Raw genomic sequence first — 57,113 nt, 5'->3', positions numbered from 1 at the left:
GACCGCCGCGCCGGTGGCGAGCGACCACGCGAGCGCGTGTACGAGTCCTCGTTGCATCGGGCACATCCTGCACCACGCGCACCTGGACTGTCCCCCTCCGGTACCTTCCGTCCCCCTCGGGCCGCCTCCCGTCCCGGCCTTTGCGGAGGATTCCGGCGAGGTGGGACGGGGCGGGGACCCGGCCCGTCCGCATGGCGTACGGTGCCGCCCATGGCAAGTGTGCTCGTGGTCGAGGACGACCAGTTCGTACGTTCCGCCCTCATCCGGCACCTCAGTGAGGCCTCCCACACGGTACGGAGTGTGGGCACCGCGCTCGAAGCGCTGCGCGAGGTCGCCCACTTCCGCTTCGACGTGGTCATCCTCGATCTCGGACTGCCCGACCTCGACGGCAGCGAGGCGCTGAAGATGCTGCGGTCCATCACCGACGTACCCGTCATCATCGCCACCGCCCGGGACGACGAGAGCGAGATCGTCCGGCTGCTCAACGACGGCGCCGACGACTACCTGACCAAACCTTTCTCCGTGGAGCACCTCTCCGCCCGCATGGCCGCCGTGCTGCGGCGTTCCCGTGCGGCCGGGGACCAGGCGCCGCCGCCCCGGGTCATCCGCGTCGGCGGGCTCGCCATCGACCCGCTGCGCCGCCGCGCCGAACTCGACGGCACCGAACTCGACCTCACCCGGCGCGAGTTCGACCTGCTGACCTTCCTGGCCGGGCGGCCCGGGGTGGTGGTCGCCCGCAAGGAGCTGCTGGCCGAGGTCTGGCAGCAGTCGTACGGCGACGACCAGACCATCGACGTCCACCTCTCCTGGCTCCGCCGCAAGCTCGGTGAGACCGCCGCCCGGCCGCGCTATCTGCACACCCTGCGCGGCGTCGGCGTGAAGCTCCAGCCGCCCGCCGGGACCCCGGCCGTGGAGCCACCCGCATGAGATGGGCCCTGGTCAAGGTGTGTCTGGCGGTCACCGCGATGGTCGTCATCGCCTTCGCCGTACCCCTCGGGCTCGTCATCCGGGAGATGGCCAGCGACCGGGCCTTCTCCGATGCCGAGCGCCAGGCCGCGATGATCGCCCCGGCGCTCTCCATCACCACCGACCGCGAGGAGCTGACCCGGGCCGTCCTCTCCACCGAACCGGGTGACCGGGGGCGGCTCGCCGTCCATGTGCCGGCCGGCGAGAAGGCGGCGGACGGAACCCGGGGCCAGGCGTTGGACATCGGCACCCGGCGGGCGAGCCCCAAGGACGTGGAGACCGTACGCAAGGCGGGGCGCGCCTCCATCACCGAGGCCACCGGCGGCTTCGCCCTGCTCCAGCCCACCGCCTTGTCCACCGGGGACATCGCCGTGGTCGAGGTCTTCGTCCCCGAGGGGGAGGTCTCCAACGGGGTGGCCACCGCCTGGCTGATCCTGGCGGGCGTCGGCGTCGCCCTGATCGTCGGCTCGGTGGCGGTCGCGGACCGGCTCGGCGTACGGATGGTCCAGCCCGCCCAGCGCCTCGCGGGCGCCGCCCAGGACCTGGGGGAGGGGCGGCTGGGCACCCGGGTCCCCGAGGAGGGCCCCACCGAACTCCGTTCCGCCGCCGTCGCGTTCAACTCCATGGCCGACCAGGTCGTCCAGCTCCTGGCCAATGAGCGCGAGCTGGCCGCCGACCTCTCGCACCGGCTGCGCACCCCGCTCACCGTCCTCCGGCTGAACGCCGCATCGCTCGGCGAGGGCCCGGCGGCCGACCAGACCCGGGCGGCGGTGGAGCAGCTGGAGCACGAGGTCGACACGATCATCCGCACCGCCCGCGAACAGCGCCCCCAGACCCAGGGCGTGCAGACCCGCGCCGGGGCCGGGTGCGACGCCTCCGCGGTGATCCGGGAGCGCATGGACTTCTGGTCGGCGCTGGCGGAGGACGAGGGGCGCGAGGTGCGGCTCGCGGGAGTGGACCGTACGGTACGCATCCCCGTCGCCCGCCCCGAACTGGCCGCCGCCCTCGACGCGTTGCTCGGCAACGTCTTCCGCCACACCCCCGAGGGCACCGCCTTCGCCGTCGACGTCCACCACAGCGGTGACGCGGTCATCGTCCTCGTCTCGGACGCGGGCCCCGGCATCGCCGACCCGGAGGCGGCCCTGGCCCGAGGTACCAGCAAGCCGGGCACGGTCGGCTCCACCGGACTCGGCCTGGACATCGTGCGCCGGGTCGCCGAGTCCACCGGCGGCGATCTGCGCATCGGGCGGTCCGTGCTCGGCGGCACGGAGGTGCGGATCTGGATCGGGCTGCACGGCAGCAGCCCGGAGCGCGGACAGCGCGGCCACGGCCGCCGGGTGACCCGCCGGTTCGGCCGTCAGCGCCGCCGGGAACCACGGACCGCGGCCGGTCCGGGAGCCCAGCCCGGGGCCCATCATTAACCCGCTCCCATGCGTTCCTTAAGCGCACCCTAAGAACATCAACTACGGTCCGCAACGCCCGCTTTGCCCGTTCCGCTGCCGCTAGCGTGCTCCTGCATCCCCCCACGGGGACATCCGCAGGACACAGAGGCAGGCAGGGCACGTTGATGGGTTCCCGTTCACACCGCCGCACGGCGACCACCCGCACCAAGGCGGTCGGTGCGATCGCCGCCGCCGCGGTCGTCGGCGGGACGGTCTTCGCCCTGACCGGTACGGCGCAGGCGGCGGCGGTCGGGGCGACGTACACCCGGACCAGCGACTGGACCAGCGGCTACACCGGCCAGTACGTCGTCACCAACGAGACGGACAGGACCCTCACCGACTGGACCCTCCAGTTCGACCTCCCGGCCGGCACGAAGATCGGCTCGCTCTGGAACGGCGAGCACACGGTGCGGGGCAACCGCGTCACCGTGAAGCCCGCGAGCTGGGACAGGGAGCTGGCCCCCGGGAAGTCCGTGACGGTCGGCTTCGTCACCTCCGCCACCGGCACGGCGGGCGACCCGGCCTCCTGCCTCATCAACAACGCCACCTGCTCCGCCGGCGGCCCGGCCCCCACCCCGAGCGGCCGCCCCACGGACACCCCCACGGCCACCCCCACCTCCTCCGCCTCTCCCACCGCGTCCGCGTCCCCCAGCGCGACCGCACCGACCCCCACGCCGACCCCCACCGCCACCGATCGCCCCGGTGGCGGCGGGGAAACCGGCTCCCGGTTCGCTCCCTACATCGACACCTCGCTCCATCCCGCGTACGACCTTCTCGACACCGCCGCGAAGACCGGGGTGGACGAGTTCCACCTCGCCTTCATCACCTCCGGCGGCAGCTGCGCCCCGCTCTGGGGCGGCGTCACCGCCCTCGGTGACGACCGAGTGGCGGGTCAGATCGGCGCGTTGCGGGCCAAGGGCGGTGACGTCCGGGTCTCCTTCGGCGGCGCGGCCGGTGCCGAACTGGCCCTGAACTGCTCCTCCTCCGCCGATCTCGCCGCTGCCTACGGCAAGGTCGTCGACGCCTACCGGCTCACCAAGGTCGACTTCGACATCGAGGGCACCGCCCTGCCCGACACGGCTGCCAACACCCGCCGCGCCCAGGCCATCGCCCAGCTCCAGAAGAAGTACCCGGACCTGGATGTCGCGTTCACCCTGCCCGTCATGCCCGAGGGGCTGACGCAGCCCGGCGTCGACCTGCTCGCCGACGCCAGGAAGAACGGCGTCCGGGTCGACGCGGTCAACATCATGGCGATGGACTACGGGCCCGCCTACAGCGACGACATGGGCGTATACGCCATCCAGGCGGCGACCGCGACCCAGGCCCAGATCAAGGGGGTCCTCGGGCTCTCCGAGGCCGCCGCGTGGAAGGCCGTCGCCATCACCCCGATGATCGGTGTGAACGATGTCGTCACCGAGGTCTTCACGGTCGAGGACGCCACGCAGGTCGTGAAGTTCGCCCAGGAGAAGGGCGTCGGCCGCCTGGCCATGTGGTCCGGCACCCGGGACAAGGCGTGCCCGGGCGGGCCCAAGCCGGCCGCCGACGCCACGTGCAGCTCCATCGACCAGGAGCCGCTGGCCTTCACGAAGGCGTTCGCCGCCTTCGGATAGCCCCCCAGACCATCCCGTACCCCCCACGCGCGCGCCCCGGCCGGGCCACCCCACCTCCGGCCGGGGCGCGCCCCTTCACGCGCCCGGTGCCGCCTGGGCCCGCCACTCCTGTGCGTACTCGTCGAAGATCGCCCGCAGATGGTGCCCGATCTTCAGGTAGTCCAGGTCGTCCAGGTTGGCCAGCGACACCCGCACCGACCACTCCGGGCCGTCGAACCCGCCCCCGTTCAGCAGGACCACCGAGGTCTGCTCGGCCAGCCGGAACAGCGGGTCCACCGGCTCGTAGTTCGCCTCCAGGAAATCCGCGAAGGGCTTGCCCTGGACGCGTTCCGCCTCCGCCAGCAGGTCCAGTTCGATGTAGTACGCCGCCCGCTTCGGGTCCTCCGAGACCTTCATGTGCACTCCCTCCAGCAGGAGTTCGAGCCGCTGTTGCACGATGGCCCGGATGCGGTGCTTGTACGCCTGGCCCTCGTCCAGCATGTCGAAGAGCGAGAACAGCGCCATCATCACCTGCTGCGGGAGCGAGAGCCCGGCCGTGTGGTTGAGCGCCACCTGCCGCGAGTCCGCCACCATCCGGTCGATGAACCGCATCTTCTCCGGCTCCAACGACAGCGTTCCGTAACGCCTGTTGAGCCGCTCCTTCTGCTCCGCGCCCTGCTCCTTCAGCATCGCGTCGATCACGTTGTCGTCGTGCAGCCCGATCACCCCGAGCCGCCAGCCGGTCGCCCCGTAGTGCTTGGAGTAGGAGTACACCAGCAGGGTGTTGCGCGGCAGGTCCGCGGCGAGCGAGCGGAAGCCCTCGACGAACGTCCCGTACACATCGTCGGTCACGATGATCAGGTTCGGGTTCTGCTCGCCGACGATGGAGAGAATCTGGTCGGTGACCCGTGAGGAGAGCGCCAGCGAGGGCGGGTTGCTCGGGTTGACGCAGCAGACCATCTTCACCGACGGGTCCGCCAGCTTGGCGATCTCCTCCTCCGGGTAGCGCCACTGCCGCACCCCGGTCTCGGTGAAGAGGTTCGCCTCCACATGGACCACGTCGAAGCCGTACGTGTCCAGCTCGGGGATCTCCAGGTACGGGGTGAACACCGGGACCATCAGGGCGATCCGGTCGCCCTTCGCCAGGATTCCGTTCTTCATCAGCGAGTCGAAGATGTAGCACATCGCCGCCGTGCCGCCCTCGGTGGCGAACAGGCTCAGCGTCTGCCCCTCCGGCGGCCGGTGGTCGAACATCTCGTCCGCGACGTAGCCGCGCACGATCTCCTCGGTGTGGCGCAGGATCCGGTCCGGCACCGGGTAGTTGTCGCCGATCGAGGAGTCCGCCAGCTCGTGCACGAACGCGTCCCGGTCGAAGCCGAACCGCTTGACCGCCAGGTCCACGCTCGCCTTCAGCAGCTCGATGCCGGGCAGCTCCGGATGCGTACGGACGAAGTGCTCGAACCGCTCCGCGCACCCGGCCTCCTCCGGCATCCCGCCCAGGTTGTCCGCCGTCCAGACCCGGCGGGACTCGGAGATCGCGAAGTAGCCGAGCGCGTGGTACGCCTCACGAGGGCCGGTCGCGGTCCAGTTGGGGTTGCCCCGGCCCGCGTTGAGCATCGCCCGGGTCGTCTTCCCCTTCTGGCCGGGCTTGTCGCTCTGCGCCTGAGTGGCGATCTGGATGAACTTGTCCTTCAGCTCGAAGGGCGAGAGCTGGGCGAAGGACCGGATCTCTTCCCGGCTGAGCTTGGTCTTGGGCATGGTGGTGTCCGCTCCCGTGCAGGGTCAGTGGTTGAGGATGACGATCACGGCGCCCCACACCGTCAGCAGGACGTTGCCGACGGCGTACGGAATCGTGTAACCGAGGGTGGGGATCTGCGACTTCGAGGTCTCGTTGACGGCGCCGATCGCCGCCGTGGTGGTCTGGCCGCCCGCCAGGACGCCCATCAGCACCGGGAACCGGATCTTCTGGATGTAGTGCCCGACCAGGAACCCCACGATCAGCGGGACCACGGTGGCGACCGCCCCGAGGACCAGCAGCCCCCAGCCGGCCGTGGAGAGACCGCTGGTGAAGCCCGGACCGGCGTTGATGCCGACGACGGCGACGAAGAGGCAGAGGCCGAGGGTGTCCATGAACCACTGGGCGCCCGGCGGCACGTTCCCGTACGTCGGGTACCTGCCCCGGATCCACCCGAAGACCAGGCCCATGATCAGCCCGCCGCCCGAGGTGGAGAGGGAGATCGGCACCCCGCCCGCCGTCAGCGCCGGGATGCCGATGCAGCCGCCGAGGAAGATGCCGAGCCCCACCCAGACCATGTCGGTGGCGAAACTCGTCGGCACCGGCTTGCCGAGCGCCTTCCCCGCCGGGCCGACCAGCCGCTCCGGGCCGGTGAGGATCAGTGTGTCGCCGCGCTCCAGCGGGGTGGAGAGCCGGTAGGGGAACTCGGCGCCCGCCCGGTACAGCTTGTCGATGTAGACGCCGACCATGAACGGCTCCCGGCGCACCTCCCCGACCGTCCGCCCGAGGTGCTCCTTCCGCGAGGCGACGACATGCAGCGTCTCGGTGCGGTAGCCGAGCAGTCCGACGTCGTCGGCCTCGGCGCCGATGTGCGTACGGGGGTCGAAGTCGACCAGGTCGCCCCGGATCGCGCTGACCGCGACGGTGTCGCCGAGCCGGAGCGTACGGGACTGGTCGTGCTCCAGGACCGTGCCCTCGCGGCGGACGCCGGTGAGGTAGACGCGGCGGCCCAGCGCCTGCTGTTGCTCCTCGAAGCCGGCCACCGAGCGGCCCACCAGGTCGGGGCGGTCGACGCGGTAGGCGCGCAGCACCACCTCGTAGTAGCCCGCCCCCTCGTCCGGGCTCTCGTCCGGCGCGTCCAGCTCGGCGGCGAGGTCGGCGCTCTCCTTCGCCAGGTCCCTGCGGTAGAGCCGGGGCAGCACGTTGGCCAGGAGCATCGCGCACAGGATGGTGCCGAGCGGGTACGTCACCGCGTACCCGACGGCCACCAGGTTCTCCTGGGTCTTCACCTCGTCGGCCGACAGCCCCGGCAGCGTACCGATGGCGTCCTGGGCGACGCCGATCGCGGCCGACTGGGTGAGGGCCCCGCTCATCAGCCCGGCGCCGAGCCCGGGACCGTAACCGAGCAGGCTGGCGAAGAGCCACGAGACCAGCAGCCCGGTCACACAGACCACCACCGCGTTGACCACCTGCGGCAGGCCGTCCTTCTTCAGCCCCCGGAAGAACTGCGGGCCGACCCGGTAGCCCAGGGCGAACAGGAACATGATGAAGAACAGGTTCTTCACCGTGTCGTCGATGTCGACCTTGAACTGCGCGCCCAGCACCAGCCCCGCCACCAGGCACCCCGTCACCGCGCCCAGCGCGATGGCCCGGTAGCGGACCTTGCCCAGCAGGAAGCCGAGCGCGACGACGAGGAAGACGAGCAGTTCGGGGTGGGGCTGGAAGATGTTCCGGTTGAGGAAGTCGATCACGTCCCGCCCCTCTCAGGAACCCAGGACGCCGACGAGGATCGGCCCGGTCAGCGGCAGCAGGAAGTTGGAGAGCGTGTACGTGATGGTGTAGCCGAGCAGCGGTACGGAGCTCTGGGCCACCTGGGTGATGGAGGTGATCGCCGGGGTCGAGCACTGCTGTCCGGCGATGGCTCCGATCAGCAGCGGCTTCTCGATCTTCAGCAGCTTCCGCCCGACGATCAGCGAGATCGTCGCGGGCACCAGGACCATGGCGATCCCGGCGAACGGCAGCAGCGCCCCGTACTCCTTCAGCAGCGGCCAGGCCTGCGGCCCCGCCGCCAGTCCCGTACAGGCGATGAAGACGGCCAGCCCCATGTCCTTCAGCGTGGTCGCGGCCTGCGGCGGGAAGGCGCCGAAGGTCTGCTTGCGGGAGCGGAACCAGCCGAAGACCAGCCCGGAGATGAGGCAGCCGCCGCCCGTGCCGAGCGACATCGGGACGTCCCCGAGCTTGACCACGATCTGGCCGAGCAGGGACCCCGCGACGATGCCGAAACCGATGTAGACGAAGTCGGTGGAGTCGTTCTTGACCACCGCCCCGATCTTGGCGACCAGCCTGTTCAGCCCGCCGCGGGCGCCGACCAGGGTGAGGACGTCGCCGCGCTGGAGGACGGTCTCCGCGCTGGCGGGGAGGTGCTGGTCGTTGCGGAGGACGTCGGTGATGTAGACGCCGTCCTCGCGGAACTCCGGGTGGCTCTTCTCCAGGCGGTCGATGGAGGAGCCGGCGGTCGCCTTCTCGGTGACGGCGACCTGGCGGGTGGCCAGCGGGGTGTCGAGTCCCGGGATGGCCGGGGTCTCCGGGCCGATCTCCCGGCCCGCCTCGATGATCGCCGAGCGCCGGCCGACCACCTGGACCAGGTCGCTGAGGGTCAGCTCCAGGCCGGGGGAGGGCGTCAGCAGCTTGCTGCCGCGCTTGATCCCCTCGACCGTGATGTGACCGCCCAGCGAGCTCTCCAGATCGCCGACCGTCCGTCCGTCGGCGAGCGTCACCAGGTAGGTGCGGCCGACCATACCGGGCAGCGCCTCACGCTCGTCGGACTCCAGCCCGGACTGACCGCCGCGCATCTTCTCCCACAGCTCACGGGAGGCGTCGGCCAGGTTGATGCGGAGCAGCATCGGCATGATCTGGCTGGTGAAGAGGACGATGGTGATCAGGCCGAACAGGTAGCAGACCGTGTACGCGGTCGCCACATGCCCCTGGTACTGGGTGATCTGCTCCGAGGTCAGGTCGCTGAGCTTGCCGATCGCCTCGGTCGCCGTTCCCACGACGGCGGACTCCGTGGCCGCCCCCGCCAGGATCCCGGCCGCCGTGCCGACGTCCAGGTCGAAGGCCTTGGCGAGCCCGTAGGCGATCCCGAGGACACAGACCAGTTCGATCAGGCAGAGCGTGAAGAAGCGGAGGCTGGAGCGGTTGAGGTTGGCGAAGAACTGCGGCCCGGCCATGTAGCCGAGCGAGAAGATGAACAGGGCGAAGAAGACGGTCTTCACGTCGTCGTCGACGCTGACGTGCCGGGTGCCGATCAGCAGCGACACGATCAGCGTGCCGCAGATGCCGCCGAGGGTGATCGGGCCGACGCGGAGCTTGCCGACCAGATAGCCGGCGGCGAGACAGAAGAAGAGGGCCAGTTCGGGATGGTCGCGCAGTACGCCCATCCCGCCTCACTCAACCGGTCTGATGTCGGGGACCAGCATGATCAAAGGTGACATAAGGGAGAAATTAACAGGGGCGACCTATCCCGGCACCTCGTCCGCTTCCGGCCGATCCCGTTCACCTCTCGACGGGTGGCCGCCCCTGACGGCCTCGCGTGACGTCCTGGACATCCGTCGGCAACGGATTCGTCTTCAACTCTTGACACCCACCCCCTTGAGGCAGGAACCTTCCGGCATCGGCGCATGGGAGCGCTCCCACAACAGCGGGAGGGGATCTCCCGCGCTTCCTTTCCGTAGGACTCCCCGTAACAAGGAGCAGTGGAATGCGCATCACCCGCAGCGTTGCCGGCCGACGCCGTAGAACCGCGATCGTGGCCACCACCGGCCTCACGGTCACCGCCCTCCTGCTCACCGGCTGCGGCGGCTCGTCCGACTCCGGCAGCAAGGGCGCCGACGCCGACGGCAACATCACGCTGACCGTGGCCGACTTCGGCCAGTTCGGGTACAAGGAGGCCGGGCTCTTCGAGAAGTACCACGAGCTGAACCCGAAGATCACGGTCAAGGAGGACACCACCGCCGAGGAGAAGAACTACTACCCGAAGCTGCTCCAGCAGCTGAACTCGGGCAGTGGCCTCGCCGACGTCCAGGGCATCGAGGTCGGCCGGATCAAGGAGATCGTCGACACCAAGGCGGACTCCTTCGCCGACCTCTCCAAGGTGATCGACGTCAACGAGTGGGTCTCCTGGAAGGCCAAGCAGGCCACCGCCCCCAGCGGCGCGGTGATCGGCGCGGGCACCGACATCGGCCCCATGTCCCTCTGTTACAACCGCGAGCTGTTCGAGAAGGCCGGACTGCCCACCGACCGCACCGAGGTCGCCAAGCGGACCGCCGGCGGCTGGGACGACTTCCTCGCGCTCGGCGAGGAGTACAAGAAGAAGGCGCCCGCGGGCACGTACTTCATGGACTCCGCCAGCGCCATGTTCAACGCGGTCGTCAGCTCCAGCCCCGAGCAGTACTACGACGCGAGCGGCAAGCCCGTCTACAAGGAGAGCGCCGGCGTCAAGAAGGGCTGGGAGCTGGCCGCCGAGGCCGCGTCCAAGAAACTGACGCAGGGCCTCGCCCAGTTCGAGGACCAGTGGCAGGCGGCCCTGCGCAAGAGCACCGTCGCCACGGTCGTCTGCCCCGCCTGGATGGCCGGCCAGATCTCCACGTACGCCGGTGACGCCAACAAGGGCAAGTGGGACATCACCAGCGCCCCCGGCGGCATCTCGGCCAACTGGGGCGGCTCCTTCCTCGCCGTGCCGAAGTCCGGCAAGAACGTCGACGAGGCCACCAAGCTCGTCAAGTGGCTGACCGCCCCCGAGCAGCAGGCCGCCGTCTTCAAGGCGATCGGTGTCTTCCCGTCCAACCAGGGCGCCTACGAGCTGCCCGACGTGAAGAGCGCCACCCTGCCGTACTTCAACAACGCGCCCATCGGCCAGATCTACGCGGACGGCGCGAAGTCCATCCCCGAGGCGGTGCTCGGCCCGAAGGACGGCGTGATCAAGGACTCGATCTCCACGCAGATCAACAACATGGAGCAGCGCGGTACGAAGCCGGACGCGGCCTGGGACGTCGCGGTCCGCACGATCGACAAGGCGATCGGCTGACCTGAACCGGCCGTACGCCGGGGCGGGCGGGCGATCCCTGCCACGCCCGCCCGCCCCGCCCCTCCATACATTCCGCCCGCCCGTCCTCCTTCGGCGGAGCGCCCCCAGGGAAGGACTCCCGCCCGTGGCAACCTCGACCCCCACCCGGGACGCATACGTACCGCCGCCCCGCGAACCGCAGAAGGAACCACCGTCCGAGCGGCGGCAGTTGTGGCGTAGCCGGCTGTGGCGGTTCGACGACAAGGCCTCCCCGTACGCGTACATAGCGCCGTTCTTCCTGATCTTCGGGGCCTTCGGCCTCTACCCGCTCCTCTACACCGGCTGGATCGCCCTGCACCGGGTCTCGATGACCGGCCTGGACTCCATGGAGTGGGTGGGCTGGGAGAACTTCGACAAGATCCTGCACGACCCGGAGTTCTGGACCTCGGTCAGCAACACCTTCCTGATCGGCGTCATCTCGACCGTCCCGCAGCTCCTGGTGGCCCTCGGGCTCGCGCATCTGCTCAACTACCGCCTGCGCGCCAGCACGTTCTGGCGGACGATCATCCTCACGCCGTACGCGACCTCGGTCGCCTCGGCCGCCCTCGTCTTCGCCCTGGTCTTCCGGGCGGACGGCGGACTGCTCAACTGGACGCTCGGCCTCGTCGGCTTCGATCCGGTCAACTGGGCCAACGGACACTGGACCTCGAAGCTCGCGATCTCGATCATCGTGATCTGGCGCTGGACCGGCTACAACGCGCTGATCTACCTGGCGGCGATGCAGGCGGTCCCCAACGACCTTTACGAAGCTGCCTCGTTGGACGGCGCATCGCGCTGGCAGCAGTTCCTCAAGGTGACCATCCCCTCGCTGCGGCCGACGATCCTGTTCACGATCGTCATCTCGACCATCGGTTCCATGCAGCTGTTCGGTGAGCCGCTGCTGCTGGAGGGCGGTGCGATGGGCGCCACCGGCGGCAACGAGAACCAGTACGAGACGCTCAGCATCTACCTCTACAACTACGGCTGGAACCTCGGACACCTCGGTCCGGCCGCCGCCGTCGCCTGGGCGATGCTCGCGCTCCTGCTCCTCATCGCAGGCGTCAACTGGCTCATCGGCCGCTACGTCCGCACCTCCGATTCCGCGGTCTGACCGGGAGCGATTCCATGACCATGACCAGCCCCACCCCCACCGCCCCGGTGAAGCTCGCGCCGTCCCCCAGGGGCAGCGCCCCGCACCGACCCCGCCGCTTCAAGATGGGCGCCGGCCAGCAGATGAAGGGCGGCCCGTTCGCGTACATCGCGCTCGCCGTCGTCGGCTTCGGCTCGCTGCTGCCGCTGTACTGGACCCTGGTGGCGGCCTCCCGCACCCAGGACGAAGTGCTCGCCTCCACCCCGCCGTTCCTGCCGGGCGGCCGACTGGTGGAGAACCTCCAGACGGCCTGGGAGCAGGCCAACCTCGGCAAGGCGATCGTCAACAGCGTCATCGTCTCGTCGTCCATCACGGCCGCGACGCTCTTCTTCTGCACGCTCGCCGGATACGCGTTCGCCAAGATGCGCTTCCGAGGGCGCGGTTGGCTGATGACCGCCGTCATCGCCACGCTCACGATCCCGCCGCAGCTCAGCGTGGTCCCGCTCTTCATGATGATGTCCGGCCTCGGCTGGGGCGGGCAGCTCGAATCGGTGATCTTCCCGACGCTGGTGAGCGCGTTCGGCGTGTTCTTCATGCGCCAGTACCTGATCGAGGCGCTGCCGTACGAGCTGATCGAGGCGGCCAAGATCGACGGGGCGAACAACTTCCGCATCGTGGTGAGCGTGGTGCTGCCGGTGGCCCGCCCCGCGATGATGGTGCTCGGGATGCTCACCTTCGTCCAGGCGTGGAACGACTTCTTCTGGCCCTACCTCGCCCTCAACCAGCAGAACCCGACCCTTCAGGTGGCCCTCGGCCAGCTCAGCGCCGCGTACACCCCCGACCAGTCCATCGTCATGGCGGGCGCGCTGATCAGCACGCTGCCGCTGCTGGCGGTGTTCGTGCTCTTCGGCAAGAAGATCGTGGGCGGGATCATGTCGGGCGCGGTCAAGGGCTGACGCCACCGGTGGTGCGGTCGGCCGGACCGCACCACCCCTCTCCTTCCCCTACCCCCATGGGAGCGCTCCCGCATGACAGTCGTACGATCCGACACCGCCCCGCAGCAGGCCCCCGAGGCCCCGGCGCCCTTCCCGACGGGCTTCGTCTGGGGCGCCGCCACCGCCGCGTACCAGGTCGAAGGGGCGGCCGCCGAGAACGGCCGCACCCCCTCCATCTGGGACACCTTCAGCCACACCCCCGGCAAGGTCCAGAACGGCGACACCGGGGACGTGGCCGCCGACCACTTCCACCGCTACCGCGACGACGTGGCGCTGATGAAGCGGCTCGGCCTCAAGGCGTACCGCTTCTCCGTCTCCTGGTCCCGCGTCCAGCCCACCGGCCGCGGCCCCGCCGTCGAACGCGGCCTGGACTTCTACCGCTCGCTCGTCGACGAGCTGCTGGCGGCCGGCATCACGCCCGTCGCCACGCTCTACCACTGGGACCTGCCCCAGGAGCTGGAGGACGCGGGCGGCTGGCCCGAGCGCGCGACGGCCGAACGGTTCGCCGACTACGCGGCCATCATGGCCCGTGCGCTCGGCGACCGGGTCGGCATGTGGACGACGCTCAACGAGCCCTGGTGCACGGCGTTCCTCGGTTACGGCTCCGGGGTCCACGCCCCCGGCCGCACCGAGCCGGCCGCCGCGCTGCGGGCCGCCCACCACCTCAACCTGGCCCACGGCCGGGCGATCGAGGCGCTGCGCGCCAACCTCCCCGCTGCCGCGCGGACCTCGGTCACCCTCAACCTCCACCAGGTGCGCCCGCTCACCGGCAGCGAGGCCGACGCGGACGCGGCCCGCCGGATCGACGCGGTGGGCAACCGGGTCTTCACGGGCCCGATGCTGAAGGGCGCGTACCCGGAGGACCTGCTGGCCGACACCGAACGCATCGTGAACTGGCCGGCGTTGATCCACGACGGCGACCTCGCCGCCATCTCCGCCCCCATCGACGTGCTCGGCGTCAACTACTACACGCCCACGATCGTCTCCACGCCCGCCTCCGGCGCCGGGGACACCCGCAACGACGGCCACGGCAGCAGCGACCACTCCCCGTGGCCGGGCTCGGAGCACGTCGCGTTCCATCTCGCCGAGGGCAAGCCGCGTACGGCCATGAACTGGTCGGTCGACCCGAACGGCCTCCACGCCCTCCTCATGGACGTCACCCGCGAGAACCCGGGCCTGCCGCTGATGGTCACCGAGAACGGCGCGGCCTTCGAGGACACCGTGGACGCGGACGGCCAGGTCCACGACCCGGAGCGGATCGCCTATCTGCACGGCCATCTTGCCGCCGTGCAGCGGGCGGTGGCCGACGGCGCCGACGTGCGCGGCTACTTCCTCTGGTCGCTGATGGACAACTTCGAGTGGGGGTACGGCTACGCGAAGCGGTTCGGCGCGGTGCACATCGACTACGCCACCCAGCGCCGCACCCCCAAGGCGAGCGCGCACTGGTACAGCGGGGTGATCGCACGGCACGGGCTGCCGCCGGAGGCGTGACTCCGTGAGGGCGCTGGGCCCCGGCCATACCTGGTCGGGGCCACGCCTTCCCCCGCCCCTGCCTCCCCGCCCCTGTTTCCCCGCCCTCGCTTCCCTGCTCTTGGGAGCGCTCCCAATACACTGTCCGTACGCTCGTCGGAGTGATCGATCCAGGACTTGGATTGACTGTACGGCTGTGAGAAATTGACCGGGAACGGGGAGGCAGCCATGGCGGCAGCGCGAGTACGGAACGGCGGGCGGCCCACGCTCGAAGAGGTCGCGGCCCGGGCCGGCGTCGGCCGGGGCACCGCATCCCGGGTCATCAACGGCTCGCCCCGGGTCAGTGAAGCGACCCGCGAGGCGGTCGAGGCGGCCGTCGCCGAACTGGGCTACGTCCCCAACCGTGCCGCCCGCGCCCTCGCCGGCAACCGCACCGACGCCATCGCGCTGGTGGTGCCGGAGCCGGAGACCCGCTTCTTCGCCGAACCGTACTTCTCCGCCATAGTCCGAGGCGTGGGCGCGGCTCTCGCCGACACCGAGATGCAGCTGCTCCTCACCCTGGCGGGCAACGACCGCGAGCGCCGCCGACTCGCCCAGTACCTGACCGCGCACCGGGTCGACGGGGTCCTCCTGGTCGCGGTGCACGCCGACGACCCGCTGCCCGAGCTGCTGGAACAGCTGGGTATGCCGTGCGTGATCAGCGGCGCGAGGCACGCGAACGAGCCGCTGGCCTCGGTCGACTCGGACAACTTCGAGGGCGCGCGGGCGGCCGTCGACCACCTGATCTCCCGGGGCCGCCGCTCGGTCGCCACGATCACCGGCCGCCTGGAGGTCTACGGGGCCCAGCGCCGCCTCGACGGATACCGCGCCGCCCTCGCCGCCGCGGGGCTGCCCCCGGACGAACGCCTCATCGCCCCCGCCGACTTCACCGAGGAGGGCGGCGCGCGGGCCATGCGCGAACTCCTGGCCCGCCGCCCCCACCTGGACGCGGTCTTCGCGGCCTCCGACGTGATGGCGGCCGGCGCCCGCCAGGTCCTCCGCGAGGCGGACCGCCGCATCCCCGACGACGTGGCCCTGATCGGCTTCGACGACTCGGTGGTCGCCCGCCACATGCACCCGGCCCTCACCAGCGTCCGCCAGCCGATCGAGGAGATGGGCCGCCGGATGGCCCAGCTCCTGCTGGAGGAGATCGCGGGGCGGACGGGGGAGCGGCCTACGGTGGTGCTGCCCACGGAGCTGGTGGTGCGGGATTCTTCGTGAGGCCGGGCCGGGCGGCCTGCGAACCGCATTCCGGGGCAGGAAACTCATCATGTACGGGGAACAGGACATTTTTCAGCTCATCGAACCAGCCGAGGGAGCGCTCGTGCTCGCCGTCGTCGGCGAGGTCGACGTGGACGACACGGAAGCGGCCCACGAGGTGGCGGGCCGCTTCTGCGCCGGCGACCAGCGCCTGTCGGTGGTCGATCTGAGCCGGACCACCTTCCTCAGCTCCGACTTCCTCAACGTCCTGCTCCGGCTCTACCACCACCACAGGGAGCACGGGCGGCGGCTGGTCCTCGTCCCGCCCCGCGGCGCGGCGCTGACCCCGCTCCAGGTGACCGGGCTTGACGCGGTCTTCACCACGGCTCCCGATCTGGATTCCGCCCTGGGCTCCTGACCCCGGACCGTCCGGCGTGTTCCGGGCGGCGACGCCCGCGCGGCCCGTCCCGGCTCAGGCCGCGCGGCCCGGGCGGGCACCGTCATCCGGGTCCCGGGTGGCGGTGAGCCGCGACTCCAGCTCCGCCAGACCACTGGCCAGGGCCCGCCGCTCGGCCGGGGGCATACCGGCGATGGCCTCGTGGAGCATGGTGTCGCGCCGTTCGCGGATGCGGCGCAGATGCCGCTGCCCTTCGGCGGTCAGCCGGAGCATCACCTCGCGGCCGCTGTCCGGACAGGGCGCGCGCTCCAGGAACCCGATGGCCTGCAGCCGGTCGCACATGCGGCTGACACTCGGCGGGGCGGCGGCCAGCAGGCGGCACACCGTACGCATCCGGACGCTGCCCTCCCGGTCGATCACGTACATCAGACGCAGCTGCGAGGTCGACCCCGGCGCGGCTTCGCGCGCGGTGGCGTTCCGGGCGCTCTCCCACAGGACGTCGAGGAGTTCGGTGATGCTGCCCGCGGACGCGGCCGTCCGCCGGCAGCCCTCGGTCTCCTCGCGGCGGGTCATGACGGGCCGTCGGTCGGTGCTTCCGCCTGCGACGCCTCCGTACCCCGCTGGGTACCGCCCTGGCCGGTCAGATGGTCCAGGGTGCCGGTGAGGCGGAGCAGCCGCTCCAGGTGGGCGGGACGGTCGTCCAGGTGGAGCCGTACGCGGGCCGCCCGGGCATGGCGGTGGATCATCAGCAGCGCGGACAGCCCCATGGAGTCGATGTGGCCCAGTCCGGCACAGTCCAGACGGAGATCGCTCGCCCCGGGGCGAGCCGCGAGCCGGGCCGTCACATCCCGCACGAGGGTGTCGGCGTTCTCATGGTCGAGATCGCCGTGCAGGGGTATGTGCAGTCGGTTCTCGCCGGCGGCCGTGGTCTCGGCCGCCGTGTCGGGGCGCGGTGTGGTGGTCATACGGTGTTCCCGGCGGAGTGGAGGGTGGTGAGGGTGTGGGCGCCGCGCCGAAGCGTACGGACGGCCCGGGGGAAGTCCTTGAGTTCCCGCTCCAGCAGATCGAGGGCCGGAGGCAGGCTGTGGGGCGGCACGCCACGGGATCGGAGGATCTGCGCGGTCCAGCTGATGAACCAGGCGAAGAGCTCCTCGTCGCCGAGGTAGAGCGAGGTGGCGAGGAACTCCACGATGTGGGCGAGATCCTCCGCCGTCCGCTCCCGCTGGGCCTCGTCGTAGCCGCGCATGGCGGGGTAGACGCTCTCCAGCGCCGTGAACACGTTCCGGACCACGGCGCCGCTGCCCCGGGTGACCAGGGTGTACTCCTGGTCCACCAGATGCGGCAGGTCGTCCATCTGCTGGTGGTCCAGCTGCGGGCGGGGCAGCGGGCCCGCCGCGAGCCGGTCGGCCGCGGCGCGGGCGTCGGGCGCCCAGGCGTCCGCACCGAGCAGCTCGGCGTAGACGCCGCCGGGCCCGAAGGCGGCGCCGCCGACGATCACGGGGACGCCGATGGCCTGACAGGCCGTGATCGCCGCGTGCGCGGTGGGCAGCCTGGTGGCGATCGAGCTGGAGAGGGCGACCGCCTCGGCATGGGTGCTGTGCAGATGCGCGATGAGATGCGGTGCGGGGACCTGGGCGCCGAGGTAGTCCACCTGCCAGCCGCGCAGCTTGAGCACCTCGGCCAGCAGCCGGGCCGGCAGGGCGTGCCACTCCCCGTCCACGCAGGCCACCGTGATCCTGCCCCGGCTGACCCGGGCGCGGGTGCGGGTATGCAGGCCGATCGCCGTGACCGCGCGCTCGTTGATCGCCGTCGCGGCGTGCTCCTCGGCCACGGAGAACCGGTTCGCGGCCCACTCCGCGCCCACCCGCCCCTGAACCGGTGCGATCACGTCGAGCAGTACGCTCTCCGGGTCCGCGCCGCCCTCGACGGCGTCCAGCACCACGTCGGTGGCCGCCCGCTCGTCGGCGACCGAGACGGCCTTCCACAGATCCTCCGCCGCCTTCTCCAGGGAGGCGTGCCCGTCCTCGGTGCGGCCGCCGGGTTCCGGGGCGGCGCTCATCCGGTGAACCGGCCTCGGGTGTGCCCGTCCACCGCCGTCAGGTGGTGCGTCCGGGGTGCGGAGATCACCACGACGGCCATGTCGTCGTGGCGCCGGGTCCCGAGCCACTGCGTGGCGAGCATCTGCACATGCTCCACGATGCCCTCGGCGAGCATCCCGGCGCACGCCGAGAGGGCGCGGCGGAGGCGTTCCTGACCGAACTGGACGTCCCCCATCGGTCCGCCCTTCGCCTCGGTGATGCCGTCCGTGTACAGGACACAGGACTCGCCGGGAGCGAGGGTGACGGCGACGGTGCGGGACTGGATCTCGGGCAGGGCTCCCACCAGGGTGCCGCTGGTGTCGGCCTCCTCGACCGTGCCGTCCGCGCGGACGATGAGCGGGGGCGGATGCCCCGCGCTGGTCAGCCTGAGGTGCACCTCGTTGGCCCGGCGCTCGGCGGAGGCCAGGACCAGGGTCGCGAACCGTGTGTGGTGCGAGTTGAGGAGCGCGGTGTTCAGGAGGCCGAGCATGCGCTGGTGGTCGTCGGAGAGCGGCAGCAGGGCGTGCAGGGTGTTGCGGATCTTGCCCGCGAGCACGGCGGCGTCCAGCCCCTTCCCGCACACGTCCCCCAGGGTCACCAGGGAGGCCTCGCCCTCCGCCGACGCCGGGTGCACGTCGTAGAAGTCACCGCCGATGCGCTGGTGGTCGGCGGAGGCCCGGTAGCCGCCGGCGAAGTCCACGCCGTCCACCTGGTGCAGGGCCGGGGGGAGGAGCTCGCGCATCAGGGTCTCGGAGATCGCGGTCTGCTCCGCGTAGAGGCGGGCCGCCGACATGGCCGCCCCGGCCCGTGCCGCGAACAGCCTGGCGAAGACCTCCTCGCCCTCGTCGAAGGGGACGCCGCCGTCCCGCCGCAACAGGATCAGGGCCCCGGCCGGGACGCCGTGCCCGGGGAGCGGGGTGATCACGACCGAACCGACCGGCCCGAACCCCTCCGGGACGATCCACTCGGGCGCGGACGCCGGGTCGATCCAGCGCGAGGGCACCGGCGGGAAGCCGCGCAGCGCCTCGCCGAGGCCGGGCACCTCGTCGGGGTCCGCCTGCACCTGCGAAAGGACCGGGGCACCGCCGCGTACACACGTCACGACGGGCAGATGGCGTCCGCGGGACGGGGCGATGGCCAGCGCCGCGTCGGCGAGGCTGTCCGCCGCCAGCTGCGCGGTCACGTCCATGCACCGGGCCAGGTTGAGGGAGGAGAGCAGCGTGTTGGAGGCCTGGGTGAGGAAGGCGGTCCGCTCCCTTTCCAGGCGCAGAGCCTCCCGGGCCACCCGGTGATCGGTGTCGTCGATCAGCCACCAGGCGATCGACCCTTCCTCGCGGATCATGGGATGGGCTTCGACGTGCTGGTCCCCGACGGCGCCGCAGAGCGGTTCGTCCGGCCCCGGCACGGTGCCCGGCGCGGGGAAGCGCAGTGCCCGGTGCGCCGTCGTCAGCCACTGAGGGGCGACCCGCGCCAGGGCGGCGCCGGGCTCGGCCTCGGGCAGGAGGGACGCGGCCGGTTCGTTGCGCTGCGTGATGCGGCCGTGCGGGTCGACGACCAGCACGGGGTACGGAGCGGGACCCCAGTGGAGGCCGCGGTCCGTGGACCTGACTCGACGTACAGGAGTGGAAACCAAAACCTAGGACCCGCTGCGCGAATCCCTCACCTCTTCGACTCGGCGGACAGTTGCCTTCGGGCAACGATCCCTGATGAGGCCCGTAAAGACAACCGGCACCCTCTCAGTCGCTCGTTCCGCCGGTGTCACGGGGGAGCCCGAGCAGCGCCTCGTCCAGGGATCCGGCCACGGTCAGATGGCGTGAGACTCCGGTCACGTCGAGCAGCAGCCGAACGCTGGGGTGCAGCGGACCCGCCACGACGAACCCCCGGCCCGCGGCCAGGTGCTGTGCCCGGCCCCGCAGCAGCGAGTCCAGGAAGGAACTGTCCGCGAAGGTGACGCCCGCGAGGTCCAGGACCGTCGCCGACGGGCACCGCTCGTCCACCTCGTCCCAGGCCGCTGCGAACAGGTCCCGCTCGTCGATGTCCAGCTCTCCGACGGCCTCGACGACGAAGACACTGCCTTCCTCGCGCACTCGGACGTGCGCCCGCGATCTCCATGACATCCCGCCATGGTCCCATTCGGCCCGCCGGAGGTTGTCGGGTAGTCCGCGATGCGGCCGCCCGGACGGAGCCGAGGGGCCCACGGAGGCCCCTCCGCACGAAGAAGGGCCCCGGTCCGAAGACCGGGGCCCTTCCCTCAGGGTGAGTAACGGGACTTGAACCCGCGACATCCTGGACCACAACCAGGTGCTCTGCCAGCTGAGCTATACCCACCATGTCGCCCGGTCGTTTCCGACCGGCCGAGAAAAAGTGTACAGGGTCCGGGAGGGTGCTTGCGCCCCCGTTTCCCGGGGCCGGTCCGCGGGCGTTCGCACGCCCGTGACCAGCGGTTCTCTATGGTGTGGTGCGGACCACGTGGCGCGCCGCGATCTCCTTGGCGCGCTCCGAGTCCGGGCCGGGCTGCGGGACGAAGACCGCCTCCCGGTAGTAGCGGAGCTCCGCGATGGAGTCGCGGATGTCCGCCAGCGCCCGGTGGTTGCCGTTCTTCTCCGGGCTGTTGAAGTACGCCCGGGGATACCAGCGGCGGGCCAGCTCCTTGACCGAGGACACGTCCACGATCCGGTAGTGGAGGTAGCCCTCCAGGTCCTGCATGTCCCGCGCCAGGAAGCCGCGGTCGGTGGAGACCGAGTTTCCGCAGAGCGGGGCCTTGCCGGGCTCCTTCACATGCTCGCGGACGTACGCCAGGACCTGCTCCTCGGCGTCGGCCAGGGTGGTGCCCCCGGCCAGCTCGTCGAGGAGACCCGAGGTGGTGTGCATCTGCCGCACCACCTCGGGCATGGTCTCCAGGGCCGCGTCCGGCGGGCGGATCACGATGTCCACCCCGTCGCCGAGCACGTTCAACTCCGAGTCGGTGACCAGGGCGGCCACCTCGATGAGTGCGTCGTCCGTCAACGAGAGCCCGGTCATCTCGCAGTCGATCCACACCATGCGGTCGTTCATGCGCCCCACCCTACGGGGCGCTCCGCTGTCCCGGCAGGGCCGGGCGCCCGGGAACGTACGCGTCGGGGACCGGCAGCGAGTGCTCCGAGGAGCCCGCCGACGCCGATACGGAGACCGGAGCGCCGGAGGGCACCGGGGTGCCCCTGCGGCCGGACGGCGAGCCCTGGCTGGGCACGACCGTCTCCAGCACCGTCGCGGCGCTCTCCGCCACCCCCTGCGGACGACGGGCCCGGTAGGCGGCCCGGTACGCGGCGGGGGAGGAGCCGAGCTGGCGGCGGAAGTGCCCGCGCAGCGCGACCGGTGAGCGGAAGCCGCAGCGGCCGGCGACCTCGTCGACCGAGTAGTCGGAGGTCTCCAGCAGCCGCTGTGCCTGAAGCACCCGCTGGGTGATCAGCCACTGGAGCGGTGCGCTCCCCGTGAGCGAGCGGAATCTGCGGTCGAAGGTCCGCCTGCTCATGTAGGCGCGCGCCGCGAGCGTCTCCACGTCGAACTGCTCGTGCAGATGCTCCAGCGCCCAGGCCACGACCTCGGCGAGCGGGTCGGAGCCGATCTCTTCAGGTAAAGACCTGTCCAGGTAGCGCTCCTGCCCGCCGCTGCGCCGCGGCGGCACGACGAGCCTTCGGGCGAGTGCGCCCGCCGCCTCCGTGCCGTGGTCGGTGCGGACTATATGGAGGCAGAGGTCGATACCCGCCGCCGTACCGGCGGAGGTCAGCACATCGCCGTCGTCCACGAAGAGTTCGCGCGGATCGACGTGCACCGACGGATAGCGCTTGGCCAGCGTCGGTGCGTACATCCAGTGCGTGGTGGCGGGTCGGCCGTCCAGCAGTCCGGCCGCCGCGAGCACGAAGGCTCCCGTGCACAGGCCGACGATGCGGGCGCCCTCCTCATGGGCGCGCCGCAGCGCGTCCAGTGCCTCGGCGGGCGGCGGCGAGGTGATCGACCGCCAGGCGGGCACCACCACGGTGCCTGCTCTGCTGATCGCCTCCAGGCCGTACGGCGTGGTCAGTTCGAGTCCACCCGTCGTGCGCAGCGGTCCGTCCTCGCCGCCGCAGACCAGCAGGCGGTAGCGGGGAACTCCCGCGTCCTGCCGGTCGATTCCGAAAACGGAGAGCGGGATGGAGCTCTCGAAGATAGGGCCGCCGCTGAAGAGCAGCACGGCAACGACTTCCCGGCGTCGCCGCCCGGTCAGCTTGCGTGCGGCCTCCGTCGCGGTGGCGGAGTCCTGGCTCATGACGCTAAGCCCCCCTCGGTGTTCGCGTCTCCCTGGTCCTTACGGGCCTGCCGCTCCTGCACGTTTCCCCTCGGTTTCGCACGTTTCCCCAGTCCCCGATTTTCAAGATCGAATCTACTGCGTCGCGTGGCCCCGCCGTGACACCTTCCCCCACCGGCGCTATGTCGATAAGGAAACGTGGCGTGAAGCGTTCGATCACGAAGCGTTTCACCCGCGAAGCGCACAGGGAAGTGCCCTTCGCGAAGGTGGCCCGTCCGCGTCGGGTGAAAGCGTACCGCGCGGTCTCTTCCTGCCTGGTGGGTGGTGGGCTGTCCGGCCATTCCGGGAAGGGTTCGGCCAGTAAGTGAAGTTGGCTGAAAACAAACGGTTGCGTGCGCTGGTTCCAGTCACGCCGGGCGCACAACTTCCGTCTGGCGACCGCCCCGGTGCGCTCCCCGCGCCCCTGGGGTGCGTGGCGCGTTCGGGCCACCGGGGCGGAATGTGACGGGTCGGCGGGGTCTCTCCGGGTCTCAGGGCCGGGTGAGCCGGATTACCGACCGCTGGGTCACGGGCGCCGAGAACCGGCGGGACCGGCCGCAGCCCCGGCGCGCGCCTCTCCCCCGGGGGGTTTCGCGGCCGCCGGACGCCCCGAAAACAGGGCGGTCGCCCTCGTCCGGCCCGCCCGAAGGCCCGTGTACGACACAACCGGCATTGCCATACGGGACCGCCTCGGGCATGCTCCCTCCAACGTCACGCGTGCTTTTGCGGGGGTCTGGGCAGCTGAGGAGTGACGCCGTACCCTTGGGGGTATGGGGTCGGGAAGATGATTCCCGGACAGAGCCACATTCCAGCTGACGCACCTCTCGAAACCGCTCCCTTCTCACGAGGATTCTCTTCGCCGAGACACCGATGGCCGGTCACGAAATCCCTGAACCCAAAGACCGCAAGCAGGTAGCCGACCCCCGGTCGGAGCCGCGGACGGTCGAAGAAGGACGCCATGCGTGCGATCCCGCCTTCCGGCACGGAGTGGTGGTCGGCTTCGACGGCTCCACCTCCAGCGAGCGGGCCCTCGCCTACGCGATCGGCATGGCCGGCAGATCGGGCTCCGGCCTGATCATCGTCCACGTCGCCAACCGGCTCCCGACGACGGTCTGGGCGGGCTGCGAGCCCCCCGTCTTCGTCGACGTCCCCGACCACCGCACCGAGGTCCTCGGCCTGGAGCTGGCCTGCGCGGACTACCTCTCCGACGTCCCCTGGGTGCTGGTGGAGCGCGGCGGCGACATCTGCCACGAGCTGGAGGAGGTCGGCCGCGAGTATTCCGCCGACGCCATCGTCGTCGGCTCCACGCACGGCATCGTCGGCCGCATCTTCGGCTCGGTCGCGGGCCGCCTCGCCCGCCGCGCCCAGCGCCCGGTCGTCGTCATCCCCTGAACATCCCCTGGAAAACTCCTGACGCGCCGCCAGAAGGCGCTGTCACACCACGAGTCGGGCCCCGCACCGTCAACACGACGGTGCGGGGCCCGACCCACCCGCGCAGTGACGGCTACTCGACCGTGACCGACTTCGCCAGGTTGCGCGGCTTGTCGATGTCCCGGCCCATCGCCAGGGCCGTGTGGTACGCGAAGAGCTGGAGCGGGATGCCCATCAGGATCGGGTCCAGCTCGTTCTCGTTCTTCGGTACGACGATGGTGTGGTCGGCCTTCTCCTGGACCTGGTGTGCCACGGCGAGGATCCGGCCGCTGCGCGCCTTGATCTCCTCCATCGCGGCCCGGTTCTTCTCCAGCAGATCGTCGTCCGGCACGATCGCCACGGTCGGCATCGCGGGCTCGATCAGCGCGAGCGGGCCGTGCTTCAGCTCGGAGGCCGGGTAGGCCTCGGCGTGGATGTACGAGACCTCCTTCAGCTTCAGCGAGGCCTCACGCGCCACCGGGTAACCGCGCACCCGGCCGATGAACATCATCGACTTGGCGTCCGCGTACTCCGCCGCCAGCCGCTTGATCTCGTCCTCGCCCGCCAGGATCTCGCTGATCTGCTCCGGCAGCCGGCGCAGCCCGTCGATGATCCGCTTGCCGTCGGCGACCGACAGGTCCCGGATGCGGCCCAGGTGCAGGGCGAGCAGCGCGAAGGCGACCACGGTGTTGGTGAAGCACTTGGTGGAGACCACGCAGACCTCGGGGCCCGCGTGGACGTACGTACCGCCGTCGGCCTCCCGGGCGATGGCGGAGCCGACCACGTTGACCACACCGAGGACGCGGGCGCCCTTGCGCTTCAGCTCCTGGACGGCGGCCAGCACGTCGTACGTCTCGCCCGACTGCGAGACCGCCACGTACAGGGTGTCGGGGTCCACGACCGGGTTGCGGTAGCGGAATTCGGAGGCCGGCTCGGCGTCGGCGGGGATGCGGGCCAGCTCCTCGATCAGCTGGGCGCCGATCTGGCCCGCGTGGTACGAGGTGCCGCAGCCGAGGATCTTGATCCGGCGCACCCCGCGCGCCTCCCGGGCGTCCAGGTTGAGGCCGCCCAGGTGCACGGTGGAGAACCGGTCGTCGATCCGGCCGCGCAGCACGCGGTCCACGGCGTCGGCCTGCTCGGAGATCTCCTTGTGCATGTACGTGTCGTGGCCGCCCATGTCGTACGACTCGGCCTCCCACTCCACGGTGGTCGGCGTCGCCGTCGTGGTCGAGCCCTCCGTGGTGTACGTACGGAAGTCGTCGGCCTTCAGGGTGGCCATCTCGCCGTCGTCCAGCGTGACGACCTGGCGGGTGTGGGCGACCAGGGCGGCGACGTCGGAGGCGACGAACATCTCCTTCTCGCCGATGCCGAGGACGACCGGGGAGCCGTTGCGGGCGACCACGATGCGGTCGTTGAAGTCGGCGTGCATGACGGCGATGCCGTACGTGCCCTCGACGTGGCGCAGCGCCTCGCGGACCTTCTCCTCCAGGGTGTCCGCCTGGGCGCGGGCGATCAGGTGGACCAGCACCTCGGTGTCGGTCTCGGAGAGGAAGACGACGCCGTCGGCGGTGAGCTTGGCGCGCAACTCGGAGGCGTTGTCGACGATCCCGTTGTGGACGACGGCGACCTTGTTCTCCGCGTCCAGGTGCGGGTGGGCGTTCTCGTCACTGGGGGCGCCGTGGGTGGCCCAGCGGGTGTGCGCGATGCCGGTGGTGCCGGCGAACCGCTTGGGGACCTTGGCCTCCAGCTCGCGGACCCGGCCCTTGGCCTTGACCATCTTCAGCGTGCCCGGCTTGCCCGCCGCGGCCTTGCTCGTGATGACGAGGCCCGCGGAGTCGTAGCCCCGGTACTCCAGCCGCTGCAGGCCTTCCAGCAGCAGCGGCGCAACATCACGCTTTCCGATATATCCGACGATCCCGCACATGGATTCTCTGCCCCTCCTCGACGTACACGTACCTGCATGCGCTCGGCGCCCCGCACGGGCGCCCGGTGATCCGCCGCAGCTGGATCAGCCGTAGACGATGCGGCGCAGCTGGCGGAGCGAGAGCTCCGGCGGCGCCACGGCGCGGTGCGGCAGCTCGGCCGCGATCCGCTCGAAGATCTCCGTGTTGACCAGGCCGCCGGACTGCAGTTCACGGTGGCGGCGGCGGACGAAGTCGTCGGTGCTCTCGTCGAAGTACGCCAGCACGTCGAGGATCACCCGGGCCGCCTCGCCGCGCTGGAGCGCGGTGGAGCGTACGAGGTGGTCGATGAGGTCGTCGTGCGACGAGCGGCGTTCAAGCACTCGTCGATATTGCGTGCCGGAGCGCCCTTACGCAAGAAATCTGCCCGATATCGGGCAGGAGGGGGGTAGAGGGCTGCTCGAATCGGTCACATCTGGCTCACGCCCGGCTCACATCCGGCTCAGGATCGCCTGCTTCGCCGTGCTGAACTCCTCGTCCGTGAGGACCCCGGCCCGGTGCAGCTCGCCCAGCTCCCGCAGCCGCCGCAGAGTTACGTCGTGGTCGTCGGCGGCCGGTGCGGACGCGGGCGCCTTGGTGAGGGCCGGGGCCCCGGCGGTCGCGGCCACGGCCGTACGGGCCTGCGGCAGCCGGGCCAGCACCGCCGCCGCGACCACCACCGCCGTGTACTCCTTCTTCGACATCCCCCACAGCTCCAGGGAGCACGGGTCGTACTTCGGCGGGGCCGAGACCGGTCCGTCCACCGGCTCGAACCGCAGATAGCCGTTCTCCAGGCCGATCGCGGGCAGCCAGCGCACCCCCGCGATCCGTGCCAGCGGGAGGGTCGCGGGTCCGCTCGCGGTCTTGGCCTCCTCCGCCTTCCAGTTCCAGGTCAGCCGCACGGTCTCGCCGTCGAAGGAGGCCGTGCCGTCGCCGCCCCCGCCGGAGACCGGCAGCGAGGGCCCGGGCAGGAGGAAGCGGCCCACCGGGCCGTCGGGGACCTGTTCGATCAGCAGCGCGTTGCGGACCTCGTCCACGAAGTACTCCGCCACCCCCGTGCGGTCCTTCTCCACGGTCAGGACGTACGGGTCGGCGCCGTCCTTGAGGCGCCCGTCGGCGGCCCGCAGCACCGGGCAGGCGCCACCGCGCAGCCGGAGCCGCAGACGGCCGCCCTTGCGGTCCGGCTCGAACGAGATACCCGCCAAGGCCTGTACGGGGACGGCCAGTTCACCCAGCGCCAGCCGGACCGGATGCGCCTTGCCGCCCGGCACGATCCGTACCGTCTCCCCGTCGAACGTCCACGTGCCGTCGCGCTGGATGATTTCCGCCATGGCGGCGATTCTGCCAGCCGGGCCCGGGGGAGCGGGCCGCCGAGGTGGTGCCGGGCGGCTCCCCGTACGCCACACCGCCACGCCTCCGACCAGGGTGCCCGGCCACTCCGGCGAGATAGGGGGATCGGCCCGGGCCGGGCCGGTGAGGGGAGAGGTGAGCGCCCGGGGGACCGTCCCCGGGCGCTCACCGGCCTGTGCGGACCGCTCAGAACTTGGCGATCGGGTTCTTCAGCCGCCCCACCAACTGAAGTGCCCCAGCGGGGTCGTTGAGGTCGACCATCTGCTGGTTGTCGCGCAGCTGGAGGCGGTTGAGGCAGGACAGCGCGAACTCCGGCTCGAACAGGTCGTACTGCCGGAACTTCTCCGCGAGGTAGGGCACCGACTCCTGATAGCCGCGTACGCACGCGGCGACCGTCCGCCAGAAGGTGTCCTCGTCCAGGACCCCTTCGGTGGCCAGGCCCGCGCCCAGGAAGCGGAAGAAGCAGTCGAAGACGTCGGTGAAGACCGAGAGCAGCTTCATGTCCTCCGGGACCTCGGCCCGGATCCGGTCGACCTTCGGCGGCAGCACCGCGTCCGGGTCCATGACCGCGATCTCCTCGGCGATGTCCTTGAAGACCGTGCGGGTGACGACCCCGTCCTCGACGACCAGGATCACGTTCTCGCCGTGCGGCATGTAGACCAGGTCGTAGGCGTAGAAGCTGTGCAGCACCGGGACCAGGTAGGCGTCCAAATAGTGCCGCAGCCACACCTGCGGGTCGAGTCCGGACTCCTCGATCAGCGCGGCGGCGACCGAACGGCCCTCGTGGTCGGTGTGGATGAGGGAGGCCATGGTGGCGACCCGCTCGCCCGGCTCCAGACCCGCGACGGGGCTCTCGCGCCAGAGCGCGGCCAGCATCTTCAGATACGGGGAGCCCTTGGCGGTGGCCGCCTCGTACGCGCGGTGGTGGTAGCCGATCGCGGCCCGCTCCCGGATGATCGAGAACCGGGCGGCGGTCAGCAGGCCGTCGCGTTCGATGAGCCCGGCCAGCCAGTCGTTGATGGCGGGCGTGGCCTCCATGTACGCGGCGGAGAGGCCGCGCATGAAGCCCATGTTCAGGACGGACAGGGCCGTCTTGACGTAGTGCTTCCCGGGGTGGTCGGTGTTGAAGAACGTCCGGATCGACTGCTGGGCCAGGTAGACGTCCTCGCCCTCCCCGAGCACCACCAGACGGCGCTCGGCCAGCTCACCGGCGAAGGTCACGGCGAGCTTGTTCCACCACTGCCAGGGGTGGACGGGCAGCAGGAGGTACGCCTCCGGGTCCAGCCCGAGCGAGCGCAGGGTGGCGGCGAACCGCTCCCGGGTCCCCTCGCTCAGCTCGTCCCCGACGAGTGTGTCGTAGTCGAGTCCGGCGCCCGCGGTGAAGGTGGCCCGGTCGCGGCGGGCGGCCAGCCAGACCAGCCGGATCGGGGCGGCGGCCTCGGGGGCGTACGCACGGTACTCGTCGACCCCGAAGCCGAGCCGGCCGTTGTTGGCCACGAAACAGGGGTGGCCCTCGGTCATCCCGGTCTCGATGGCCTGGAAGCCGGCGGCGACGAGCTGCCGGGAAGTGGCCGGTTCCTTGGTCAGTTTGTAGGCGCTTCCGGCCAGAGTGGAGGAGATCTCCTCCAGATAGACCGGCAGGATGTCCTCGGTCAGCCCGAGGGCCACCCGCAGTTCGACGAAGAACTCCAGTGCGTCGAGAGGAACTTCGGACCCGTGCCGGAGGCGCGTGATCGACTCGGCCTCGATCTGCCAGTGGTCGAGCGCGAAGAGGCGTGCGGTGAAACGGTACTCCGTCCCCGCGTCGTCGCTACGGAGGGTGTAGCGGTCCTCGCCCAGGGGAGCAGGGGCCAGCAGCCGTTCGTGGCTGAATTCCGCCAGTGCTTTGCGGACCAGCAGTCGGTTTGCGGTGGCCCAGCGCCCCGGGGAGAGGTGGGCGACGCTGTCGGTGAGGGCGGTCGTCATCGGTCGGTTCCTCCGGTTGCTGCTTCGAACTGCTCGCGGGTGCAGGCGCTGAGCAGCGCGTCCTTCTCCGGTTTGGCGATCTCCCGCAGGACCTCGAAGCCGACGGCCTTGTTGAGGGCCTGGACGGCGCTGTTGGTCACATCGGGCTCCACGACGACCCGGCGCACCGACGGGTCGGCGAAGAGGAACTCCATCACGGCGGTGATCACGGCCCGGGTGAAGCCGCGCACCGGGGTCTCGGTCGGCGCGACCAGGAAGTGCATCCCGACATCGCCGGGCTCCGCCTCGTACAGACCCTTCAGCTCGACCTCGGTGGGGTCGTACCTCTCGATCAGGAACGCGGGCTCACCGCCGTGCAGGCCGATGAAGGCGTCGTGGTGCGGATGGGCGGCGATCGCCCCGTACTCCCGCTCCACGTCCCGGAGTTCCGCCCCGCCCATCAGCCAGAACGCGGCTTTGGGGTGGGTCACCCAGCCGTGCACCAGCTCGGCGTCGGCGGAAGCGTCCAGCGGGCGGACGGCGAACTCGCCGAGTTTTCCCGGCGTTCTGTCGCGGTGGGGGCGGTTCATATCGCGAACTCCTGGAAGGCGATGGACTTTGCGACCGGGTAGTGCTCTCGGCCGAGCAGTTCGCCGATGATGTACGCGTTGCGGTAGGCACCCATGCCCAGGTCGGGCGAGGTGATCGAGTGGGTGTGCACCCCGGCGTTCTGCAGGAAGATCCCGCGTCCGGTGGTGTCGATGCTGTAGTTGCGGGCCACGTCGAAGCGGCCCCGGCTGTCGTGGCGCAGCCGGTCCTGGACGGGGTGCAGGAAGGCGGGCGCCTCGTAGCAGTAGCCGGTGGCGAGGATGAGCCCCTCGGTGGTGAGCTGGTACTCCTTGCCCTGCTCCTCCTGGCGCAGCCCCAGACTGTAGGCGCCACCCTCCTCGTCGTAACGCGCGCTGATCAGAGCCGAGTTGGTGAGCAGCCGGGTCGGCACCGGGCCAGGCAGGTTCTTCTGGTAGAGCAGGTCGAAGATCGCGTCGATCAGCTCCCCGTCGATCCCCTTGAACAGCCCCTTCTGCCCGGTCTCCAGCCGGTAGCGGGTCTCCTCGGGCAGGGCGTGGAAGTAGTCGATGTACTCCGGGGAGGTCATCTCCAGCGTCAGCTTGGTGTACTCCAGCGGGAAGAACCGCGGGGAGCGCGTCACCCAGTTGAGCCGGTAACCGTAGGTGTCGATCTCGGAGAGCAGGTCGTAGTAGATCTCCGCCGCGCTCTGCCCGCTGCCGACCAGGGTGATCGACTTCTTCCGCTGGAGCTCGGCTTTCCCCTCCAGATAGCGGGAGTTGTGCAGGAAGTCCCCGCCGAGACCGTGGCAGGCCTCGGGGACGTACGGCGGTGTTCCGGTGCCGAGGACCAGGTGGCGGGAGCGCAGGACGGTCCCGGCGGCGGTGGTCACGGTGTAGAGCTCACTGCCCTCGTCGTACGTCACCGCCTCCACGGTCTCGTTGAACCGGATGCTGCTCAGTCCGGCGGCGGCCCAGCGGCAGTAGTCGTTGTACTCGGTCCGCAGCGGGTAGAAGTTCTCCCGGATGTAGAACGAGTAGAGCCTGCCGCGCGCTTTGAGGTAGTTGAGGAACGAGTACGGCGAGGTCGGGTCGGCCATGGTGACCAGGTCCGACATGAACGGCGTCTGGAGATGGGCCCCTTCGAGGAACATCCCGGAGTGCCACGCGAAGTCCGGCTTGGATTCCAGGAAGACACCGTTCAGTTCGTCGATCGGCTCGGTCAGGCAGGCCAGTCCGAGATTGAACGGGCCGAGCCCGATCCCGATGAAGTCGTGGGGGTCAGGAAGCGCGGTCAAGGGAGTCTCCCAGGTACTTCTCGGCGTGGCCGGAGATCAGGTCGAGGACCGCGGCGATGTCCTCCACGGTCGTCTCGGGGTTGAGGAGGGTGAACTTCAGGTACTGGCGGGCGCCGACCTTGGTGCCCGCGACGATCGCCTCACCGGAGGCGAACAGCGCCTTGCGGGCGTGGAGGTTGGCGCGGTCGATGTCGTCGGGGGAGGTGACAACGGAGGGGATGTAGCGGAAGACGAGCGTGGAGAGCCGCGGCTGCACCACCACGTCGAAGCGCGGGTCGGCGGCGAGCAGCTTCCACCCCTCGGTGGCCAGGTCGCAGACCTCGTCGAACAGCTCGCCGATGCCGTCGGCACCCATGACGCGCAGCGTCATCCACAGCTTGAGCGCGTCGAACCGGCGGGTCGTCTGGAGAGACTTGTCGACCTGGTTGGGTATCCGCTCCTCGGCCATCCGGCGCGGGTTCAGATACTCCGCGTGGTACGTGGCGTGGCGCAGGGTCGCCCGGTCGCGGACCAGGATCGCGGACGAACTCACGGGCTGGAAGAAGGACTTGTGGTAGTCCACGGTCACCGAGTCGGCGTGCGCGATGCCTTCGAGGAGACCGCGCCGCTCACGGGAGGCCAGCAGCCCGCAGCCGTACGCGGCGTCCACATGCATCCAGGTGGCGAACTGCTCACAGAGCGCGGCGATCTCGGGCAGCGGGTCGATGGAGCCGAAGTCCGTGGTCCCGGCGGTCGCGACGACGGCCATGGGCACGGCACCCTCGGCGACGCAACTCTCCAGGGCGCGGGCGAGGGCCACGGCCTGCATCCGCTTGTTGCTGTCGACGGGGACCGGGACGACCGCGTCCGGTCCGAGGCCGAGCAGCTTGGCGGACTTCTGCACGCTGAAGTGGCTGCACTCGGAGGTGAAGACCCGCAGCCGGGTGTGGTGCTCGGGCCGGGCCTTCGCCTCCTCGCGGGCCAGCAGCAGGGCCTGGAGGTTGGACTGCGTACCGCCGCTGGTGAAGACGCCGTCGGCGGCCGGTCCGAAGCCGATCCGCTCGGTGGTCCAGTCGATCAGCCGGCGCTCCATGAGGGTGCCGCCCGCGCTCTGGTCCCAGGTGTCCAGGGAGGAGTTGATCGCGGAGAGCACGGCCTCGCCGAGGACGGCGGGGATGACGACCGGGCAGTTGAGGTGGCCCAGGTAGCGGGGGTGGTGGAAGTAGACGGCGTCCCGGAGGTAGACCTCGTCGAGCTCGTCGAGGGCGGCGGTGGCGTCGCCCAGCGGCCGGTCGAGGTCGATCGCGTCGACGACGGTGGAGAGCTCGTCGACACCGACCCCGCTGAAGGGGCGCTCGCTGACGGCGAGTTTGGCCGCGACCCGTTCCACTCCCGCGGTGACGGTACGCCGGTAGTGCTCCGCAGTCGTGTTGTTGAGCAGGTGCGAACGCATGAGGGGGTCCTCCCGGGTGAGGGGAACTTCATCGCGTCCCTCCGGGCAGGGAAAAAGGGGACGAGGGGCGCGATGTCGAAGTAAGGTTAGCCTAACCTAACTCGATCAGCGATTGTCCCTCGCCCCGGCCCCCGCCCCCCGGGGTTACTCCGCCTCCCCGGCCCGCGCGATGCTCTCCGCCCGCAGTTGCTCCTCGCTGAGCCCGCGCCGCCAGTACCCGACGAAGGTGACACGCTTACGGTCGAAGCCGCGCTCCTGGACCAGATGGCGGCGGAGCGCCCGCACCTCGGAGGACTCGCCCGCGATCCAGACGTACGGGGTGCCCTCGGGCAGTTCGGCGGCGCGCACGGCCGCCACGGCGGGCGGGGCGCCCTCGCTCCGGACGAGCCAGCTGATCCGGGCCTTGGCGGCGGTGTTGAGGGCCTGCCGGTCCTCCGTCTTCGGCACCTCCAGCCAGACCCGGGCGGGCGTGCCCGGGGGCAGCCACTCCAGGGCGGCGGACGCGGCGGGCAGGGCCGTCTCGTCGGCCCAGATCAGCACCCAGTCGGTGTCCGCCGGTGGCCGGAACCGTACGGAGGTGTTGTCCTCGACCGCCGGCCCCAGCACCTTGAGCCGGTCGCCCGCCGTCGCCATGAGGGCCCACCGGGAGGCCGGGCCGCCGTCACCGTGGAGCGCGAAGTCGATGTCCACCTCGGTGGAGCCGTCGGCCTTCACGCGCTGGGCCCGCACGGTGTACGACCGCATCACCGCTCGAACGTCCTCGGGCAGCGCGCGCCATTTCGGGTACCAGCCCCCGTCCTCGCCCTCCGGCACCACGGCCTCGCTCTGCCCGGGGTGCGGCAGGAAGATCGACAGGCTCTGATCGCGCCCCCCGGCCCGGAACCCCTCGGCCCCGGGCCCGCCCAGGGTGATCCGGAGCATGGAGGGGCCGAGCCGCCTGACCCGCAGAACGGTCAGGTCGAAGAACCGGAACGGGGCTACTTGGGGAACGGCGGCAGTCGTCGTCAACGAGGGCTCCTCCGGGAGGGGCAGGAGCGGCGGGCGGACGGGCCCGGCTCCGGCGAGGGCAGTCCGAAGGAAGGTTAGCCTAACCTTGCTAGGTGGTCACGGTGTCGTCGCCGGTCCTACACCCCGAAGTCGGCGCGGCAGGCGTCGAGGCCCTCCACGGTGACGTCGACGCGGCGGTGCTTCTTCCACCGGGCCCGGTCCAGCCGCAGCCGCTGCATGGTGGTGGCCTCCCCGTGGATCACCTCGATCTGGAGGCCGTCCGGCTCGTACCCGAGCCGCCGCGAGACGCCGAGCGAACCGGCGTTGTCCGTCCTGGCCTCGGAGACGGCGTACCGCGCACCGAGCCCGTCGAAGGCCAGGTGGAGGGCGGCGGCCCGCATCTCCGTCCCGATGCCCTGCCCCTGGTGGGGCAGGCCGAGCCACGACCCGGTCAGCGCTTCACGCCGTACGCCGAACTCCCGGCCCATCACGTCCTGCCGCCCCACGACCTTGCCCTCGTGGAGGACGGCGAGGGAGAGGTGCCAATCCCGGGGCGACCACCCGGCGATCGTGCCCAGCACATGCTGGTAGGTGGCCCGGCCGACCTCGTCGGGCTCGCCGTCGGTCCACGGCACGATGAACGGCATCCGGTCCGGGGCGTGCACCCCGCCGGCGCCTACCGAGGCCAGCTCGTCTAGGAGGTCCTCGTCGGGAAGGCGCAGTTCCAGGCGGGGTGTACGGATCCGGAGCCCGCGGAGGGGCCAGTATCGGTGGCTCATGCGGGGACTTTGCCGGACGGTGGGCCGGGTTGTCGAACGGGTTCCGGGGCGGGGCGCCGGGCCCCGCGTGAGGGCTTCCGGAGCGGCGGCGCAGCCCGAAGGTGCTGACGGCGGTGGCGATCAGGGCGGCGGCCGGCGGGACGACGAGCGCCGACCGGTAGCCGTCGAGGAGGGCGGTCGCCGAAGTCCTGTCGGTGGCACCGATGTTGACGGGTGCGACGGAGGACAGGCCGAGCGCCGCACCGAACTGGAAGGAGGTGTGGAGCGGCCCGCCCGCGACGCCCTGCCCCGCCTCGGCGATGCCGTCGGTGGCGCGGTGCCAGGCGGCCGGGACGTGCGTGGCCCGCTCCGCGCCGAGGACGAGAGGCGGGATCCCGACGGTGACGGTGACCGCTCCGCCAGGTCGACGCGCTGCCCGGCCCGGTCCGGGCAGCGCCAGTCGGTGGCGGAGAGAAGCCCACCGACGACCAGGCCGATGGAGAGACCGCCTGTCGCGGTACCGGCAGACCTCGATACGCTCGTACGGAAGACGAGTTACCGAAGTGCCGGTCAGTTCTCTCTTGTAACCACTCGAAGCGTGCGGCACGCTGGGGAGCCATGGAAGAAGGCACTTTGACGTCACCGAGTGACCGCGGAGACACCGGAGTTGAGCAGGACTTCGACATCGGCAACTGGGATGTCCGCGAGGGCTGCGAGGTGCGGCAGATCCTCGACCGCGTCGCGGACAAGTGGTCGCTGCTCGCCATAGCGAACCTGGAGCGCCGGACGCTGCGCTTCTCCGAGCTGCGCCGGCTGATCGACGGCATCAGCCAGCGGATGCTCACGGTGACCCTGCGCCAGCTCGAACGCGACGGCCTGGTGCGGCGCACGGTCTACCCGGTCGTCCCGCCGCGCGTGGAGTACGAGCTCACGCCGATGGGCGCGACCCTGCACACGACGATCCGGTCCCTGGTCGACTGGACCGAGGGTCACCAGCGGGAGATCGCGAGGGCGCGCGCGGAGTACGACAGCCGCCAGGCCGAGGAGGCGGAGGCCGCCGCGTCCGGGTGACGCCTTGGGGGCGCGATAGCGCAACTGGCGGGCAGGCTGGGTGAGAAGGCGACGTACGACCAGTTCATGACGCGCGCGCAGAACTGGCAGAACCTCCTCGACCCCCAGACGCAGCGCATCCGTCCGCGCGGCCGCAACGGCTTCGACCGCGCCTTCGACCTCGGTGAGCGGGGCAACCAGTTCGAGCAGGCGACCGGTTACCAGTACGGCTGGATGGTCCCGCAGAACATCGGAACGCTGATCGAGAAGCGCGGCGGCATCGAACCGGTCACGCGCGACCTGGACGAGCACACCAGAGCCCTGGACGCGGGCGTCCACAACACCACGGGCGCCTACCTCTCCAACCAGCCGAGCTTCTCGATGCCGTACGTCTACAACTGGCTGCGCCAGCCGCACCGCACGTCGGAGGTGCTGCGCCGGGCGACGGACGAGATGTACGGCACGACGCCGTCGGGCCTGCCGGGCAACGACGACCTGGGCTCGCTGAGCTCCTGGTACGTATGGGCGAACCTGGGGATGAGCCCGGCGGTGTACGGCACGGCGAACCTGGTGCTGAGCTCGCCGATGTTCGACCGGATCGTGATCGACAGCGCCGACAGCGACCGCCGGATCACGGTCAAGGCCGAGGGCGCGTCGTCGGACAGGCCGTATGTGACGGGCCTGAAGGTCAACGGCCGCGCCACGACGAAGTCCTGGCTGAACGAGGACTTCGCGCGGGCGGGCGGCGAACTGACGTACACGATGGGCGGGGCCCCGGGTGCCTGGGGCACCGGCCCGGCCGACGTACCCCCCTCGTACACCGACGGCTCCGACGCCCGCAACAACATCGGCTCCACCCCCGACGGCCAGGGCAGGCTGGGCTCCCTCGAACTCAGCGACAACTCCGTCTCCCGCGAGAAGCTGGCGGCGGCGGGCGCGGCACCGGGGACGAAGCTGCCGCTCGGCGACACGGGCGTGACGTTCACCTGGCCGAAGGCGAAGCAGGGGCAGCCGGACAACTGGATCCCGCACGGCCAGCGGGTGAACCTCACCGGCGGTAACGGCAAGGGAAACAAGGCGACGGGCATCTGCTTCCTCGGCCTGGCGACGAACGGCCCCTCCCAGGGCCTGGCGAGTGTGGAGTACGAGGACGGCTCCACGCAGAACGTCGCGGTGCAGTTCACCGACTGGACGCCCGGCACCAACTACCTCTACGGAAACGTCCCGCTGGTGGCCACGGAGGGCCGCAACAAGGTGAACGGCACGTCGGACACGACGCGCACGGTGGTCTTCGGCACGGCCCCGCAGGTACTGGACGGCAAGAAGCGCGTCCGGTCGGTGGTCCTGCCCCAGGGCACGGACCGGGGCATCATGCACATCTTCGACGTGGCCCTGACGACCGACCCGGACCTGGAAGCACCGGGCGTGGTCCCGGAGCGCATCGTCCTCACCCCGACGGCGACCCCCGCCACCTCCCAGGCGGTGACATGGCGGACAGGCAGCGGCACGACGCAGGGCGAGGCACGGTACCGCCAGGCGGGCTCCGACTCGGCCTGGAAGAAGGCGAAGGCGACGCCGAACGAGGAACTGCTGAGCAACGGCGTCCCGACCCGCACGCACTCGGCGGTGATGGAGGGCCTGAAGCCGGGGACTAGGTACGAGTACCGCGTGGGCACGGGAACCAGGTCGAGCGGCACGTACGTGTTCACCTCGGCCGGCAGACCGGGCGAGGAGTTCACGTTCCTCTACTTCGGCGACGCCCAGAACGACCTGAAGGCGAAGTGGGCCCCGGTCGTCGCCCAGGCGTACGAGCGCTTCCCGCAGGCGATCGGCAGTGTCAACGCGGGCGACCTGGTGGACTCGGGCGGCAACGCGGGCCAGTGGGACGAGTGGTTCGGCGCGATGAACGGCCGCAGCCAGACGACGAACGTGATCGCGGCACCGGGCAACCACGAGTACAACGCGGACCTGTTCCTGAAGACGTGGAAGTCCACGTTCGCGTACCCGGCCAACGGCCCGACCGCCCTACCGGCAAAGGACGACACCGGCGCGGAACGCCAGAGGGCGGCATACGAGACCCACATGGCACAGTCGCTCGCGGAGACGGCCTACTACACGGACTACCAGGGAGTCCGCTTCATCACCCTCAACGCGAGCACGCACGACGCGCGCGCGTTGATGACCCCACCTGACCTTCCTCCCTGCTCGGCCGGCTGCCCGGACCCGCAGAGGCTCTGGCTGGACCTCCAGGCCCGCTGGCTGGACCACATCCTGGCGAACAACCCCAACAAGTGGTCGGTGGCCACCTTCCACCAGCCGGTCTTCTCCGCAGCGACGGGCCGCGACGAGAAGCCCGTCCGCGACGCGTGGCTCCCGGTCTTCCAACGTCACGACATCGACCTGGTCCTGATGGGCCACGACCACGTCTACGCCCGCGGCTACGTCAACACCGACGCCACGGACACCCCGGGCGTGACGACGGGCCCGGTCTACGCGGTCTCGCTGGCCGGCCCGAAGTACTACGAGCTCTCCCCGCCCGACGACAACGTCTGGACCCGCAACGGCGCCACCCAGGTGGCCCGCGAAGCCCACACATCAACGTTCCAGGGCATCACGGTCACCCGGAACACGATCCGCCACGAGGCGGTGGTGGCGGCCAGGTGGGACGACCGGTCGTCGACGGACAAGGAGGTGGGGGAGACCCTGGACGCGTTCACGATCACAAAGACCGACACGGGCGTGAAGTACGTGACGGAGGACGGGGTGGGGGTGCCGGGGGGCCGCTAGCGGACTCGTCCTGTGGGTACGCCCGTCCACCGGCCGACGGGCGTACCCCCCAGGACGCCTGTGTCTCGGGTCGGCGCGGAGGCTCAGCCGTGCCGCAGCCGGGCGTCGTAGCCGCGCTTGGACAGCGGGTCGGCGCCCGGATCACGGACTCGCCGCCTTCCGGCCGATACGCCCGCCCCGGCCGCCGTGGGGCAGTTCACGGCGGCCGGGGCGGTCGGTGCAGCAGACGGTGCGGATCAGCCCGGCAGCCCCAGCTCCCGCGCGATCAGCATCCGCTGGACCTCGCTCGTGCCCTCGCCGATCTCCAGGATCTTCGAGTCGCGCCACATCCGTGCCACCGGGTACTCGTTCATGAAGCCGTAGCCGCCGTGGATCTGGGTCGCCTCGCGGGCGTTGTCCACCGCGACCGTGGAGGAGTACAGCTTCGCGATCGCCGCCTCCTTCTTGAACGGTTCGCCCGCCACCAGGCGCGAGGCCGCGTCGCGCCAGCCCACGCGGGACATGTGGGCGCGCATCTCCATGTCGGCGATCTTGAACTGGATGGCCTGGTTGGCGCCGATCGGCTTGCCGAAGGCGTGGCGCTCGGCCGCGTACTTCACCGACTCGTCCACGCAGCCCTGGGCCAGGCCCGTGGCCAGGGCGGAGATGGCGACCCGGCCCTCGTCCAGGATGCGGAGGAACTGGGCGTAGCCACGGCCCTCTTCGCCTAGGAGGTTCGCCGCCGGGACGCGGACGTCGGCGAAGGAGAGCTCGCGGGTGTCCGAGGCGTTCCAGCCGACCTTGGAGTAGGGGGCCGCGACCGTGAAGCCGGGGGTGCCGGAGGGGACGATGATCGCGGAGATCCTCGGGCGGCCGTCCGCCTTGCGGCCCGTGACGGCGGTGACCGTCACCAACTCCGTGATGTCCGTACCCGAGTTGGTGATGAAGCACTTCGAGCCGTTGATCACCCACTCGTCGGTCGCCTCGTCCAGCACCGCCGTCGTCCGCGTGCCGCCCGCGTCCGAGCCGCCGTCCGGCTCGGTCAGGCCGAACGCGCCCAGTGCCTCGCCCGCGCAGAGCTTCGGCAGCCACTGGCGCTTCTGCTCCTCCGTGCCGAAGAGGTGGAGCGGCATCGCGCCCAGGGAGACTCCGGCCTCCAGGGTGATCGCCACCGACGAGTCGACCCGCGCCAGCTCCTCCAGGGCGATACCGAGCGCGAGGTAGTCGCCGCCCATGCCGCCGTACTCCTCCGGGAACGGCAGCCCGAACAGGCCCATCCGGCCCATCTCGCGCACGATCTCGTAGGGGAACTCATGGCGCTCGTAGAGGTCGCCGATCTTCGGCGCGACCACGTCGTGCGCGAACTCCTCGACTGTGCGGCGCAGTTCCTCGTGTTCGGCGGTCAGTCGGTGGTCCAGGGACATGGGGTCACTCACTCCTTGTGGGAGGGGGAGGAAGGGGGAGGGGTCAGGGCGCGGACCGTGCGGGATGGGCTCGGTCGGCCCAGGTGTTCGGCCAGCCAGGCGCTGGTGGCGGTCAGGGCGTCCAGGTCGACGCCTGTCTCGATGCCCAGGCCGTTCAGCATCCAGACCAGGTCCTCGGTGGCCAGGTTGCCCGTGGCGCTCTTCGCGTACGGGCAGCCGCCCAGGCCGCCGGCCGAGGCGTCGACCGTGCTCACGCCGTGCTGGAGCGCCGCCAGGGTGTTGGACAGCGCCTGGCCGTACGTGTCGTGGAAGTGCACGCCGATGGAGGAGGTCGGCACGCCCCTCTCGTTCAGCGCCGTCAGCAGCGCTGTCACGTGCCCCGGCGTCGCCACCCCGATCGTGTCGCCCAGCGACAGCTCGTCGCAGCCCAGGTCCATCAGGGCCTTCGCGACCCTGACCACCTGCGCCACCGGAACCGCACCCTCCCACGGGTCACCGAAGCACATCGACAGGTACCCGCGCACCTGCGCCTTCTCCGCCTTCGCGCGGGCCACCACCGGCTCGAACATGGCCAGCGACTCGTCGACCGTGCGGTTCAGGTTGCGCGACGCGAACGTCTCCGTGGCCGAGCCGAACACCGCGATCGACCGGGCCCCGAGCGCCAGCGCCCGGTCCAGGCCGCGTTCGTTCGGCACGAGGACCGGGAGGGATACGTCACCCACGTCGGCGATCTCCCCCAGGAGGGCGAACAGCTGCTCGGCGTCGGCCAGTTGGGGCACCCACTTCGGGTGCACGAAGCTCGTCGCCTCGATGGTCGTCAGACCCGCCACGGCCAGCCGGCGGATGAACTCCGCCTTCACCGGCGTCGGGACGGTCTCCTTCTCGTTCTGGAGGCCGTCACGGGCGCCCACCTCGTGGATGCGGACCCGGGCCGGCAGACCGGGGGCCGGGACCGTCATGGGGAGCGTGGTCATGAGTCCTCCCGAGGCGCGACCACCGCCAGGATCTGGTCCATCGCCACCGTCGCGCCCGCCGTGACGTCCAGCTCCGTCACCGTCCCCGCGTGCGGTGCGGAGACCATGTGCTCCATCTTCATCGCCTCCACCACGAGCAGGCTCTGGCCTGCCTCCACCTCGTCCCCGACGGCCACCTTCACCACCGTGACCGTGCCCGGCATCGGGGCCGCCAGCGTGTCCGCCCCGCTCCGGCCCGCCCCGCTCAGGGACGCCTCCACCGGGTCGTGGTCCTGGACGTGCCAGGTGTCGCCGTCCTTGCCGAGCCAGTCGCCCGAGCGGTGGAAGTGGCCCATCGCGCCGTCGAGTTCGACCGTGACCCGGTCGGCCGTGACCGTCGCGCCGGGCGGAGCCTCGTACGTCACCGGGTCCGTGCCCGACACCCGTAGCGGGAACGCCGGCGGCGTCCGCACCCCTCCCGTACGCCATCCGCTCGGCACCGAGAACGGGTCCGTCCAGCCCTCCGCGTCCGGCCGGGGCGCCAGAGCGTCGAGGCGGACCGCCGCCGCAGCCGCGTACACCTCGTCCGGAACCCCGTCCGGCACCAGGTCCTCCGCCTCGCGCTCCACCAGCCCCGTGTCCAGGTTGCCGGAGACCACGTCCGGGTGGGCCAGCAGGCGGCGCAGGAAGCCCGCGTTGGTCGGGACGCCCAGGATCACCGTGTCCCCCAGGGCCGCCCGCAGCTTGCGGATGGCGGTCGCGCGGTCGGGGCCGTACGCGATGACCTTCGACAGCATCGGGTCGTACAGGCTGCCCACCGGAACGCCCTCGCTCAGCCCCGAGTCCGTCCGCACCCCGCCGCCCTGCGGCTCGCGCAGCGCCAGCACCGTACCGCCGGAGGGCAGGAAGCCGCGGGAGGGGTCCTCGGCGCAGACGCGGGCCTCGATCGCCCAGCCGGTCAGAGTGATGTCCTGCTGGCTGTACGGGAGTTGCTCGCCCGACGCCACCCGCAGCTGCCACTCCACCAGGTCCAGGCCGGTGATCAGCTCGGTGACCGGGTGTTCCACCTGGAGGCGGGTGTTCATCTCCATGAAGAAGTACGAGGCCGGGTCGTTGCCCGGGACGATGAACTCCACCGTCCCCGCGCCGACGTAACCGCAACTGCGCGCCGCCTGCACGGCCGCCTCGCCCATGGCCGCCCGGGTCTCCTCGTCGAGGAGGACGCTCGGTGCCTCCTCGATGATCTTCTGGTGGCGGCGCTGGAGCGAGCACTCGCGCTCGCCGAGGTGGATCACGTTGCCGTGGGCGTCGGCCAGCACCTGGATCTCGATGTGGCGCGGGCGGTCGATCCACCGCTCCACGAGGAGGGTGTCGTCGCCGAAGGAGGCCCGGGCCTCGCGCCTCGCCGCCGCGATCTCCTCCGCCAGCACCGCCGCGTCACGGACCAGGCGCATGCCCTTGCCGCCGCCGCCCGCCGAGGGCTTGAGGAGGACCGGGGTGCCGATCTCCTTTGCCGCTTCCTCCAGTTGGGCGTCCGTGAGACCGCTGCCGGAGGAGCCGGGGACCACCGGGACGCCGTACGCCGCGACCGTCTCCTTCGCCCGGATCTTGTCGCCCATGAGCGAGATCGCGGAGGCGGGCGGGCCGATGAAGACCAGGCCCGCCTCCGTGCAGGCCTGCGCGAACTCCGCGTTCTCCGCCAGGAATCCGTAGCCGGGGTGGACCGCCTGCGCCCCCGTGCGGCGGGCCGCTTCGAGGAGCGCCGGCACGTTCAGATAGCTCTCGGACGCGGGCGGCGGGCCGATCCGTACCGCCGTGTCCGCCTCCCGCACGTGCCGGGCGTCCGCGTCCGCGTCGCTGAAGACCGCGACCGAGCGCACCCCCAGCTCGCGCAGGGTCCGGATCACCCGGACGGCGATCTCGCCGCGGTTGGCGACCAGCACGGTGTCGAACATCGTCGTCATCTGTTCCTCACATCCGGAAGACGCCGAAGCCGGGACCGGCCGGGTCCTTCTGGGGCAGCGGGGCGTTGGCGCAGGCCGTGAGGGCGAGGCCCAGCACCTGCCGGGTGTCCACGGGGTCGATCACGCCGTCGTCCCAGAGCCGGGCGGTGGCGTAGTACGCGTTGCCCTGGGTCTCGTACTGGGCGCGGATCGGGGCCTTGAACGTCTCCTCGTCCTCGGCGCTCCACTCGTCGCCCAGCTGGTCGCGCTTGACGGTGGCCAGGACGGAGGCCGCCTGCTCGCCGCCCATCACGGAGATCTTGGCGTTGGGCCACATCCACAGGAAGCGCGGGCTGTACGCCCGGCCGCACATCGAATAGTTGCCCGCGCCGTACGAACCGCCGACCACGACCGTCAGCTTCGGGACGCGGGTGGTGGCGACCGCCGTGACCATCTTGGCGCCGTGCTTGGCGATGCCGCCGTGCTCGTAGTCCTTGCCGACCATGAAGCCGGAGATGTTCTGGAGGAAGACGAGCGGGATGCCGCGCTGGTCGCACAGTTCGATGAAGTGCGCGCCCTTCTGAGCCGACTCGGCGAACAGGATGCCGTTGTTCGCGACGACGCCCACCGGGTGGCCGTGGATGCGGGCGAAGCCGGTGATCAGCGTCGTGCCGTACTCCGCCTTGAACTCCTGGAACCGCGAGCCGTCCACCACCCGGGCGATCACCTCGCGTACGTCGTACGGCGTGCGGGAGTCCACCGGGACCGCCCCGTACAGCCCTGCCGGGTCGACCTTCGGCTCCTCGGCCGGCTCCACCGGCCAGGGCAGCGGGGCGCGGTCCGGGAGGGTCGCGACGATGTTGCGGACGATGCGCAGGGCGTGCGCGTCGTCCTCCGCGAGGTGGTCGGTGACGCCGGAGATCCGGGAGTGGACCTCGCCGCCGCCCAGCTCCTCCGCCGTGACGACCTCACCGGTCGCGGCCTTCACCAGCGGCGGCCCGCCGAGGAAGATCGTGCCCTGGTCGCGCACGATCACGGCCTCGTCGCTCATCGCCGGGACGTAAGCCCCGCCCGCCGTGCAGGAGCCCAGCACCGCCGCGATCTGCGGAATGCCCGCCGCCGACATCCGGGCCTGGTTGTAGAAGATCCGGCCGAAGTGGTCCCGGTCGGGGAACACCTCGTCCTGCATCGGGAGGAACGCGCCGCCCGAGTCGACCAGGTAGAGGCAGGGGAGACGGTTCTCCAGCGCCACTTCCTGCGCGCGCAGGTGCTTCTTCACGGTCATCGGGTAGTACGTGCCGCCCTTGACGGTCGCGTCATTGGCGACGATCACGCACTCCCGGCCCGAGACCCGGCCGATCCCCGCGATCACACCGGCGGCCGGGGCCTGGTCCCCGTACATCCCGTTCGCTGCCAGCGGGGCCAGCTCCAGGAACGGCGAACCCGGGTCGAGGAGCGTGTCCACCCGGTCCCGGGGGAGCAGCTTGCCGCGCGCCTCGTGGCGGGCCCGCGCCTTCTCACCCCCGCCCAGCCGTGCCGTGGCGAGGTGCCCCGCCAGCTCGTCGGAGAGCGCGTGATGCGCCGCCTCGTTGGCCTGCCAGGCCTCCGAGGCGGGATCGGCCGCGCTCGCCAGGACCGGTGCCTGCTGCATCGTGTCGAGCCCCCTTGCCCGTACCGCGATCGTGTCCGTGGTGTCCGTCGCTCTGTTAATGACCGTTAACGCGTTTCCCTCAGGTTAACGAGCGCTAACGACCCTGTCTAGAATGAATCCTCATGAGCACCCATGCCACCGCCCGCGTCGCGGCCCCCACCCGCCGCGAGCAGATCCTGCGGGAGGCCGCACGCCTCTTCGCCGAGCGCGGCTTCCACGGTGTCGGCGTCGACGAGATAGGCGCCGCGGTCGGTATCAGCGGCCCCGGTCTCTACCGCCACTTCCCCGGCAAGGACGCGATGCTCGCCGAGCTGCTGGTCGGCATCAGCGAGCGGCTGCTGGAGGGCGGCCGGCTGCGCGTGTCGGAGGACGCGGCCGGGGGCGACGGCTCCCCGGAGGCCCTCCTGGACGCGCTCATCGAGGGCCACATCGACTTCGCCCTCGACGACCGCCCCCTCATCACCCTCCACGACCGCGAGCTGGACCGGCTGCGCGACACGGACCGCAAGCGGGTGCGCCGCCTCCAGCGGGAGTACGTCGAGGTCTGGGTGGGCGTCGTGCGCGCCCTCTACCCGGGCCTGCCCGAGAGCGAGGCCCGCCTCACCGTGCACGCCGTCTTCGGCCTGCTGAACTCCACCCCGCACCTGGCCCGCCCGGAGGCCCGCCCCGGCCGGGAGGCCACCGCCGCGCTGCTGCACCGGCTGGCGCGCGGGGCGTTCGCAGCGGCCGTGGACCCCGCTGCGGTGACGGTACCGGACCCCTCCTGAACAGGAGTTTCGTCTGCTGGGCAACCCCGGCCGCGCTCTTCACGTCTGTCCGGTCGGTACGAGAGAGCGAGCAGGACGAAGAGAGTGCGGGGGAGCCTGACCATGGCCGTCACGCTGGGCGAAGAGATCATGCTGCTGTCGCTGGACGACGAGACCGGCGCGGCGAAGGGGGAGTCGGCGGCGCGCTGGGGCGTGGCCGCGGGCATGCTCCTGGAGCTGGTGATGGCGGGCCGGGTCACGGTGAGGAGCGGGTGCGTCGAGGTCTTCGACCCGACCCCGACGGGCGACGCCCTCCTCGACGGCCGGCTCGACCGTCTGGTGCGCTGGGTCCACGGGGCCTCCAGCAGCCGCAAGGTGGTCGACTGGCTGACCCGTGAGCACGTCAAGGGCTCGCAGGACGTCGTGGACAGCCTCTGCGCCCGTGGCCTGGTGACCGAGGAGCGGCACCGGGCCCTCGGCGTCTTTCCGGTGCGCCGCTACCCGGAGGCCGACGGTTCCGTCGAACGCGAGCTGCGGGCGCGGCTCGCCGCGGTGGTGCCGGGCGGGGCCGAGCCGGACGCCCGCACGAGCGCCCTGGTGGCCCTGGTGCACGCCACGGGGATGCACCCGCAGGCCTTCCCGGGTCTGCCGAAGAAGCAGGTGGCCCCGCGTATGTCGGAGATTGCCGATGGCCACTGGGCGGGTGTGAGCGTACGGGAGGCGATCCGCAACCTTCAGGCGGCGATCTCCACGGTGACTGTGGTTACGGTGCTCTCCGTGGTGCCGTAGGTGTGGTTGCGGGGGCAGGGGCGGGGCCGTGTCCGGGCCCGGGCCACCCCCGTACTTCCGGAAAAGCGTTCGCCCCCTTCCCGGGCGAAAGGCGATACTTCCGGTGCCCGGACAGGGCCGCACCGCGCGACGGTGCGGCGCCGGGCCCCGGCCGACCGTGTCGTACGACCGTCGGCCCGCACGGCGGCTCGCGCGGGTCCCCGGGTAACGGGGGAGGGACCCGCGTGTGGCCGATGTGCCGTACGTCCCGGCGGCCGGGGCTGCTCGTCTCTCAGGCCGCAGTCAGGTGGGTCTGCGCCCAGGTGGCGAACGTGGTCACCGGAACCCCGAGCGCCAGGGCGAGTTCGGGGCGGGCCGGCTGGAGGACGGCGTTGCTCCAGACGTGTCCGGCGCCCCACGCGGGCATGCCCGCCGCGAGCGCCTCGTCGAGGGTCATCGACGGCGCCTCCACCGGAACGCCCCACGCGGTGGACAGCGTCCGGGCGACCTCCTCCATGGTGAGCAGTTCACCGGCGAGCTCCAGCTCCACCTCGTGGAAGCGCTCGGGCTCCTGAACGGCGTGGGCGACGGCCGCGCCGATGTCCTCCGTCGCCACCAGCGCCAGGGTCGTGTCCGGCTGAATGACCGTCGCCAGGCCGCCTTCCGGCCCGTGGGGCGCCAGTTGGGGCAGGTTGTCCATGAAGAAGGCGGGCTTGATCACGGTCCAGCGGGCGAAGCCCGCCCCGCGCACCCTCTCCAGGATCGCCTGCTTGGTGGTGAAGTAGCCCTCCATGGCCGCCCAGCGGCCTTCCGCCCAGCCCGGCGTCTCCGTGTGCCGCCCGACCCCGCTGGTCGAGGACTGCACGAACTGGTCCACGCCCGCGGCCCGCGCCGCCTCGATCAGGTTGGCCGCCTGGGCCAGCTCCGCCGCGAAGTCGGGGCCGGCCTCGCTCATCGGCGGCATCTGCACCGAGAACACGGCGCGGACGCCCGCGCAGGCCGGGTCCAGCGAGGTCCGGACGGAGAGGTCTCCGGTGACCAGCTCGACGCCCAGCGCCTCGACGGCCTTCGCGCGCGGCGCGTGCGGGTCGCGTACCAGCGCGCGCACCGGCACACCGGCGGCCAGCAGGGCTCGGGTGACCGCCCCGCCCTGGCGTCCGGTGGCGCCGGTGACCAGAACGGGGGCAGTGGGTGATGCCATGGCCGTGTCTCCTCAGGGGTCGGGAACTGCGCAGCGCAGGGGGCGGCGCAGCTGGGGAACACAAAACGGTGGGGCCCGCCGTTTCGTCTTCGCTACGATATGGCGGGGCCCACCACTTAGCAAGGAGAGGCAGGAGAGCACGTGACCGGTCAGCGCTCGGACGCCCGCCGCAACTACAGCCGCATCCTCGCCGTGGCCGAGGCGGAGGTGGCCCGGCACGGCGCCGCGGCCTCGCTGGAACAGGTCGCCCGTACCGCTGGCGTCGGCTCCGCCACCGTGCGCCGCCACTTCCCCACCCGGCAGGCCCTGCTCGAAGCCGTCTTCCAGGAACGCATCCAGGCCCTCTGCCGGCGTGCCGACGAGCTGACCCGGGCCGACGACAGCCGGGCCGCGCTGCTGGAGTGGCTCCACGACCTGGTGAAATACGCCGTCTCCGCCCGGGGACTCGCCGACGCCCTCACGTACGAGCCCCCCACCGATGACCCCGCGCAGCACTCCTGCGGTGCCGCGCTCGAAGCCGCGGCCGCCCCCCTGCTCCACCGCGCCCTGCGCGACGGGACGGTCAGGCCGGGCGTCACCTTCCACGACCTGATCACCCTCGCCGTCGGCATCGCCCTGGCCACCGAGCACCACACCGAACCGGCGATCCAGGCCGACCGCCTCTTCACCCTCGCCGTCGAGGGGCTCAGCCCGAGCGGCCGACCGGGCCCGAGTCCGGGTCCGGGCCGCTGACCGGCCCCGATCCGCTGACCGATCCCAACCCCGATCCCTTCGCCGACACCCTCACCCGATCGACCCGCATCGCACGCCCCGGCTCCGTCTCCGGCCCTGCCGTCGCGCCGTCCGCGGCCGGCAGCTCGCCGCCGATCGCCACGTTCAGGATCAGGAACACCCCGTGGTCCACCGCCCGCTTCCAGGTCCCGGCGTCCATCTGCCCGGCGGTCACCCGGTGGTACGCGCGGCCGTCCAGATACCAGCGCACCTCACCCGCCCCGAGGTCCACCTCCACCGCGTACGCGTGGAACTCCGTACGGCAGGTCGCGCACGCCCGCGGGCCCGACGTCAGGCCCACCGGCTCCTCGCACGGCCCGCCCTCCAGCACCCCGCAGTGCATCGAACCGAACACGGTGTCCCGGCCGTTGACGGACTCCATGATGTCCAGCTCGCCGACGCCCGGCCACCCCGTGTACCCGTCGCGGAGCGGGGCGCCCAGGGTCCAGAACGCGGGCCAGTACCCCGCCGCCTCCGGCCCGGTCACATCCGGCAGCGCGATCGACGCCTCGATCCGCAGCACTCCGCCGGGCGGCGGTGCGAAGTCGGAACGTACGGTCTCGATCCGGCCCGAACTCCACTGCCCGCCTTCCCTGGTGGGGACGATCTCCAGTGCGCCCTTCCCGTCGAGGCGGACGTTGTCCGTCGAGTCGGTCATGGTCTCGATCTCGCCGGTGCCCCACTGCGGGGCCGGGCAGCCGGGGTAGCAGGTCCCCACGTCGTACTGCCAGTCGGCGGGGGAGGGGCGGCTGCCCGCCGGGCCCTCGAAGTCGTCCCGCAGCAGCTCGGTCCAGCCGTCGGCTCCGGGGGCCGACGGGGTCGCGGCCGCCGGCAGTGCGCCCGCCTCCGTCAGCAGCCGCTCCAGCCTCGGGGTCAGCACGATGGCCGCGACATCGGTGAGGTGGGCGTCGTCCCGGTAGAGCAGGATGCGCTCCCGTACGGCCGGGCAGGCCGGGCCGTCGCCCGGGCAGAGGACCGGGTTCACGCTGATCGACCGTACGCCCGGCACCGCCCCCGCCGCGATCCTCCGCGCCAGCGGATCGGCCGGAACCGCCTCCGCCCGCTTGAACGCACAGGCGGCCGCATCGTCCGGAGCGCCCGAGACACACGCCGGGATGTCCGTACCGGGTACGGGGGTGTCCTCGATGTACACGATCGGGGCACCGGTCTCCCGCAGCGGCTTGAGGGTCCTCTCCCATGCGGCGGCGAGGAGCTGGCGGTCGGTGGTGTAGCGGTTGAGCGAGGCGATCACGATGAGCCGGGGCTTGGGCCCCGTACGGAGACGGTCCAGGGCGTCCGCACGCCAGACGTCGCACTCGCGGTAGGCGCGGCCCAGTTGCGGGCTGTCCACCGCCAACTGCGGCAGAGGGCAACCCTGCTTGACCAACTCCTGGAGCGCCCAGCCCCGTTGGGCGGCCAGTGCCAGCAGCGGCGAGAACCACTGGCCCGCGTGCGAGTCGCCGAGCAGCACGATCCGGTCCGGGCTCGCCACCGCGCCGAACAGGCATTTCGGGCTGTGGGTCACCTCCGGGGCGACCTGGCAGTTCCGGTCCGGCGGGAAGTTCCTCCGGGCCTGGGCCGGGTTCGGCACCACCGGCCCGTCCCCTGCGGCGGTCGCGAGCAGCGAGGGCCCGGAGGTGGCGCCGGGCGGGAGCCCCTTGACGTCGACCGGGGTGTCGGGGCCCATCAGGTGCAGCGTCGCCGTGCCCACCACCAGGGCCAGCGCGACCGGCAGCACGATGGCGCAGACGCCCACCGCCAAGCCGCGGCGCGGGAGTTCGGAGACCGTACGGCTGCGACGCAGCGGCTGTTCCACCCAGCGCATCGTGGCGAGTGCGGGCGCCACGGCGGCCAGGGTGAGCGCGGTCCTCGCCGGCCAGCCGAGTGTGCCGAGCCGGGCCTCGGCGAGGACGAGCACCGGCCAGTGCCACAGGTACAGGTTGTACGAGAGCCGCCCCACCGCCCGGGGCGCGCGCCCGGCCAGCAGCCGCCCGACCCCGTACGCACCCTGGGCGTTCCGCTCGCCCCGTCCCGGTATCGCCGCGAGGATCACGGCGGCGGTGGCCAGGGTCGGGACGAGCGCCGCGTAGCCGGGGTACGGCGTCGAGGGGTCGTACGCCACCACGCACCAGCCGATCGCCACCGCCCCGCCCCAGCCACACAGCAGCCGCAGCGGACGCGGCCCGCTCAGCAGGTGCCACGGCAGCAGCGCGAGCAGCGCCCCCACGCCGAACTGCCAGACGCGCGACGGCGTTCCGAGGTACGCGAGCGAGACCGAGTGCTCCGTCCAGTGCAGCGACAGCGCGAACGAGCCGAGGACCAGCACCCCGGTGACCAGCGCCACCACCGACCGCACCGCCCGCCCCCGACGGACCGCACCCGTGGCGCAGAGGGCCACCACCGCGAGGAGCGGGGCCCAGACCAGGTAGAACTGCTCCTCCACGGCGAGCGACCAGAAGTGCAGCAGCGGGCTCTGGTCGTGTCCGGCCGCGAGGTAGTCCGTCTGCTGGGAGACGAAACGCCAGTTGGCGAGCGAGAGCGCCGCCGCGAGGACGTCGTACTCCAGGTCCGTGCGGCGCAGCGGTACGGTCAGCCAGGCCCCGGCCACCGCGAGCACCACGGCGGCGGAGGGCAGCAGGCGCCGGGCCCGGCGGGAGAAGAAGTCACCGAGCCGGATCCGGCCGGTGCTGATGGCCTCACGGGCCAGCAGGCCGGTGATCAGGTAGCCGGAGATGACGAAGAAGACGTCCACCCCGACGAACCCGCCGGCCAGGCCCGGGATTTCGGCGTGGAAGGCGAGGACCGCGAGGACGGCGACCGCGCGCAGCCCCTCGATGTCGGGCCGGAACGTGGACCGGTGCGGGCTGGGCCCGGACTCGTCGCCGGAACGGCGGGCGGGCGGCGCGGGCGGTGGCGCGGACGCCGGTGCTGAGCGCTTTCGGTGCACCGGCCCGGGAGCCTTCCGGCGCGGTCCGGGAGCAAGGAGGAAGGGCATGGTGGTTCGGCCTTTCAGCACGGCTCAACCCGACCAGGGGAGCATGGGGTTGACCCATCCCGAGGCGAGCAGACCGGTGAGCAGGAGGACGGCGGAGGCGGCGAGGGTCTCGGGCCAGCGGCGGGGCAGCATGCCGGCGGGGGAGGGCAGGCCCGCCAGGAAGACGCGGACACCCGCGCCGCGCGGCTTCGGGACGTCCTCGTCCCGCGCCCCCGGCCGCAGCTCGGCCGAGAGATCACGTACCAACGGCACATTGATCTGGAGCTGCACCAACAGGTAGAGGAAGAGCCCCCAGTTGGGACCCCACCCGTTACGGGCCACCGCCAGCGCGATCCCGGCCGCCGCCGCCCCGTTGGAGAGGACGAGCCAGGCCAGCGAGACGCCCACCACCCGGCGGGCCATCCCGCCCGAACTCCCCTTGCTCCGGACCCCCGTGGGCACCCAGGCGGCGCTGCGCCCCCGCAGGGTGTGCCAGAACGCGGTCGCTGCGGCCACGCTGGTGAGGACGTTGGCCCGGACCACCTCGACCCGCCACCGGGTCCGGCTGACCCGGGGCAGCAGGACGTGCCAGAGCCAGAGCGGGGCGAGCAGCGGCAGCACGTGCCAGGGCCGGATGTGGTCCGGATACCAGAACATCATCACCAGCGGCGGCAGCGGCGCGGCGAAGGTGTTCACGGCCGTGGTGAGGTACCCGACGACACCCTCGTAGAAGCAGAGCCGCATCCGCCAGGGCGCGCGCATCCGCTTCAGCACGGGCGTACCGAGGAGGTGCAGGTTGCCCATCGCCCACCGGTACTGCTGGTTGACGAAGGAGGTGACCTCGTCGGGCGAGGTGCCCTTGGCGACCAGGACGGGGACGTACTGGGTGCGGAACCCCCGCTCGTGCAGGGCGAGTCCGGTGTACAGGTCCTCGCTGTGGTCGAGGCGGGCGAAGCCGCCCGCCAGGTCGATCGCGCGGCGCCGGTAGACGGCGTTGGAGCCGCAGCAGATGGCCGCGTCGCTGGCGTCCCGGGACGGCTGTATCCAGCGGAAGAACCACTCCTGCGCCGAGCCGGCGGCGCGCTGGATCCACCCCATCGACTCGTCGGTGTCGAAGCACTGGGGGCTCTGCACGATGCCGACGGCGGGGTCGGAGAGATACGGAACGAGGTGGCGCAGGAAGTCCGGGCGGGGCGCGAAGTCCGCGTCCAGGATCGCGATGAACTCCGAACTGCTCAGCGTCAGAGCGTGGTTGAGGTTGCCCGCCTTCTTCAGGTGCCCCCGGTCGGGCCGGACGGCGTACTCGTAGCCGTACGAGGCGGCCAGTGCCGCGACCTCGGGCCGGTCGCCGTCGTCCAGCACCCAGACGGTCAGCGCACCCGGCCACTCCACGGCACGGACCGCGCGGTAGGCGTTGGCGAGGACCGGGAGCGGTTCGCCGCAGGTCGGCAAGTACAGGTCCACGGTGGGGAGTTCGGCGGGGGCCCAGGCGTGGACGAGGACCTCGTGCGACGCCCGGGTCAGCCGGCGCTGACGCAGGCTGTTCACCGAGGAGAGCGCCAGCGCCACGACGTTGAGCCCGAGGATCGCGAGGAACGCCCACAGGGCCGGAGTCCGTAACGCGAAGGCGAACATGGTGGCCGCGGTGAAGACGAACGCCAGCGAACTGCTCACCAGGACCCAGCGGCGCTGCGGCCCGAAGTACCAGTAGAGCTCGTCGTCGGACGGTGGTTGCGGAAGGTGGTGCACGGTCATGAAGCCCCCCACGGCTGCACATATACCCGTTTCCATGCCTGTTTCGGCACTCGATCCAGGTGGCCCACCCTAGCGCCAAAGGTATAGACCACTTGCGCGAGACCGCGACAACGGGCGGATTGAGACAGGGATTGGCGTGGTTCGATTGGTCCAGACCTCTGGGTGCTCCCATTCGAGCCGCCGCCCTGTCCGGACGAGGAAGGACCAGGTCACGTGGGGGTGAACAGTCCCCGAAGACTTGCGGGGCCGAGGAGGGAACCGTCCGGCGGAAGGCTTGCGGGGCCGAGGAGAGAACCGTCCGGCGTACGGGACAGCAGGCACGCCCCGCACCCCGGGCGGCACAATGGGTTCATGCCGATACCCAGCCGCGCCGCCCTCGTCGACCACCTCGTCCGTTCGCGTATCGCGGGGGACGTCGCCACCCCGCGCGACAACAACCTCTCCCACTACCGCAAGCTCGCCAACGGCGACCGCCACTACTGGCTGGGCCTGGAGCTCGGCGACCGGTGGACCGACGAGCAGGACGTGCTCGCGGTGATGGCCGAGCGCTGCGGAGTGAACGACGACCCGGCGCACCGTACGGGCCAGGACACCATCGACCCCGAGCTGACGGTCGACGCGCTGGAGCGGATGGCGGCCCGCCTGCGCAAGGCCGCCGAAGGTCGCGAGCGGGTCCTCTTCGCCACCGGACACCCCGGCGGCCTGCTGGATGTGCACCGGCAGACGGCGGACGCCCTGCGCCGGGCGGGCTGCGAGATCGTCCGCATCCCCTCCGGGCTGATCGCGGACGAGGGGCTGGTCGTCCAGTTCGCCGACGTCGCGATGCTGGAGCGCGGGGCGACGCTCTGGCACACCCACTCCCCGGCCCCGATGGCGGCCATCCTCGACGCCATGGCCCACCTGGGCCGCCCGCTGCCCGGCCTCGTCGTCGCGGACCACGGCTGGGCGGGGTGTGCGGGCCAGCGTGGAGTGGACGCGATCGGTTACGCGGACTGCAACGACCCCGCCCTCTTCCTCGGCGAGTCGGAGGGCACCCTCCAGGTCACCGTCCCGCTGGACGACCACGTCACCGACCCGCGCTTCTACGACCCGATGACGGACTACCTGCTGCACGCGGCCGGGCTGCTCGAGGACGAGCCCCCGTCGGTGTCCGCCGAGGAGCCCGCCGCGTAGGGAACGGGACCGCCGTGAAGACGAAGGCGGTGGCGGAGCGGACGCCGCAGGGCGTGAAGGACGTGACGGGCAGGAGAGGGCGGTCAGGGCGGTAGCACGTCGGGGCGCGGGGTGTCAGAACCTGTCGTGCGTCAGGGGCCGTAGGGCGTCAAGGCCGCCTCAGGGCCCGCCGCGCCGCTCCCGCCGCTCCCGCTGTTCGCGCCCCGGGGTCGGGTCCAGATACACCCGCCGCACCGACGGGAACCGCTCTCTCAGCCGCGCCTCCGCCTCCTCGCAGGCCCACTCGACCTCCTCGGCGGTCGCCATGTCCCGGAAATCGACCTTCGCCGCGATCAGGATCTCGGCCGGCCCCTGGATGAGCGTGGTCAGTTCCAGTACGTCGACGATGTGCGGGACCGACTTCAGCTCCTCGCGCACCCCCGCCCGCACCGCCGGGGGCAGCGGCCGCCCGATGAGCAGCTGCGCGTTGGACCGGCCGAGCACCCAGGCCACGTACACCAGCAGCAGGCCGATCAGGCAGGACGCGATCCCGTCCCAGACCCCGGACCCCGTCAGCTGCCCGCCGAGCAGCCCGCCCGCCGCCAGCAGCAGCCCGACCAGGGCCGCCGAGTCCTCCATGACGACGGCCTTCACGGCGGTGTCGGGGGTGTGGCGCAGGTAGTACGCGTCCGGCACCCGAAGCCGCGACGCCTCGCGCCGCACCTGTTTGACGCCGGTGCGCAGGGAGTACCCCTCCAGCAGGAAGGCCACGCCGAGGACGATGTACGAGACCAGGGGGTCGCCCAGCTCCTCGCCCGTGACCAGGGTGTGCACCCCGTCGTAGATCGAGAAGACGGCACCGCCGACGAAGGTGGCGATGGAGGCGAGCATGGCCCAGATGTACCGCTCGGGGCCGTAACCGAGGGGGTGGTCCTCGTCGGCCGGCTTCTCGCTCCGCTTGAGCGCGGTGAGGAGCATGACCTCGGTGACGGTGTCCGCGACCGAGTGGGCGGCCTCGGAGAGCATCGCGCTGGACCCGCTGATCAGCCCGGCCACGGCCTTCGCCACGGCGATGCCGAGGTTGGCGAGGGCCGCCACGATCACCGTGGAGGTGGACTCCCCGCCGCCGGTCCCGCTCGTGGCTTTCGCGTCACTCATGGTGGGGAGTATGTCCGACATGCGGCCTCAGGCGAGGCTCATCCCGCCGCCGGTCCCCGGGGAACCCGGACGACACCCTCCTGGATGACGGTGATCGCGAGGCGCCCGTCGGCGGTGTAGATCCGGGCCTGGCCCAGGCCCCGCCCGCCGGAGGCCGACGGCGACTCCTGGTCGTACAGCAGCCACTCGTCCGCCCGGAACGGCCGGTGGAACCACATCGCGTGGTCCAGGCTCGCCCCGACCACGTCCCCGACCGCCCAGCCGCCCCGCCCATGGGCCAGGAGCACCGAGTCCAGCAGTGTCATGTCGGAGACGTACGTGGCCATGCAGACGTGCAGCAGCGGGTCGTCCGCGAGCTTGCCGTTGGTCCGGAACCAGACCTGCGAACGCGGCTCGCGCGCCTGGCCCACCGTGCCGAACGGCGGCGCGTCCACATACCGCAGGTCGACGGCGGCCCGCGCCTCGACCAGCCGGTCCACCATCCCCGGATCGCTGAAGCGGTCCGCGTACCGGGGCAGCATCTCGGCGGCCGTGGGCAGCGTCTCCGGATCGGGGGAGGCCGGCATGTCCGCCTGGTGCTCCAGCCCTTCCTCGTACGTCTGGAAGGACGCGGAGAGATGGAAGATCGGCTGCCCGTGCTGGACGGCGACGACCCGGCGGGTGGTGAAGGACTTCCCGTCGCGGATGCGGTCGACGCTGTAGACGATGGGCGCGCCCGGGTCCCCGGCGCGCAGGAAGTACGCGTGCAGGGAGTGGGCACCCCGGTCCGCCGGGACCGTCCGGCCCGCGGCGACCAGCGCCTGGGCCGCGACCTGCCCGCCGAACACCCGGGGCACGACCGCGCTGCGGCTCGTGCCCCGGAAGATGTCCCGCTCGATCGGCTCCAGGTCGAGGAGATCGAGAAGGGAATCGAGTGCTGCGCTCATGGAGAGAACGTAGTCCTTACCGAAGCGGCTGTTGAAGTGTTCACAGCCCCATCGACTTGGCGATGATCGACTTCATGACCTCGCTGGTGCCGCCGTAGATGCGGTTGACGCGGTTGTCCGCGTACAGGCGGGCGATCGGGTACTCGTTCATGAAGCCGTAGCCGCCGTGGAGCTGGAGGCAGCGGTCGATCACGCGGTGCGCGACCTCGGTGCAGAACAGCTTGGCGGAGGCGGCCTCGGCCGCCGTCAGCTCACCGGCGTCCAGCGCCTCCAGCGCGCGGTCGGCGACGGCCTGGGCCGCGTCCACCTCGGCCTGGCAGGCGGCCAGCTCGAACTTGGTGTTCTGGAAGGAGGCGACGGTCTTGCCGAAGACCGTGCGCTCCTGGACGTACTCCTTGGCGAACCGGACGGCGGCCGCGGCCTGTGCGTACGCACCGAAGGCGATGCCCCAGCGCTCGGAGGCCAGGTTGGTGCCGAGGTAGCCGAAGCCCTTGTTCTCCTCGCCGAGGAGGTCCTCGGCCGGGACCTTGACGTCGACGAACGCCAGCTCGGCGGTGTCGGAGGTCTTCAGGCCGAGCTTGTCCAGCTTGCGGCCGACCGAGTAGCCCTCGGACTTGGTGTCGACGGCGAAGAGGGAGATGCCGAAGCGGCGGTCGTCCTCGCGCGGGGCGGCGGTACGGGCGCAGACGATCACGCGGTCGGCGTGGACGCCACCGGTGATGAAGGTCTTGGCGCCGTTGAGGACGTAGTGCGTGCCGTCCTCGGAGAGCTTGGCGGTGGTCTTCATGCCCGCGACGTCGGAGCCGGTGCCGGGCTCGGTCATCGCGAGGGCCCACATCTCCTCGCCCGTCGCGAACTTCGGCAGCCAGCGCTTCTTCTGCTCGTCGGTGGCGAGCATCTTGACGTACGGGAGGCCGAGCAGCGTGTGGACGCCGGAGCCGCCGAAGGAGACACCGGCGCGGGCCGTCTCCTCGTAGATGACGGCCTCGTACTTGTGCGAGTCGATGCCCGCGCCGCCGTACTCCTCGTCCACCTCGATGCCGAAGATGCCCAGCTCACCGAGTTTGAGGTAGAACTCGCGCGGCACCTGACCCGCGGCGAACCACTCGTCGTACACCGGCACGACCTCGGCGGCGATGAAGGCGCGGATGGTCTCCCGGAACGCCTCGTGGTCCTCGTTGAATACCGTACGGCGCACGGGGTGCCTCCTCGATCGGCTGAAGTGTTCGTCGGCGGACGTCTGCGCTCACCGGGCATGGCTAAGCGCTTGCTCATTCCCCTTCGAAGTTACCGGTCGGTCACGGAGCTGTCCAGGGTGATGCTGAGCACGCGGGAGCGGGCCGGACGGGGGCGTTGTCAGTGGAGTGGGGGAGGATCGTGTCAGTGCGTCGGGGAGAGCGCACGGGCACAGGAGGTGGGGCCGTCGTGGCGATCGCGAACCGGCAGGTGGCGGAGTACCCGTTCCTGCTTGCGCTGTACGAGGACGACTACTTCCCGGACCAGGTCCTGGACCGGGGCAGGGCGGTGCTGGTGCGCCTGTGCGAGCGGATCGAGGCCGAGCGGCCGACGGACCTGGCGGCGCTGTACCGGCTGACGGAGGGGGCGACGGAGGAGTTCAACGCCCTGGAGGCGGAGTTCGAGGCGGCGGGCAGCGAGATCGAGACGGTGGCGCGCGAGGAGATAGGCGAGGCGTTCTGGTTCATCGCGCAGGCGTACGGCTTCGAGGACGCGGACGCGGAGGAGCTGATCGCGGCCCGGGAGTGGTGAGGCCGGCTGCCGGGG

46 protein-coding genes, 1 tRNA gene and 1 pseudogene (1 of these 48 running past the window's edge) are annotated in these 57,113 nt (G+C 71.3%); 17 read left to right on the top strand and 31 right to left on the bottom strand.

The window, feature by feature from the left end:
* On the bottom strand, nt 1-57 hold the beginning of the coding sequence (locus D6270_RS11250) for a hypothetical protein (RefSeq protein ID WP_109165532.1). The gene continues 516 nt to the left of window position 1, outside the view; 57 of the gene's 573 nt are visible here — the first part of the coding sequence; the start codon lies at nt 55-57; the stop codon falls past the left edge of the window.
* A 153-nt stretch (nt 58-210) separates the two neighbouring features.
* Here D6270_RS11250 and D6270_RS11245 point away from each other — a divergent pair, with 153 nt between their 5' ends.
* From D6270_RS11245 to D6270_RS11235, 3 genes are all read left to right on the top strand, one after another.
* The gene (locus D6270_RS11245) at nt 211-927 is read left to right on the top strand and encodes a response regulator transcription factor (protein ID WP_109165533.1); all 717 of its coding nucleotides are present in this window, start codon (nt 211-213) and stop codon (nt 925-927) included.
* Nucleotides 924-2,387, top strand: coding sequence for a sensor histidine kinase (locus D6270_RS11240; RefSeq protein WP_109165534.1), 1,464 nt, complete (start codon nt 924-926; stop codon nt 2,385-2,387). Before D6270_RS11245 ends, D6270_RS11240 begins: the two co-directional genes overlap by 4 nt.
* A gap of 146 nt (nt 2,388-2,533) precedes the next feature.
* A complete protein-coding gene (locus tag D6270_RS11235; RefSeq protein WP_109165535.1) occupies nt 2,534-4,018 on the top strand; it encodes a cellulose binding domain-containing protein in 1,485 nt (494 codons plus the stop codon).
* A gap of 75 nt (nt 4,019-4,093) precedes the next feature.
* Here D6270_RS11235 and D6270_RS11230 read toward each other — a convergent pair whose 3' ends face one another.
* The 3 genes from D6270_RS11230 to aspT (D6270_RS11220) are packed head-to-tail and all read right to left on the bottom strand — an operon-like array spanning nt 4,094 to nt 9,172.
* Nucleotides 4,094-5,755 (bottom strand): bifunctional aspartate transaminase/aspartate 4-decarboxylase, encoded by a 1,662-nt coding sequence (locus tag D6270_RS11230; protein WP_109165536.1) that lies wholly within the window; start codon nt 5,753-5,755, stop codon nt 4,094-4,096.
* A 24-nt stretch (nt 5,756-5,779) separates the two neighbouring features.
* Nucleotides 5,780-7,483 (bottom strand): aspartate-alanine antiporter, encoded by a 1,704-nt coding sequence (gene aspT / locus D6270_RS11225; RefSeq protein WP_109165537.1) that lies wholly within the window; start codon nt 7,481-7,483, stop codon nt 5,780-5,782.
* Nucleotides 7,484-7,495: 12 nt separating this feature from the next.
* The gene (gene aspT / locus D6270_RS11220; protein WP_109165538.1) at nt 7,496-9,172 is read right to left on the bottom strand and encodes an aspartate-alanine antiporter; all 1,677 of its coding nucleotides are present in this window, start codon (nt 9,170-9,172) and stop codon (nt 7,496-7,498) included.
* A 320-nt stretch (nt 9,173-9,492) separates the two neighbouring features.
* Here aspT (D6270_RS11220) and D6270_RS11215 point away from each other — a divergent pair, with 320 nt between their 5' ends.
* The 6 genes from D6270_RS11215 to D6270_RS11190 all read left to right on the top strand — a co-directional run bounded on the left by D6270_RS11215 (nt 9,493) and on the right by D6270_RS11190 (nt 16,048).
* Entirely contained in the window at nt 9,493-10,818 is a 1,326-nt protein-coding gene (locus tag D6270_RS11215; RefSeq protein ID WP_109165539.1) for an ABC transporter substrate-binding protein, read from the top strand.
* 124 nt (nt 10,819-10,942) lie between these two features.
* Nucleotides 10,943-11,947: a carbohydrate ABC transporter permease gene (locus D6270_RS11210; protein ID WP_109165540.1), complete on the top strand. Its 1,005-nt coding sequence runs from the start codon at nt 10,943-10,945 to the stop codon at nt 11,945-11,947.
* A gap of 14 nt (nt 11,948-11,961) precedes the next feature.
* Nucleotides 11,962-12,882, top strand: a complete 921-nt coding sequence (locus tag D6270_RS11205) for a carbohydrate ABC transporter permease (protein WP_109165541.1) — start codon at nt 11,962-11,964, stop codon at nt 12,880-12,882.
* A gap of 72 nt (nt 12,883-12,954) precedes the next feature.
* Nucleotides 12,955-14,412 (top strand): GH1 family beta-glucosidase, encoded by a 1,458-nt coding sequence (locus D6270_RS11200; protein WP_109165542.1) that lies wholly within the window; start codon nt 12,955-12,957, stop codon nt 14,410-14,412.
* A gap of 207 nt (nt 14,413-14,619) precedes the next feature.
* Nucleotides 14,620-15,651 (top strand): LacI family DNA-binding transcriptional regulator, encoded by a 1,032-nt coding sequence (locus D6270_RS11195; RefSeq protein ID WP_109165543.1) that lies wholly within the window; start codon nt 14,620-14,622, stop codon nt 15,649-15,651.
* Between the two features lie 49 nt (nt 15,652-15,700).
* Nucleotides 15,701-16,048, top strand: a complete 348-nt coding sequence (locus D6270_RS11190) for an STAS domain-containing protein (RefSeq protein WP_109165544.1) — start codon at nt 15,701-15,703, stop codon at nt 16,046-16,048.
* A gap of 54 nt (nt 16,049-16,102) precedes the next feature.
* Here the strand turns inward: D6270_RS11190 and D6270_RS11185 are convergent, their stop codons facing one another.
* From D6270_RS11185 to D6270_RS11150, 8 genes are all read right to left on the bottom strand, one after another.
* Nucleotides 16,103-16,600, bottom strand: a complete 498-nt coding sequence (locus D6270_RS11185) for a MarR family winged helix-turn-helix transcriptional regulator (RefSeq protein WP_109165545.1) — start codon at nt 16,598-16,600, stop codon at nt 16,103-16,105.
* Complete coding sequence (locus tag D6270_RS11180; protein WP_109165546.1) at nt 16,597-16,992, bottom strand: STAS domain-containing protein; 396 nt, start codon at nt 16,990-16,992, stop codon at nt 16,597-16,599. The genes D6270_RS11185 and D6270_RS11180 overlap by 4 nt, the downstream gene beginning before the upstream one ends.
* Nucleotides 16,989-18,086 (bottom strand): cobalamin B12-binding domain-containing protein, encoded by a 1,098-nt coding sequence (locus tag D6270_RS11175; RefSeq protein WP_109165547.1) that lies wholly within the window; start codon nt 18,084-18,086, stop codon nt 16,989-16,991. Before D6270_RS11175 ends, D6270_RS11180 begins: the two co-directional genes overlap by 4 nt.
* Nucleotides 18,083-19,666: a PP2C family protein-serine/threonine phosphatase gene (locus D6270_RS11170; protein ID WP_109165548.1), complete on the bottom strand. Its 1,584-nt coding sequence runs from the start codon at nt 19,664-19,666 to the stop codon at nt 18,083-18,085. The genes D6270_RS11175 and D6270_RS11170 overlap by 4 nt, the downstream gene beginning before the upstream one ends.
* A gap of 175 nt (nt 19,667-19,841) precedes the next feature.
* Nucleotides 19,842-20,222 carry an STAS domain-containing protein gene (locus D6270_RS11165; protein WP_109165549.1) on the bottom strand — a complete coding sequence of 127 codons (381 nt, stop codon included), beginning with the start codon at nt 20,220-20,222 and terminating at the stop codon, nt 19,842-19,844.
* A gap of 138 nt (nt 20,223-20,360) precedes the next feature.
* Nucleotides 20,361-20,433, bottom strand: a tRNA-His gene (locus tag D6270_RS11160).
* A gap of 120 nt (nt 20,434-20,553) precedes the next feature.
* Complete coding sequence (orn, locus tag D6270_RS11155) at nt 20,554-21,159, bottom strand: oligoribonuclease (protein WP_109167493.1); 606 nt, start codon at nt 21,157-21,159, stop codon at nt 20,554-20,556.
* 10 nt (nt 21,160-21,169) lie between these two features.
* On the bottom strand, nt 21,170-22,390 hold the full coding sequence (locus tag D6270_RS11150; RefSeq protein WP_109165550.1) for a helix-turn-helix domain-containing protein: 1,221 nt from the start codon (nt 22,388-22,390) through the stop codon (nt 21,170-21,172).
* An 888-nt stretch (nt 22,391-23,278) separates the two neighbouring features.
* On the opposite strand from D6270_RS11150, the gene D6270_RS11145 reads away from it, so the two are divergent.
* Entirely contained in the window at nt 23,279-23,800 is a 522-nt protein-coding gene (locus tag D6270_RS11145; RefSeq protein WP_109165551.1) for a universal stress protein, read from the top strand.
* A gap of 112 nt (nt 23,801-23,912) precedes the next feature.
* Here the strand turns inward: D6270_RS11145 and glmS are convergent, their stop codons facing one another.
* The 9 genes from glmS to D6270_RS11100 form a co-directional block, all read right to left on the bottom strand.
* Nucleotides 23,913-25,742, bottom strand: coding sequence for a glutamine--fructose-6-phosphate transaminase (isomerizing) (gene glmS, locus D6270_RS11140; protein WP_109165552.1), 1,830 nt, complete (start codon nt 25,740-25,742; stop codon nt 23,913-23,915).
* A gap of 84 nt (nt 25,743-25,826) precedes the next feature.
* A complete protein-coding gene (locus D6270_RS11135; RefSeq protein WP_003968990.1) occupies nt 25,827-26,102 on the bottom strand; it encodes a hypothetical protein in 276 nt (91 codons plus the stop codon).
* Nucleotides 26,103-26,210: 108 nt separating this feature from the next.
* Nucleotides 26,211-27,089 carry a DUF4429 domain-containing protein gene (locus tag D6270_RS11130; protein WP_109165553.1) on the bottom strand — a complete coding sequence of 293 codons (879 nt, stop codon included), beginning with the start codon at nt 27,087-27,089 and terminating at the stop codon, nt 26,211-26,213.
* A gap of 205 nt (nt 27,090-27,294) precedes the next feature.
* Nucleotides 27,295-29,073, bottom strand: coding sequence for an IucA/IucC family protein (locus D6270_RS11125; protein WP_109165554.1), 1,779 nt, complete (start codon nt 29,071-29,073; stop codon nt 27,295-27,297).
* Entirely contained in the window at nt 29,070-29,642 is a 573-nt protein-coding gene (locus D6270_RS11120; RefSeq protein WP_109165555.1) for a GNAT family N-acetyltransferase, read from the bottom strand. Before D6270_RS11120 ends, D6270_RS11125 begins: the two co-directional genes overlap by 4 nt.
* The gene (locus D6270_RS11115) at nt 29,639-30,916 is read right to left on the bottom strand and encodes a lysine N(6)-hydroxylase/L-ornithine N(5)-oxygenase family protein (protein ID WP_109165556.1); all 1,278 of its coding nucleotides are present in this window, start codon (nt 30,914-30,916) and stop codon (nt 29,639-29,641) included. The genes D6270_RS11120 and D6270_RS11115 overlap by 4 nt, the downstream gene beginning before the upstream one ends.
* Nucleotides 30,900-32,348, bottom strand: coding sequence for a pyridoxal phosphate-dependent decarboxylase family protein (locus D6270_RS11110; RefSeq protein ID WP_109165557.1), 1,449 nt, complete (start codon nt 32,346-32,348; stop codon nt 30,900-30,902). The genes D6270_RS11115 and D6270_RS11110 overlap by 17 nt, the downstream gene beginning before the upstream one ends.
* Nucleotides 32,349-32,492: 144 nt before the next feature.
* Entirely contained in the window at nt 32,493-33,356 is an 864-nt protein-coding gene (locus D6270_RS11105; protein ID WP_109165558.1) for a siderophore-interacting protein, read from the bottom strand.
* A 116-nt stretch (nt 33,357-33,472) separates the two neighbouring features.
* Nucleotides 33,473-34,114 (bottom strand): GNAT family N-acetyltransferase, encoded by a 642-nt coding sequence (locus tag D6270_RS11100; RefSeq protein WP_109165559.1) that lies wholly within the window; start codon nt 34,112-34,114, stop codon nt 33,473-33,475.
* Nucleotides 34,115-34,711: 597 nt separating this feature from the next.
* Between D6270_RS11100 and D6270_RS11090 the strand changes: the two genes are divergently transcribed.
* Together D6270_RS11090 and D6270_RS11085 are read left to right on the top strand one after the other, a co-directional pair.
* Complete coding sequence (locus D6270_RS11090) at nt 34,712-35,164, top strand: winged helix-turn-helix transcriptional regulator (RefSeq protein WP_109165560.1); 453 nt, start codon at nt 34,712-34,714, stop codon at nt 35,162-35,164.
* Nucleotides 35,165-35,176: 12 nt separating this feature from the next.
* A pseudogene (locus D6270_RS11085) lies at nt 35,177-37,930 on the top strand (glycoside hydrolase domain-containing protein); the annotation flags it as partial.
* A 236-nt stretch (nt 37,931-38,166) separates the two neighbouring features.
* Here D6270_RS11085 and D6270_RS11080 read toward each other — a convergent pair.
* The 4 genes from D6270_RS11080 to D6270_RS11065 are packed head-to-tail and all read right to left on the bottom strand — an operon-like array spanning nt 38,167 to nt 43,880.
* Nucleotides 38,167-39,333, bottom strand: coding sequence for an acyl-CoA dehydrogenase family protein (locus D6270_RS11080; protein WP_109165561.1), 1,167 nt, complete (start codon nt 39,331-39,333; stop codon nt 38,167-38,169).
* Nucleotides 39,334-39,341: 8 nt separating this feature from the next.
* Nucleotides 39,342-40,307 carry a hydroxymethylglutaryl-CoA lyase gene (locus D6270_RS11075; RefSeq protein ID WP_109165562.1) on the bottom strand — a complete coding sequence of 322 codons (966 nt, stop codon included), beginning with the start codon at nt 40,305-40,307 and terminating at the stop codon, nt 39,342-39,344.
* Nucleotides 40,304-42,250 (bottom strand): acetyl-CoA carboxylase biotin carboxylase subunit, encoded by a 1,947-nt coding sequence (locus tag D6270_RS11070; protein WP_109165563.1) that lies wholly within the window; start codon nt 42,248-42,250, stop codon nt 40,304-40,306. The genes D6270_RS11075 and D6270_RS11070 overlap by 4 nt, the downstream gene beginning before the upstream one ends.
* Before the next feature lie 7 nt (nt 42,251-42,257).
* The gene (locus tag D6270_RS11065; protein WP_109165564.1) at nt 42,258-43,880 is read right to left on the bottom strand and encodes a carboxyl transferase domain-containing protein; all 1,623 of its coding nucleotides are present in this window, start codon (nt 43,878-43,880) and stop codon (nt 42,258-42,260) included.
* Nucleotides 43,881-44,002: 122 nt separating this feature from the next.
* On the opposite strand from D6270_RS11065, the gene D6270_RS11060 reads away from it, so the two are divergent.
* Both D6270_RS11060 and D6270_RS11055 read left to right on the top strand, forming a co-directional pair.
* On the top strand, nt 44,003-44,647 hold the full coding sequence (locus D6270_RS11060) for an SACE_7040 family transcriptional regulator (RefSeq protein WP_109165565.1): 645 nt from the start codon (nt 44,003-44,005) through the stop codon (nt 44,645-44,647).
* A gap of 102 nt (nt 44,648-44,749) precedes the next feature.
* Nucleotides 44,750-45,415 (top strand): GOLPH3/VPS74 family protein, encoded by a 666-nt coding sequence (locus D6270_RS11055; RefSeq protein WP_109165566.1) that lies wholly within the window; start codon nt 44,750-44,752, stop codon nt 45,413-45,415.
* 271 nt (nt 45,416-45,686) lie between these two features.
* Here the strand turns inward: D6270_RS11055 and D6270_RS11050 are convergent, their stop codons facing one another.
* On the bottom strand, nt 45,687-46,595 hold the full coding sequence (locus D6270_RS11050) for an NmrA family NAD(P)-binding protein (protein ID WP_109165567.1): 909 nt from the start codon (nt 46,593-46,595) through the stop codon (nt 45,687-45,689).
* Nucleotides 46,596-46,736: 141 nt separating this feature from the next.
* Here D6270_RS11050 and D6270_RS11045 point away from each other — a divergent pair, with 141 nt between their 5' ends.
* Nucleotides 46,737-47,327, top strand: a complete 591-nt coding sequence (locus tag D6270_RS11045) for a TetR/AcrR family transcriptional regulator (RefSeq protein ID WP_109165568.1) — start codon at nt 46,737-46,739, stop codon at nt 47,325-47,327.
* Here the strand turns inward: D6270_RS11045 and D6270_RS11040 are convergent.
* Both D6270_RS11040 and D6270_RS11035 read right to left on the bottom strand, forming a co-directional pair.
* Complete coding sequence (locus tag D6270_RS11040) at nt 47,281-50,361, bottom strand: acyltransferase family protein (protein ID WP_109165569.1); 3,081 nt, start codon at nt 50,359-50,361, stop codon at nt 47,281-47,283. The two genes, D6270_RS11045 and D6270_RS11040, sit on opposite strands and share 47 nt — an antisense overlap.
* Before the next feature lie 24 nt (nt 50,362-50,385).
* Entirely contained in the window at nt 50,386-52,095 is a 1,710-nt protein-coding gene (locus D6270_RS11035; RefSeq protein ID WP_109165570.1) for a glycosyltransferase family 2 protein, read from the bottom strand.
* A gap of 351 nt (nt 52,096-52,446) precedes the next feature.
* On the opposite strand from D6270_RS11035, the gene D6270_RS11030 reads away from it, so the two are divergent.
* The gene (locus D6270_RS11030) at nt 52,447-53,268 is read left to right on the top strand and encodes a phosphatase (protein WP_109165571.1); all 822 of its coding nucleotides are present in this window, start codon (nt 52,447-52,449) and stop codon (nt 53,266-53,268) included.
* 159 nt (nt 53,269-53,427) lie between these two features.
* Here the strand turns inward: D6270_RS11030 and D6270_RS11025 are convergent, their stop codons facing one another.
* Genes D6270_RS11025 through D6270_RS11015 form a run of 3 tightly spaced genes read right to left on the bottom strand, consistent with a single transcriptional unit; the run spans nt 53,428 to nt 56,529 of the window.
* The gene (locus D6270_RS11025; protein ID WP_109167494.1) at nt 53,428-54,405 is read right to left on the bottom strand and encodes a cation diffusion facilitator family transporter; all 978 of its coding nucleotides are present in this window, start codon (nt 54,403-54,405) and stop codon (nt 53,428-53,430) included.
* Between the two features lie 38 nt (nt 54,406-54,443).
* On the bottom strand, nt 54,444-55,331 hold the full coding sequence (locus D6270_RS11020; protein WP_109165572.1) for an acyl-CoA thioesterase: 888 nt from the start codon (nt 55,329-55,331) through the stop codon (nt 54,444-54,446).
* 40 nt (nt 55,332-55,371) lie between these two features.
* Nucleotides 55,372-56,529 carry an acyl-CoA dehydrogenase family protein gene (locus D6270_RS11015; protein WP_031126112.1) on the bottom strand — a complete coding sequence of 386 codons (1,158 nt, stop codon included), beginning with the start codon at nt 56,527-56,529 and terminating at the stop codon, nt 55,372-55,374.
* 227 nt (nt 56,530-56,756) lie between these two features.
* Here D6270_RS11015 and D6270_RS11010 point away from each other — a divergent pair, with 227 nt between their 5' ends.
* Complete coding sequence (locus D6270_RS11010; RefSeq protein ID WP_109165573.1) at nt 56,757-57,098, top strand: DUF5713 family protein; 342 nt, start codon at nt 56,757-56,759, stop codon at nt 57,096-57,098.
* Nucleotides 57,099-57,113: the final 15 nt, after the last annotated feature.

Origin of the sequence: Streptomyces griseus subsp. griseus, from assembly GCF_003610995.1 — a bacterium.
Lineage (GTDB): Bacteria > Actinomycetota > Actinomycetes > Streptomycetales > Streptomycetaceae > Streptomyces.
The sequence above is the reverse complement of the archived record's forward strand: the minus strand, read 5'-3'. Positions and strand labels throughout refer to the sequence as shown.

What these genes read in the sequence shown, in the direction of transcription:
- D6270_RS11245 (WP_109165533.1), top strand. Translation starts at nt 211, where the DNA reads ATGGCAAGTGTGCTCGTGGTCGAGGACGACCAGTTCGTACGTTCCGCC.
- D6270_RS11240 (WP_109165534.1), top strand. Translation starts at nt 924, where the DNA reads ATGAGATGGGCCCTGGTCAAGGTGTGTCTGGCGGTCACCGCGATGGTC.
- D6270_RS11235 (WP_109165535.1), top strand. Translation starts at nt 2,534, where the DNA reads ATGGGTTCCCGTTCACACCGCCGCACGGCGACCACCCGCACCAAGGCG.
- D6270_RS11230 (WP_109165536.1), bottom strand. Translation starts at nt 5,755, where the DNA reads ATGCCCAAGACCAAGCTCAGCCGGGAAGAGATCCGGTCCTTCGCCCAG.
- aspT (WP_109165538.1), bottom strand. Translation starts at nt 9,172, where the DNA reads ATGGGCGTACTGCGCGACCATCCCGAACTGGCCCTCTTCTTCTGTCTC.
- D6270_RS11215 (WP_109165539.1), top strand. Translation starts at nt 9,493, where the DNA reads ATGCGCATCACCCGCAGCGTTGCCGGCCGACGCCGTAGAACCGCGATC.
- D6270_RS11205 (WP_109165541.1), top strand. Translation starts at nt 11,962, where the DNA reads ATGACCATGACCAGCCCCACCCCCACCGCCCCGGTGAAGCTCGCGCCG.
- D6270_RS11200 (WP_109165542.1), top strand. Translation starts at nt 12,955, where the DNA reads ATGACAGTCGTACGATCCGACACCGCCCCGCAGCAGGCCCCCGAGGCC.
- D6270_RS11195 (WP_109165543.1), top strand. Translation starts at nt 14,620, where the DNA reads ATGGCGGCAGCGCGAGTACGGAACGGCGGGCGGCCCACGCTCGAAGAG.
- D6270_RS11190 (WP_109165544.1), top strand. Translation starts at nt 15,701, where the DNA reads ATGTACGGGGAACAGGACATTTTTCAGCTCATCGAACCAGCCGAGGGA.
- D6270_RS11185 (WP_109165545.1), bottom strand. Translation starts at nt 16,600, where the DNA reads ATGACCCGCCGCGAGGAGACCGAGGGCTGCCGGCGGACGGCCGCGTCC.
- D6270_RS11180 (WP_109165546.1), bottom strand. Translation starts at nt 16,992, where the DNA reads ATGACCACCACACCGCGCCCCGACACGGCGGCCGAGACCACGGCCGCC.
- D6270_RS11175 (WP_109165547.1), bottom strand. Translation starts at nt 18,086, where the DNA reads ATGAGCGCCGCCCCGGAACCCGGCGGCCGCACCGAGGACGGGCACGCC.
- D6270_RS11165 (WP_109165549.1), bottom strand. Translation starts at nt 20,222, where the DNA reads ATGTCATGGAGATCGCGGGCGCACGTCCGAGTGCGCGAGGAAGGCAGT.
- orn (WP_109167493.1), bottom strand. Translation starts at nt 21,159, where the DNA reads ATGAACGACCGCATGGTGTGGATCGACTGCGAGATGACCGGGCTCTCG.
- D6270_RS11150 (WP_109165550.1), bottom strand. Translation starts at nt 22,390, where the DNA reads ATGAGCCAGGACTCCGCCACCGCGACGGAGGCCGCACGCAAGCTGACC.
- D6270_RS11145 (WP_109165551.1), top strand. Translation starts at nt 23,279, where the DNA reads ATGGCCGGTCACGAAATCCCTGAACCCAAAGACCGCAAGCAGGTAGCC.
- glmS (WP_109165552.1), bottom strand. Translation starts at nt 25,742, where the DNA reads ATGTGCGGGATCGTCGGATATATCGGAAAGCGTGATGTTGCGCCGCTG.
- D6270_RS11130 (WP_109165553.1), bottom strand. Translation starts at nt 27,089, where the DNA reads ATGGCGGAAATCATCCAGCGCGACGGCACGTGGACGTTCGACGGGGAG.
- D6270_RS11125 (WP_109165554.1), bottom strand. Translation starts at nt 29,073, where the DNA reads ATGACGACCGCCCTCACCGACAGCGTCGCCCACCTCTCCCCGGGGCGC.
- D6270_RS11120 (WP_109165555.1), bottom strand. Translation starts at nt 29,642, where the DNA reads ATGAACCGCCCCCACCGCGACAGAACGCCGGGAAAACTCGGCGAGTTC.
- D6270_RS11110 (WP_109165557.1), bottom strand. Translation starts at nt 32,348, where the DNA reads ATGCGTTCGCACCTGCTCAACAACACGACTGCGGAGCACTACCGGCGT.
- D6270_RS11100 (WP_109165559.1), bottom strand. Translation starts at nt 34,114, where the DNA reads ATGAGCCACCGATACTGGCCCCTCCGCGGGCTCCGGATCCGTACACCC.
- D6270_RS11090 (WP_109165560.1), top strand. Translation starts at nt 34,712, where the DNA reads ATGGAAGAAGGCACTTTGACGTCACCGAGTGACCGCGGAGACACCGGA.
- D6270_RS11080 (WP_109165561.1), bottom strand. Translation starts at nt 39,333, where the DNA reads ATGTCCCTGGACCACCGACTGACCGCCGAACACGAGGAACTGCGCCGC.
- D6270_RS11075 (WP_109165562.1), bottom strand. Translation starts at nt 40,307, where the DNA reads ATGACCACGCTCCCCATGACGGTCCCGGCCCCCGGTCTGCCGGCCCGG.
- D6270_RS11070 (WP_109165563.1), bottom strand. Translation starts at nt 42,250, where the DNA reads ATGACGACGATGTTCGACACCGTGCTGGTCGCCAACCGCGGCGAGATC.
- D6270_RS11065 (WP_109165564.1), bottom strand. Translation starts at nt 43,880, where the DNA reads ATGCAGCAGGCACCGGTCCTGGCGAGCGCGGCCGATCCCGCCTCGGAG.
- D6270_RS11060 (WP_109165565.1), top strand. Translation starts at nt 44,003, where the DNA reads ATGAGCACCCATGCCACCGCCCGCGTCGCGGCCCCCACCCGCCGCGAG.
- D6270_RS11055 (WP_109165566.1), top strand. Translation starts at nt 44,750, where the DNA reads ATGGCCGTCACGCTGGGCGAAGAGATCATGCTGCTGTCGCTGGACGAC.
- D6270_RS11050 (WP_109165567.1), bottom strand. Translation starts at nt 46,595, where the DNA reads ATGGCATCACCCACTGCCCCCGTTCTGGTCACCGGCGCCACCGGACGC.
- D6270_RS11040 (WP_109165569.1), bottom strand. Translation starts at nt 50,361, where the DNA reads ATGCCCTTCCTCCTTGCTCCCGGACCGCGCCGGAAGGCTCCCGGGCCG.
- D6270_RS11035 (WP_109165570.1), bottom strand. Translation starts at nt 52,095, where the DNA reads ATGACCGTGCACCACCTTCCGCAACCACCGTCCGACGACGAGCTCTAC.
- D6270_RS11030 (WP_109165571.1), top strand. Translation starts at nt 52,447, where the DNA reads ATGCCGATACCCAGCCGCGCCGCCCTCGTCGACCACCTCGTCCGTTCG.
- D6270_RS11025 (WP_109167494.1), bottom strand. Translation starts at nt 54,405, where the DNA reads ATGAGTGACGCGAAAGCCACGAGCGGGACCGGCGGCGGGGAGTCCACC.
- D6270_RS11020 (WP_109165572.1), bottom strand. Translation starts at nt 55,331, where the DNA reads ATGAGCGCAGCACTCGATTCCCTTCTCGATCTCCTCGACCTGGAGCCG.